A 51,116-nucleotide genomic window follows, 5' to 3' on the forward strand; every position below is an offset into this window, starting at 1 on the left:
TAAAATTTTTAGACTCCAATAATAAAATAAGAAAGAAGAAAAGGGGAAATCATTATGGCAAAGATAGCAAAGAAATTAACAGATTTGATCGGTAACACACCTTTATTGGAATTATCCAATTATGAGGAAAATAACAAGCTAGAAGCAAATTTAATCGTAAAACTGGAGTACTTTAATCCACTTGGTAGTGTAAAAGACCGTGTTGCTTATGCAATGATCGAAGAAGGAATTAAGCAAGGTAAGATTAATCAGGATACGGTAATTATTGAACCAACAAGTGGTAATACAGGAATTGGTTTAGCATTCGTAGCAGCGTCCAAAGGATTACGTCTAATTTTAACAATGCCAGATACAATGAGTATTGAAAGAAGAAGAATTGTTGCTGCATTAGGAGCCGAGGTTGTATTAACTCCTGGAGCAGAAGGTATGAAGGGCGCCATTGCAAAAGCCAATGAATTAGTAGCAGAATACGGAAATGCTATTATTCCTCAACAATTTGAGAACAAAGCTAATCCAGAAGCACATAGAAAAACAACGGCAGAAGAAATTTGGAGAGATACCGATGGTAATGTGGATATCTTCGTTGCAGGTGTTGGTACCGGCGGTACCATAACTGGAAATGGAGAAGTTTTAAAACAAAAGAATCCGAATGTAAAGATCGTTGCCGTAGAACCAGCTGCATCAGCAGTGTTAAGTGGAGAAAAACCAGGACCACACAAGATTCAAGGAATCGGTGCAGGATTTATTCCAGAAGTTATGAATCTTGACATTGTAGATGAAATCTTCAAAGTTGAGAATGAAGATGCATTCACAGCATCAAGAGCTGTGGCAAAACAGGAAGGATTGTTAGTGGGAATTTCTGCAGGAGCAGCAATCCATGCTGCAACAGAAATTGCAAAACGTCCAGAAAACAAAGGAAAGAATATCGTTGTATTACTTCCAGATACAGGAGAACGTTATTTATCAACTGCTCTATTTGAAGAGTAGTAAAGCAAGGGTCCAAAAGGTCATATTCACTTTGTGTTTGTCAATAAGTGAATATGACCTTTTGACTTGCTAAACAGGAGCAAGAAGCGTAAAGACCCAGAATAATAACCAAAAACGAGATGCCGCACCATTGGTACGACATCTCGTTTTTGGTTATGTTAATAGTGATTACTTATCTGAATCTTCAATTACAGTCAATAGACAACTAACACTGGAACCATTCTCTAAGGAAGCTTTTATTACGCAAGAACCTGCTTCTTTTGTAGAGATCTTTCCCGTTGAACTAATAACAGCGACATCTTCGTTGGAACTAGAGAATTTGGGAACTTCAACGGTAGTATTCGGTTTGATAATCAAAAGATTTTCTAAGAATGGGTAACGTTTCCCAACTACTAAAGAAAGTTCTGACTTAACCAAAACAATACTAGCAGCTGGAGGTCCAACTGTAATCTCACATTCTAATGACTTTACTGTTTTTGATTTTTCTTTTACTGTAGCTGTAATTATACATGTCCCGTTCTTATCATTCGTAGTAATTACGCCTTCTTTATCAACGGTTGCTATTTCTGTATCATCAGACTTGAAAGTAACAGTTTGATTGTCTTCTAAGTTATACACCTTCAGCGTATAGCTGGAATTTGTTACGATCAACTTTTTTTTGACATTCAATTTTGCATTACAACTATCTTTTTCTGGGGTTGTTGTGTGTTGGCTTGCCTTTGCTACTGTTGTAAAAGCAGAATTCGGAATAGGTACCGTACATATGACGAAACTTGCAAAACCAACTGCAAAAATTCTTTTTTTAATATTTTTAACGTTCATACTTGACTCCTATCTGCATTCATAACATGCAATATCGTATTAACATTAACCTATTATTAATATATTCACATCTCAAGTTAATTATATATTGAGTTTTTGTCAGAATGATGTCAACTTTGTAAGAAATTCAAAAATTAGTAGTCTCTCCATGGAAATAAAGGATTTGGTAATTTCGTAAGAAATTGTTAAGAAATAACCTGTACTTGATACTTGTACAAATGACATAGAATAAGATATAATAACCATATTGATACTATACAATGCTATGCATTTTTGAAACATGTATCATAAAACGACTAAATACCGTTAGCTAATAGAAAGGACGGGTGTAAATGCAGCATATCTTAATTGCGGATGATAATAATGATATAACAGATATTTTGTCAACCTATGCACAAAAAGAGGGGTATGAACCAGTTGTAGCCTCAGATGGTGTAGAAGCGTTAGAATTATTTCAAAAGTATGAACCAGTAGCGGTTTTATTAGATGTCATGATGCCAAAGGAAGATGGGTATGAGGTTTGTAGAAAGATTCGAAGCAAATCGAATACACCCGTAATCTTGATCACAGCAAGAGGAGAAGATTTTGAGAAGATTATGGGACTTGATATTGGCGCAGATGACTATATTGTAAAACCTTTTAGTCCAAGTGAGGTTATGGCAAGAGTTCGTGCAGTTCTTCGACGTATGTCAAATGCAACGCAACCTCAGAAGTCGGAGAATACCATATCAATTAGTAATTTGGATATTAATCTTGATGAATATACACTCTACATAGATGGTAAGAAGATGTCGCTAACGAAAAAAGAAATTGAAACCATGTGGACCCTTGCGGGAAATCCGAATAAAGTATTTACGAGAGACAATCTGTTGGATAGTTTATGGGGATTTGATTATTTTGGTGATAGTCGTACCGTGGATTCTCATATTAAGCGACTACGTGCCAAGTTGGATAAAGTTGAACATCCAGATTGGACGATTAAGACCATATGGGGTGTAGGATATAAGTTTGAAATCGAGGAAGCTTAATGAGTATTGTAGATCATAACAATAATGTAAAGTTTTATAATCGGATATCTTCCCGTGTATATTTTTATTTTGCCATTATCATCTGTATCTTTGCAGCAACGCTTGGAATCATGTTTCTTCAGTTAAGTAAATCAAATCAGAAGAATACATATAGAGAGCGGTTGCTTAACAAAGGAAGAAGTATTGCAGAGATTCTGAATAACTACATTATTTATGAAAATTATGATGAATATCCTGCATTTTTAACGACATTAAAAAAGATTGAGACATCTGAGATGGATATCTGGATCATTGATAATGGAGAAGACGATAGCCCAATGAAAGACCTTTCTGATACGGATCTTACGAATATCGAACTGAATCGTAGCATACGGATCGTATTGGAGAATGCGTTGAAAGGGAAAGAAACGGATAAAGTATATTTTAGTGATATCTATAATGAGACGGTTATGTCCATTGGGATACCAGTGTATGATGAGAATAAAGTCGTAGCTGGTGCGGTTATCTTACATGCACCGATCAAAGGGCAGGGACAATTGATCAAAACAAGTTTACGAATGATCTTGATGAGTGCAATTACTGCTTTATTCGTATGTTTTATTGTTGCAGTCATTTTTGCGAAAAGATTAACACAACCAATTTCTAAGATGAGAGTAACAGCGCTTGGATTGGCAGAAGGAGATTATTCCTTAAAGATTGAGAGTGATCAAAAGGATGAGTTAGGAGATTTGGCAAGAACATTTGATATACTTTCAGATCGATTGGCACAAAGTGAGGAAGAACGGAAGAACATGGAGCAGATGCGTATGGATTTTTTTGCAAATGTTTCGCATGAATTACGTACCCCAATCACAGTTATTCGTGCTTATACCGAGATGTTGATTGATGGGATTGTTACAGATCCAGAAAAGATTAATGCCAACTATGAACGTATGTTAAAAGAGTGTAAAGGCATGGAACGGCTGGTCGGTGATTTGTTATTACTCTCTAAGATGCAGAATCCAGATTTTGCTGTAGAGAAGGAGCCGATCAATGTAATCCAGATTTTTGATGACATATTGCGTAACGCTTCTGCAATCTGTGTAAAGAAGAATATAAAACTGGACATTCAAAAGACAGAAGGCTCGGTTATGATGTTAGGAGATTATGATCGACTGCGCCAGATGTTTATGATTATCTTTGATAATGCGGTTAAATTTTCCAATGAAAATTCAACCATATACATAAAAATTATGTGTATGGACATAATAAGAATATCAATTAAAGATGAAGGTGTTGGAATCACAAAAGAGGAATTACCGTACATCTTTGATAAATTCTATAAATCAAAGCTAAGACAGAATGCCAATGGTTCTGGATTGGGATTAGCAATTGCAAGACAGATAGCCATTAAACATAATGGTGTGATTAATGTGGAAAGCGAGATTGGTAAAGGAACAGAGTTTCAATTCTCTTTCCAAAAACTCACGGATTATGAAGATTTAGAAGATATAGTGGAACAAGAAATTGCTACATCGATGTCAGACAACATACAATAATTGGACAAGTAGTAGAATAATACTAAATAAACTCTTAAATAATAGAATTAATAAAAAGATAAAATAAAATTGTCTTACTCCTTGCAATGCAATATGAAAAGAGTTATAATAAAGGCAGTTAAAAACTGAAAACAAAATATTGTAATACTTCCTGGAATGTGCGACAATCTTGTTATTTTGAACCTACATTTACGAATCCGGGACACCAATATTTTTATGTTAATGTCAAGCCACCAACTGTAGTGGAAGGCAGAAACATAAGTGAGGTAACCCACCTAGCTATAGCTAGGAGTCAAAATACAAGAAACGGCATTTTGGGGTATTACACAAATGATTAAGGCAGCGTAAGCTGCCTTTTTCTTAGTTCTTTTATTGAATTCAGAGGCGTACGCATGAAAGAAAACGTAGTTCCACAATAACAAATCAAGGGATTCCTACTGGTAATTTACGAGTAAATAGTATATTATGGATAAGGAATGGAATAATGATTAAGTACAGATTGCAGAGTTTTAATTTAGATGAATAGATGGAGGCGGAAGATGAAACACGGATTTGTAAAAGTTGCAGCAGCGACTCCTATGGTTAAGGTTGCTGATCCCACATATAATACCCAACAGATTGTTGAGTTGATTCATAAGGCAGCTGAAGAGAAAGTAAGAGTATTGGTTTTTCCAGAGTTATGTATTACAGGATATACCTGTGGAGATCTATTTTTACAGAATACCTTATTATCAGAAGCAAAAGAATCTCTTGTTAAGATTATACGAGAAACAAAAAACCGAAATATGGTAGTTGTAGTAGGATTGCCAATTATGAAATTAGGAAATCTTTATAATACAGCTGCAGTTATTTTTGAAGGCCAGTTACTTGGAATCGTGCCGAAAGTCAACATACCAAATTATTCGGAATTTTATGAAGCAAGATATTTTGGTATTGGAAATGAAAAGGTAGAATACATCGATATTATAGATGAGAAAGAGATTCCATTCGGTGCAAATCTATTGTTCCGTTGTAATGAGCTTCAGGATTTTATAATCTCTGTTGAAATCTGCGAAGATTTATGGGTACCAATTCCACCATCTTCTAGACATGCTTTGGCAGGGGCGACAGTAATCGTCAATCCTTCCGCAAGTAATGAGACAACTGGAAAAGATATTTATCGAAAAGATTTGGTTTGTGCACAATCGGCATCTATAATGGGAGCTTATATCTATGCAAGTGCTGGTGAAGGGGAATCTACATCGGATGTTGTATTCTCAGGTCATAATTTGATTGCAGAGAATGGGACGATCTTAAAAGAAGCACCACGATTCACGAATGATCTGACCATTTCTGAAATAGATATTCAAAAATTGGTGAGTGAAAGAAGAAGAATGTCAACATTCTGTACTAATAATGATGAAAATTATACATTTGTTGATTTTACATTTACTGATCATGCATTAAAAGATCAGTTGGAGACAACATTAACACGTACCTTTGCTAAGACTCCATTTGTTCCAAGTGCAAAGGATAAGCGGGATAAACGTTGTGAGGAAATCTTAAATATACAGGCATTTGGATTAAAGAAACGACTGATGCATATTGGTTGTAAGAATGCCGTAGTTGGAATATCTGGTGGTTTGGATTCAACATTAGCTTTACTTGTTATGGTGAAAGCATATGATTTGCTTGGGTTAGACCGTAGCAATATAATTGCAGTTACTATGCCTTGTTTTGGTACAACGGATCGCACCTATAACAATGCGGTTACTTTGACAAGAAAGTTAGGAGCAACTTTACGGGAAATACCAATTAGAGAAGCAGTGTTGCTTCATTTAAAAGATATTGGACATGATGTGAATAATCATGATGTTACTTATGAGAATGCACAGGCAAGAGAACGTACTCAGATTCTTATGAATGTGGCCAATCAAAGCAATGGAATCGTAGTGGGAACAGGCGATATGTCAGAGCTGGCTCTAGGTTGGGCAACTTACAATGGAGATCATATGTCTATGTATGGAGTAAATTGTTCCGTACCAAAGACTTTGGTACGGTATTTGGTGGCATATTATGCAGATACATTAAAGGATCAAGAATTACGTGACATTCTTTTAGATGTATTGGATACACCAGTAAGCCCAGAGTTATTGCCTCCGGAAGACGGAAAGATTTCACAGAAGACAGAAGATTTAGTGGGACCGTATGAGTTACATGACTTCTTCTTATATTATGTTATGCGTTTTGGATTCACACCAGGTAAAGTGTTCCGCCTAGCAAAGAATGCATTTGCAGGAGATTATGAAGATGTGGTGATCTACAAATGGCTCCGTACGTTCTATTGGAGATTCTTTACGCAGCAATTTAAACGAAATTGTTTGCCAGATGGTCCAAAGGTAGGAAGTGTAGCAGTCTCTCCAAGAGGCGATCTGCGTATGCCAAGTGATGCAAGTAGTGCGGTTTGGATGAAAGAATTAGATGAAATCAAGCAGGAATATGGATTAACGATTTAGTGCAAAAATGGTCGCTATTCATAGTGGACATGAGGTTCTTTAAGGAATAGCGATGATTAGAATAACGTAAGATAGAGGAGAGATTGAGCAGATGGAAAGTTACGATATTGATGATTTTATTGAAGAAGTAAAATTTCAAATGATAGAATATGACGTGTTGGACGAAAGCACGATCTTAGATTGGGAAAAGAAAGCACGTGCTTATATAGGAAAGCAAAGAGGGAATAAGAACATCATCATAAAATCAGAGGAAGAGATCTATATTAAGATCAAAGGCGAAGAAGTTATGGAAAAGATTGCACTGGAGTATTACCGAGCATTCCGTGATCAGGATTTAGATGGGTACTGGAAACGCTTTCGTTTGTAAACAGATCAAAAAATAATAAAAAATAAAAATCTAGAACAAAGGTTGTCAGGGCGGTTAATGATCCGTTCATGGCAGCGTTTGTTCTAGATTTTTTATTTTATGCCTTTGTTATGTATTGTTGGAAGTATCATTCCATGATCATTTCTCTGCTTTTTTCAGAGTGGTTTTAATGGCATCTAACAGGAGGGTCTGGGTATATTTACTGTTCTCTGATAATTGAACGGAATCCACGTCACCAGTTTCATAGAGTTGGGAAGCAATGTCATCTAAGGAAGGTTGCAATAATGGGAACATGGTCGTTACTGTTTCGCTGAGATTGGTTATACTAACTGAATTAATATGGCTTTCGTCGACTACAACTTCAATATTGAGGGAAGTCTCTCCTATCGTTAATTCAGATGTCCATACTCCTGCTGTATATTTTGCTGATTCCTCCACATCAGAGCCTTTCTTCTTATCGGGTAGAAACATAAAGATCAGTAGTAATATAAGAAGAATACCTAAGCCAGCAAATATTGCTGTGTAAATTATTTCTTTCAGTTGAATGATAACAATCTTAGTTTTTGACATCTTTTATCCTCCATAAGTTTCGTTATTATAGTATATTATTTACCTAAAATATTTATGACTGTTTAGGAACTTCATTTTTTCTAGACGAGTCCAATGATTTGGTGTACCATGGTGTAGAGAGTTTCTATAAAAACAACAGATTCGAACAAAATGAAAATTAGAGCAAAACTAGGGAATCGAAAAATTAGATTATAGGAGGAGCATATGTCATTACAACTTATACTGGGGAGTTCTGGGGCAGGAAAATCCCATCGTTTGTATCAAGAGATTGTGTCGGATTCCTTGAAGAATCCAGAGACAAATTATCTGGTGATTGTACCAGAACAATTTACCATGCAGACGCAGAGAGATATGGTTGCGGCTCATCCGAATCATGGAATTATGAATATCGATATTCTTAGCTTTATGCGTCTTGCTTATCGGGTATTCGATGAATTAGGTGGACAAGATAAAACGGTCCTTGAAGATACAGGCAAGAGTATGATCTTACGGAAGATCGTGGAGCAGAAAAAAGAGGAGCTGCATATCTTTCAGAGTAATGTGAAAAAAAACGGATTCATTGATGAATTAAAATCGATGTTATCGGAAATCTATCAATATTGTATTACACCAGAACAATTGGAGCAAACGATTGAACAAGTAGAATCACGTCCTATGTTAAAGAGCAAGTTACAGGATATTCTAGTTGTTTATCGAGGTTTTCAAGATTATATAGAAGAAAAATATATTACTACAGAAGAGATATTAGATGTGTTGTATGACAAAGTAGAAGAGTCTACCTACGTTAAAGAATGCGTCATATGTTTCGATGGATTTACGGGATTCACACCTTCACAGACAAAATTACTAACAAAATTAATGCGTTTGTGTAAGAAGGTATATGTAACAGTTACCATTGATGAGAGAGAACAGTTTGCAGCGGACGAAGAATATCAATTGTTTCATATGAGTAAGAAGATGATTGCTTCGCTACAGGAAATAGCCATAGAACAGCAAGTACCAATGGAAAAACCATTGTGGATGGTAGGACAGGGAAAGGCGCGCACACCTTATCGATTCCTAGAAAGTCCGGGGCTTGCTGCACTGGAGAAGAATCTGTTCCGCTATCCAAGAGTGACTTATACAAAAGAAGTGGAGGATCTAAGTCTCCATGTGGCACAAAATCCAGCCAGTGAAGTTGCATTTACTATTGTTCAGATAAAGAAATTGATTCAGGAGCAAGGATATCGTTATAAGGATATTGCGGTAGTAAGTGGGGATATGGCAACTTACGGACGGATTATTGAGAATGATTATGAACAGGAGAAGATTCCATTTTTCATCGATCAGAAGAAAGGAATACTAGGAAATCCTGCGGTAGAATTAATTCGAAGCGTATTAGAAGTAACCCAAAGGGACTTCAGCTATGAATCCATGTTTCGTTATCTTCGTTGTGAAATGGTGGATATATCCAGAGAAGCGGTGGATAATCTGGAAAATTATGCGTTGGCTATGGGGATAAGAGGGTTCCATCTATGGACAAAGGAATGGGACCGTTCCTATCAGACACAAGGAGCAATCGATTTTATAAGATTAAATGAAAGTAGAAAAATGGCGTTAGCAGGTTTGGAACCTCTTCGCGAGGTATTAAAGAAAAAAGATTCTACCGTCCGTGAGATGACAACAGCAATCTGTATGTTTTTGGTTGAAAAACAGGTGGCAGCAAAATTAACCGGGTTCTCACAGGATTTTGATGTTATGGGGAAATTGAGTTTAGCCAAGGAATATCGCCAAGTATATGGTATGATTCTAGAATTATTTGATAAGATGGTTGAACTTCTTGGAGAAGAGACCATGTCCTTGGAGGAATACAGTAAACTATTGGATACAGGTTTTGAAGAGATCAAAGTAGGAATCATTCCACCAAGTATTGACCAGATTGTGGTGGGTGATATTGAAAGAACAAGACTGAAAGATATTAAAGCGTTATTCTTCCTTGGAGTAAATGATGGAATTATACCAAAATCCGCAGATGGTGGTGGATTGATATCCGATATGGAACGAGAATTGTTACTGAAACATGAGGTAGAGTTAGCACCAACAAAACGGCAAAAGACATTTACCGAACAGTTTTATCTATATCTGAATCTGACGAAACCAACAAAACACTTGTATATTACGTATAGTAAAGTTGGTATGGATGGAAAAGCAAAGAAGGCATCCTATCTGATAGGTAAGATGAAACAGATTTTTCCTAAACTGAAGGTGCAGGATTTTGCTTATGAGCAAGATCATTTGGAGACTATACTGGCTACAAGACAAGGAATTGGTTATCTGATCGATCGGATTCGAAGTTTTGCAGATACGAGTAAGCCAAAAGAAGGATTTGAATCTCCATTGGAAACACCTACATTTCAAGAGTTATACAGCTGGTATTGTCAGGATGAGGAAAGAAGAAAGAGTCTGGATTTGGTTATCCAGGGAGCGTTCTATGAACCAGACGCCAATTCCTTATCGAAAGCAGTAGCTCGAGCACTTTATGGAAGTGAGTTGAATGGAAGTGTTACCCGTTTAGAAAAATACGCGGCATGTGCATTTGCACATTTTATACGATATGGTTTAGGACTACTAGAACGGCAGGAATATCGTCTTGCTGTACCGGATATCGGGAATATCTTTCATAAAGCCATTGACCTCTTCTCAAAGAAAGTACAAAAAAGCGAGTATGAATGGTACTCCATACCAGATGAGGTAAGAGAACAATATACCAAAGAAGCAGTAGAGGAAGCTGCGGTTGATTATGGCAATCAGGTAATTCTCAGCAGCAAACGAAATGCATATATGTTAGCCAGAGTAATGCGTATTACCAAACGAACCATTTGGGCATTGTGTAAGCAGGTACGAAAAGGAAAGTTCCGTCCCGAAGCATTCGAATTGCAGTTCTCATTCCTTGACCACCTAGATTCGGTTCACGTTGCTTTATCAGAAGAGGAGAATATGCAGCTACAAGGAAGAATTGACCGGGTTGATATCTACGAAGAACCAGAGAAGAACAGACTTCTTGTGAAGGTGATTGATTATAAATCGGGCAATTCCGCACTGGATATGGGGCAGATCTATTACGGATTACAATTACAGTTAATGGTTTACCTCAGTGCTTCTATGGAAATGCAGCAGAAGAAGAATCCTGCGCATACCGTGGAGCCGGCAGGTGTATTCTACTACAATATCAATGATCCAATTGTTGATAAGACAGATGATGTGGATAGTGCCATTATGAAGGAACTACGAATGAATGGAATGGTTAATGCAGATATGAGCATAAGCAAATACATGGATACGTCATTTATGGAGGGGGAGGAGATTGCCGCCTCTGTTAAATCAGATGTAATTCCACTGGAAACCAATAAGGAAGGCTGGCCAACGAAACGTTCTGCAGTTGCTTCTAGCAGACAGTTTAAAGAGATGACGGACTATGTGAATCATAAAATTGTTGAGATTGGAAAAGAAATCTTAGAAGGACAAGCGGATGTGAATCCATATAAATTAGGGGAAAAGACTGCTTGTGATTATTGTGCGTTCCAGGGAATATGCGGGTTTGACGTGAAATTACCAGGAAATCGCTATCATCAATTGAAGAAGTTAGATAAGGAAGATGTATTTGCAAAGATGGAATGTCTACTAGGAAAGGAGGAAGAGTAAATGGCAGAGGTGACATGGACAAGTGACCAGCAGAAAGTAATTGACCTAAGAAAGCGGAATATTCTCGTATCTGCAGCAGCAGGTTCGGGAAAAACTGCAGTTTTGGTGGAACGAATTATTACAATGATTTCAGAAGGAGAGAATCCAATCGATGTTGATAAATTATTGATCGTAACATTTACCAATGCAGCAGCGGCAGAGATGCGGGAACGTATTCTTCAGGCAATTGAGAAGAAATTAGATCAAATGCCTGACAACAAACATCTGCAGAAACAGATGATGTTGATCCACAGTGCACAGATTACCACGATCCATAGCTTTTGTTTACAAGTGATTCGAAATCATTTTAATGTCATTGACTTGGACCCTTCTTTTCGTATTGCGGAAGATGCAGAGTTAACGCTTCTTCGTGTTGATGTGATGGAAGATCTGTTAGAAGATTGCTATGAGAAAGCAGAAGAAGACTTTACTACATTTGTAGAGTGTTATGCCAGCGGAAAGTCGGATAGCACATTAGAGGATTTGATTCTACAACTGTATCAATTTTCTATGAGTTATCCTTGGCCTCATGAATGGTTAGAGGAGAGAAAGCAACAGTTTGCCATTCATTCCATCGAAGAATTACAGGGACTAGATTGGATGAAAGGTTTGCTCTCGTATCTTAAATCAATGACACTTGATCTGGTACGTCGCAATGAGCAGGCGATAGGGATTGCACGCTCTGTAGCGGGACCACATATGTATGAGGATGCCCTGTTACAGGACGCAATTTTACTACAGGATATGCTGTCCGCTCGTTCGTATAATGAGTATGCACAGGTTCTTGCCTCTATTAAGTGGAAAGCCCTATCCCGTGCTAAGGATGAAGAAGTTAGTGATGAAAAACGAGAGCAGGTAAAGGCAATTCGTGATGAGATTAAGAAAGCGGTAACGGACCTGAAAAAGAATTATTTCTATCAGTCAGAAGAGGAAATGTTGTGTGATCTACAGGCAGTTGCACCAGTGATGAATGTTCTACTTGATCTTACCATGGAGTTTGGAAAGCGATATGCAAAAGCAAAAGAAGAGAAGAACATGGTAGACTTTAACGATCTGGAACATTTTGCCCTCAATATCTTGGTTAAGAAAGAGGAGAATGGGGAAGTTATTCCAACTTCTGTGGCAGATGAGTTAAGTGAATACTATGAAGAGATTCTAATTGATGAATACCAAGATAGTAATTTAGTACAGGAAACAATCCTAACGAGTATATCAAAAGAACGACTAGGACAAAACAATCGGTTCATGGTTGGTGATGTCAAACAGAGTATCTACAAATTCCGACTTGCTCGTCCAGATCTGTTCATGAAGAAGTTTGAAACCTATTCGCTAGAAGAAAGTGAAAATCAAAGGATTGATCTTCATGCAAATTTCCGTAGTCGAGCGGTAGTACTTGCCTGCACAAACTATATCTTTGAGCAGATTATGACAAAGCAGTTGGGTGAAATCGCATATGATGAGGATGCAGCATTGAATCCAGGTGCGGTATTCGCTCCATGTGAAACAGGAGAAATCTCTACTACAACGGAAGTTCTATTTGTCACAGATGAAGAGTTTAAGGAACAGGAAAAGAGACTGCAAGAGCAACAGGAAAAACAACAGCAGGGAGAACAAGGAGAATCTTCGAAAGCAAGCAATTCGTTGCAGCAGGATGAGGAGACAGATAAGGAAGAGGAAGAGTATACGGTACGCGAATTAGAGGCTAGAGCAATCGGTTTGCGCATTAAGGAATTAGTGAATCCAGAAACAGGGTTGCAGGTTTGGAATAAGGAGAAAAAATGTTATGAGACAGCAAGGTACGGGGATATTGTCATCTTGTTGCGTACCATGAGTGGCTGGTCACAAACATTTGTCGATACGCTGATGTCCATGGGGATTCCAGCATTTTCGGATACACAGTCAGGGTATTTTTCTACGGTAGAGATTCGTACAATATTGAATATGTTACGGGTAATCGATAACCCAAAACAAGATATTCCACTAACCGCCATATTGCATTCTAAGATGGTAGGATTGTCAACAACGGAATTAGCCATCATAAGAAAAAGCAAGGAAGACTGTGATATGTATGAAGCGGTGAAAGCATATGTGGAGGATAACACAGCAAATGTTGTTGGTGATAAGGAAGAGCAAGAGGGAACGAAGCAAGTACCAGAGGAACAAACAGCGGAGGAACAAGCAGTAGAGGAACAGGTTGTGAAGGAAATGAAGAGAAAACTTCGTCTCTTTTTGGAACGACTGGAGCAATATCGTGACTGTTTAGCTTACACTTCCATACATGAACTGATCTGGAAGATTGTACAAGAAACAGGATACTACAATTATGTGACCGCTATGCCAGCTGGAGATCGGAGAAAAGGAAATATCGATATGCTGATTGAACGTGCGGTACAATATGAATCGACCAGCTATCATGGGTTGTTCCAATTTGTTCGATACATTGAGAAACTGCACAAATACGATATTGATTTTGGTGAAGCAATTACAGTTGGAGAGGGAGAGGATACTGTTCGTATTATGAGTATTCATAAGAGCAAAGGTCTAGAATTCCCCATTGTATTCGTATCAGGCATGAGCAAAGCATTTAACAATCAGGATGCCAGAAGCAAACTTGTTCTACACCCTGATCTTGGGATTGGACCGGATTATGTAAACCCAGACCTTCGTATCAAGTCCCCTACTTTATTAAAGAAGTTCCTTCAAAAAAAGATTGTGCTTGAGAACCTAGGAGAAGAACTGCGTGTGCTTTATGTTGCATTAACACGTGCAAAAGAGAAATTAATTCTTACAGGCTATGTCCCTTCTATTGCAGATAAATTGAAGAAATGGGCTGATGGGAAGAATCAAGAGGAGCGTGCGTTACTTTTTCAAAAACTTGCTTCAGCAGGTACGTATTTTGACTGGATCATGCCAGCTTTGGTTCGACATAAAGATTGCTTTCCTTTATTAGAAAAGGAAGGAATCTCACCAGGAGTATGTCTAGAACCAAATGCCAAACGGGATCAGGAAGCAAGATTTCAGATAAGAATTGTTGATGTATTTCGAACGGTTGAAGAGGAAGTTGCACGACAGATTGTGGGGAACGAGAAGAAAAAGCAGCTGTTATCCTGGGATTCTACACAGATTTATGAAGAAGAGATTCACCAACAGATTAAGAAACATTTGCAGTATCAATATCCATACGAGAATGAGACAAAACTACACGCCAAGGTAACCGTATCTGAATTAAAGAGATTAGGACAGGAACTCGATGAAGAAGAGAGTGAATCTTTAATCAAGAGTGAATCGGCTGTTCAAGTAATAGAAACGATGGGGGAAATCCAACAAGATACAGACAAGAAGATTGAAACAGTTGCAGAGAACGTAGAACAGATGGAAACAATAGATCCAGAATTACTACCAAACTTTCTGTTGGAGAAAATACCTGTTCAAGGAGCAAGACGAGGAACGGTGTATCATAAAGTATTGGAGTGCATCGGAATCCTGAAAAAGCCTACACTCGAGAATGTTACATCTGAAATTAGCAGTTTAGTTGAAAAAGGAATCATAAAAAAAGAGGAAGCGGATGTGGTGAATCCATATGAGATCCAACGATTCATGAAAACAGATCTTGCAAAACGTGTGGAAGCGGCTCAAGGTAAGAACATCGTATATCGTGAACAGCAATTTGTATTCTCTGTTAAAGCAAATGAGATCCGACCTGACCTTACTAGCGAAGAGCCAATATTAGTACAAGGAATCATCGACTGCTTTTTTGAAGAAATGGGAGAAATCGTAATCGTCGACTATAAGACGGACCATGTACCAAAGGAAACAGGGGAGGACATCTTGCGTTCCCGTTATAAGGTGCAGTTGGATTACTACCAGAGAGCAATTGAACAGATTACAGGCAAGAAAGTGAAACAAAGAATCTTGTATTCCTTTGCACTTGGGAAGGAAGTAGAGGTTTAAAACATAAACTCTTGGAGATACTCTAGAGAACAAAGGGGATGCCCTGCGATGGCTAGGACATACTCCTTCGTTGATGAAACATAGTGATGTTGGGGCAAAAGTAATTTGACCCTAGTATTTCAACGGTTCAATAGCGTATAAGGAGAGTTTTATGACAAAGAAAAAGGAAAAACCAATTGACTTGAATAACATTAAGCCAGAAGAGCAGTTAAAATATGAAGTGGCAGAGGAACTTGGATTATTGCCAAAGGTATTGGAAACTGGCTGGAAATCGTTATCAGCAAAAGAATCGGGAAGAATTGGTGGTATCATTACTAGAAAGAAAAAACAGATGAAGCAGGAAGCTTTGTTAAGAGAAGGACAAAATGAAGAATCCTCTTTATCGTAATACTTGCGTTGTTTTTATATTGTTAGTATAATAAGTAGCAGTAAAGGACGATAACGATGTAACTCGTCCATATACGCTACTTGAGGTGGGGTCAAATTGGCGCCGTCGTTCTACGACAATGAATTGGAAAAAGGTGAATAGATGCAGGCATATACAGGATTTGCACAGGTTTATGATATGTTTATGGATAACATTCCATATGATGACTGGTGTAGGTATTTAACGGAATTACTAGCGGAATATGGTGTCAAGGATGGAATCGTTCTTGATCTAGGCTGTGGGACAGGTAATGTTACAGAACGGCTTTCGAAAAAAGGCTACGATATGATTGGAATTGATAATGCAGAAGAGATGCTTTCTATTGCAATGGAGAAAGCGATGGATCAGGGAGATTCCATCTTATATCTATTACAGGATATGAGGGAGTTTGAATTATATGGTACCGTTTCTGCTGTTGTAAGCATTTGTGATAGTATGAACTATATCATGGAAGAAGATGACCTACGCGAGGTTTTTCGTCTAGTGAATAATTACTTAGATCGTCAGGGGATATTTATCTTTGATATGAATACCGAATATAAGTACGAAACAATATTGGCAAATAATACCATAGCAGAAAATCGACCAAATGGTAGCTTTATCTGGGACAATTACTACTATCCAGAGGAAAAAGTCAATGAGTATGACTTGACCATCTATGTGAAGGAAGATTTCGGAGAAGAAAATGAGACAGATCTAGACGATGAAAATGAGGAAGAGTACGAAGAAGATGGCGAGGTATTCTATCGATTTGACGAAAAGCACTACCAAAAAGCATATTCCCTTGATACCGTGAAACGTTTAATAGAGGAAGCAGGAATGGAATTCGTCAATGCATTTGATGCATTTACCCATGATCCGGTGACACCAACAAGCGAAAGAATCTATATCATAGCAAGAGAAAAGCGCCAGGAACATAAGTACTACACAGAGGAGTAGGGTTTAGTAGGAGTAAGAGTAAGCCTATGAAGGAAATACGTTAGAAAGAATGGAGATTATTATGTCAGATTATATTGTTAGAGCAACCGCTGCCAATAACCAAATTCGTGCATTTGCAGCTACTACGAGAGATTTGGTTGAGGAAGCCAGATCCCGTCATAATACGAGTCCAGTTGCAACAGCGGCACTTGGCAGACTGCTAACAGCAGGAAGTATGATGGGAAGTATGATGAAAGGTGAGAAAGATCTACTTACTTTACAAATCAAGTGCAGTGGCCCTATCGGTGGTTTAACGGTAACAGCGGATTCGAAGGCAAATGTGAAAGGATATGTAAATAATCCAGAAGTTATGTTGCCTCCGAATGAAAAAGGAAAATTAGACGTGGGCAAAGCACTAGACCTTGGTGTTATGAATGTGATCAAGGATATGGGATTAAAAGAACCATATGTGGGACAAACCCATTTGGTTTCAGGTGAAATTGCAGAAGACTTAACCTATTACTATGCAACAAGTGAACAAGTTCCATCTTCTGTTGCATTAGGGGTCTTAATGAATAAGGATAATACCGTTCGTCGTGCAGGTGGATTTATCATACAATTAATGCCATTCGCAGATGAAGAAGTTATTGACAAGTTAGAGAAGAAGATTAAAGAAATCACTTCGATCACTGCTCTCTTGGACCAAGATATGACGCCTGAGATGATCTTAGAGCATGTACTTGGGGATTTTGGAGTTGAGTTCTTTGAAACGATTCCTACCAAATTTGATTGTAACTGTTCGAAAGAACGTGTAGAAAAAGCAATTGTTAGCATTGGAAAGAAAGATATTCAAGCAATGATTGATGATGGAGAACCAATTGAAGTAAACTGCCATTTCTGTAATTCTCATTATACCTATACAATTGAAGAGTTAAAAGAAATCATAAAAAGAAGCAGGTAAACTTACATGTAAGAAAGCGCCTATCAACTTGTGTTGGTGGGCGTGCTTTATTCTATAATAGGAAAGTCCTCTGACTTTCCTATTATAGAACCCTATGGGGCATACGTTTGTGAAACATGTAATGCATGACATAGCTCATTCGAACACACTTTCATATGCAAAGCTTGAATTTATATATATGTACGAAGGAAGATAAAAGGATAATTTATTAAGAAAACACGTAGAAAGGAAATTATTATGAGAGAGTTAAAAGAAAAATATGTTTTCGGAAGAAATGCATTTCGTACATTTGAAGAAGGAATGGAGAAAGAATGGTTATTAACCAATGGGATTGGTGGCTTTGCGAATCAATCAATCATTGGTGCCAATACACGAATCTACAGTGGATATCTGATCGCTTCCCTTGAAGCTCCTGTAGATCGAATGATGATCTTCCCTGGAACACATGAAATGGTTACTGTAGAGGGAAAAGAGATTGATCTTACAGCACAGGAATATATTAAAGAATGGAAACGAGGTTATACGTATCTCAATCGCTTTACGTTAGATATTCTGCCTACTTATACATATCAGATCAATGATTTGTGTATGAAGAAGACCATTGCGATGGAGCATGGAAAGAATACTAGTGTCGTATGCTACGAGATTACCAATGGAATGAAAGAAGCAACCTTGGCTATTACACCAATGTTTACCTATCGAGATTTTGGAGGGACCAAAGAGCGGGCAGAATTGAAATTTCAAAAGGTATTTCGTAATTATCCGGGTTCACAAGATAAGAAGTATCTGGCGCTTATACCGGAAGAGAATAGAGAAATCACCATTGGCTTCTATGCATCAGAAGGTACATATTATGACCGTTCCCAGAAACCAGTTTCCATGGCAACACCAAATTATCTGATTGAGGAAAATCAAGTATATCCCATCGATCAGCGTACGGGTTTCTTAGGTGTGGATAACCACATAACCCCATATGATGTGATTGTAACGCTTGCTCCATATGAGACGAAACGGTTTTATCTCAAATGTACCATTGAAATAATGGATGACAAAGACGGATTTGATATAGCAGAGGAGTATCGGGATCGAATGATGCAATTATTAGATCAGGTACCTTATCAGACATCATTAACGCGACGACTTGCATGGGGAGCAGATGCATTTCTAGTTGATCGTAAATCCACAGGACATAAGACCATTCTAGCTGGTTATCCATGGTTTGCAGACTGGGGAAGAGATACGATGATCGCACTGCAAGGACTGACGATGGCAACGGGAAGATATGAAGATGCACGTTCTGTGTTGGAATCCTTTTCTTATTATGTAAGTGAAGGAATGATTCCAAATGTATTTCCTAACAATGGAAAAGAAGAACCGAGATACAATACCATTGATGCATCGTTGTGGTATTTTTATTCGGTGGATCGGTATTTGTCATATACAGGAAACGAAGAGGATTATACTTTTATAAAAGAAAAGATCTATCCATATTTAAAGCAGATTATCACAGCATACAAAGAGGGTACACGATATGGAATCCATATGGATACGGATTATCTCATTGAAGGAGGAAGTGACTTTGACCAATTAACCTGGATGGACGTTCGCGTGGGTGACTTAGTTGTAACACCGCGGCATGGAAAAGCGGTTGAGATTAATGCGTTATGGTATAATGCCCTAAAAGTAATGGAGAAGTTAGCAATTAAGTTTGGGGAAGATTCTGCACAATATTGTGGATTAGCATCCCTCGTAAAGGCATCCTTTGTGGATAAGTTCTGGAATAAGGAGGATTGTTGTCTCTTTGATGTAATTGAGAAAAAAGACGGAGTGGAGATTCCAGATTCAAAGATTAGACCAAATCAGATCTGGGCGGTATCCCTTCCCTACACAATGCTACCAGAAGAAAAAGAAATGCAGGTTGTAAATCGGGTATATCATGATCTATATACGCCATATGGAATTCGTTCCTTATCCAATCATGATCCCGCGTATAAGAAACAATACATTGGGAAATTGATCAACAGGGATCTTGCTTACCATATGGGAACTGCGTGGGCTTATATATCAGGTGCATTTATTACTGCGTATTGTAAGGTGAATAAACATAGCAAAGATGCGGTGCTTCATGCAAAAGAGATGTGCGAATATTTCGAAGATCATATGCAGGATGGATGCTTAAGCGGAATTGCAGAGATTTTTGATGGGGATAATACTTGTACTAGTCGAGGTTGTTATACACAAGCCTGGAGCGTGGGAGAAATTCTGCGTGCATATACAGAAGATGTACTTCCGTATCTATCTTGACAACATTTGTCGGTTCAATCATGTTTTCCTTTTGAGAAAAACATGGTATGATTAACAATAGGATTTACTGGAAAAGGATTTTCTACTGGTGTTTTGCTGTCACAGGAACCCAGTAGGAAATCCATGTATCTTTCGTTGGATATATAGGGCTATACTAGATAAGTTAATAATGGAGGAAAGAAAAATGAATACAGTAGAATATATCGTAGAAACAATTGGAAAGTTAGTAAACATACCAAGTCCTTCGGGATTCGCCCACAAAGCGATTGCATTTGTTAAAGAGGAAGCAGAACGCTTCGGCTTTACTTGTGATTTAAATCAAAAAGGTGGCTTAATAATTCATGTGCCTGGAAAGGTAGAGGAAACCATTGGTCTTTCTGCACATGTGGATACGTTGGGGGCAATGGTCCGTTCCATAAATAGTGATGGTACCCTTCGTTTTACTAGTGTAGGTGGTTTTACGATGCAGAGTATTGAAGGCAGTTACTGTACGATTCACACAAGAGACGGAAAAGAATATACAGGAACTATTTTAGCGAACAGTCCTTCTGTACATACCTTTGATGATGCCAGAACATTGGAACGAAAAGAAGCAAATATGCACATTCGCATTGATGAAATTGTGAAGAAGGACGAAGATGTGAAAGCCTTAGGAATTGAAACGGGAGATTATGTGAGTTTTGATCCAAAGTTCTCCTATACAGAGTCTGGTTTTATCAAATCAAGACATCTAGATGACAAAGCTAGTGTAGGTGTACTTTTAGGGTTACTTAAAGATATGTCTGAAGAAAATAAAACACCGGAGAAGAACATTGAAATCCTGATTAGCAACTATGAGGAAGTAGGATTCGGTGCAAGCTATCTACCTGCCAACATCACCGAATTCCTTGCAGTTGATATGGGGGCTTTAGGAGATGATTTGAACGGTACAGAGTATGCTGTTTCTATCTGTGCGAAGGATTCTACGGGACCATACGATTATGAGTTAACAACAAGATTGGTACAGATAGCAAAAGAAAAGAAATTAGATTATGCTATAGATATCTTCCCACACTACGGTTCAGATGTATCTGCTGCTTATCATGGTGGCAATAACATTAAGGGTGCATTAATTGGACAAGGAATTCATGCTTCCCATGGTATGGAGAGAACACATAAAACAGCATTAAAGAATACGTTAGAATTACTAAAGGGATATGTACTATAACTTGCAAAGTATTTCGTACTTGTGTTGTAAATCAGTATGGGTAGTTGAAGCAAAAAACAAGATAGGTCGGTAAATAGGAGGATAGAAGAGATGAATATTACAGAACGCTTTTTACATTATGTTAGTTTTCACACAACATCAGATCCAACTAGTACATCGGTTCCTAGTACGGAAAGACAAAAAGTACTTGGGGCTGCATTAGTGGAAGAGATGAAGAAGATGGGAATTACCGATGCCATGATGGATCAGTATGGATACGTGTATGGTACCATTGAAGCTACCAAAGGATATGAAGAAAAACCATATATTGGTTTGATTGCACATATGGATACATCCGATGCAATTTCAGGTGAAAATATTCAGGCAAGAATTGTTAAGAACTATGATGGGAAGGATATTCTACTAAATAAAGAGAAGAATATTGTTATGCGCACGAAAGAATTTGCTCATCTATTAGATTATGTTGGACAAGACTTAATTGTTACAGATGGTACAACGTTGCTAGGTGCTGACGATAAAGCGGGAATAGCAGAAATCTTAACACTAGCAGAAACCCTTTTATCTTCTGATGAAATCCCTCATGGTAGAATTCGAATTGGATTTACACCAGATGAAGAGATTGGAGCAGGAGCAGACCATTTTGATGTAGAGAACTTCAATGTTGATTTTGCTTATACCGTAGATGGAGGAAAATTAGGAGAATTGGAGTATGAAAACTTCAATGCGGCTAGTGCAAAAGTAATTGTACATGGTGTGAATATCCATCCAGGGGAAGCAAAGAATAAGATGAAAAATGCAATTCTTATGGGAATTGAATTCAATGGAATGTTGCCACCTCATGAAATCCCTGCTTGTACAGAAGGCTACGAAGGATTTGAACACTTAGCTTCTATAACAGGAAATGAAGAAGAAACCACACTGGAGTATATCATTCGAGATCATGATATGGAGAAATTCCAAGCGAAGAAAGCGATGTTTGAAAAGATCACTGCGTACCTTAATGACAAGCACGGAGAAGGAACCTATGAACTGCAAATAAAAGATAGTTATTATAACATGAAAGAAAAGATTGCAAATCATATGGAGATTGTGGATCGTGCGAAACAAGCAATGGAGAAGGTTGGTGTAGAACCAATTGTTGTACCGATTCGTGGTGGTACAGATGGTGCTCGTTTATCCTATATGGGGCTTCCTTGTCCAAATCTATCGACAGGTGGTCATAATTTCCATGGTCGATATGAGTATATACCTGTACAATCTTTGGAGAAAATGGTGCAAGTTTTACAAGAAATAATAAAAGCATAGCAAAAAAAATCATGTTCTGCTATAATAGGCTATGATTAAGTGAAGTAAAGTGCTGCAGTGATAAAATATTTGGAGTATGGAGGTAGAGATTATGTTTTCATTTGATGAAATCAAATTAAGTGATCCTGAGCTAGCAGAAGCAATGAAGAAGGAATTCAACCGACAGGAAGACCACATTGAATTAATAGCTTCTGAGAACTTTGTTAGTAAGGCGGTAATGGCAGCCATGGGCAGTCCATTAACTAATAAGTATGCAGAAGGATATCCTGGAAAAAGATATTATGGTGGATGTGAGTTTGTTGATATTGCAGAAGAATTAGCGATTAATCGTGCCAAACAGTTATTCGGCTGTACGTATGCCAATGTACAACCTCACTCTGGTGCACAAGCAAATATGGCAGTATTCTTTGCTTTAGTAAAACCAGGTGACACAGTTATGGGGATGAGTCTAGCGGATGGCGGACACTTAACACATGGAAGTCCAGTTAATATGTCAGGAACCTATTTCCATATCGTTTCTTATGGAGTAGATGAGAACGGATTTATTGATTATGATGCAGTGCGTAAGATCGCATTAGAAAATAAACCGAAATTAATTGTAGCAGGTGCAAGTGCATATCCTAGAAAGATTGATTTTAAGAAATTTAGAGAGATTGCAGATGAAGTTGGTGCATTCTTAATGGTTGATATGGCTCACATTGCAGGGTTAGTAGCGGCAGGTCTTCATGAGAGTCCAATTCCATATGCACATGTGACAACAACTACAACACATAAAACATTACGTGGACCAAGAGGCGGTATGATCTTATCCAGCGAAGAATTTGCAACAGAACATAAATTAAACAAAGCAATCTTCCCTGGAATTCAAGGTGGTCCATTGATGCATGTAATTGCTGCAAAAGCAGTATGTTTTAAAGAAGCATTGGATCCAAGCTTCAAGGAATATGCGAAGAACATTGTAGACAATGCGAAAGCCCTAGCAGATGGTTTAATGAACAGAGGATTCAAGCTTGTATCTAATGGTACCGATAATCATCTGATGTTAGTGGATCTTCAGAATATGGGTGTTACAGGAAAAGAAACGGAAAAATTATTAGATGCAGCCAATATTACATGTAATAAGAATGCCATTCCAAATGATCCTGCCTCTCCTTTCATTACAAGTGGTATCCGTCTTGGAACAGCAGCGGTTACAACAAGAGGAATGAAAGCAGCAGATATGGATCAAATTGCAGAAGCTATTTCGTTACTAGTAAAAGATGTGGATGCCAACAAGGAACAGGCAATGGCAATTGTAAAAGCGCTGACAGATCGTTATCCTTTGTATAAATTAAACGTTTAAGAAATGATAACCTTGGAACCAATGGAAAAAGAACAAGAAAATAGTCGCAATCGAGCGCGTTATTTTCTTGTTCTTTTTTTATTTTTCTTTATTTGTTTAGTTTCACAGTCTAATTTACAAATAAAAAACGCACATTAAAAACTAAAAATTAGAAATTTCGAAAATTAGCGAAAAAAACTCTTGACACATTGGTAAAAATGTGTAAAAATTAGAGATAAGAAGGGGAAATGGTATACAATGTGTATAACGTCTGAGGAGGTAAAGATTTGAGGAAGATATCAACTGCAATTATGGCGGCAATTACAGCATGCGTATTAATTGTATCTATTCTCGTAGGAAGTATTAATGGCTTTTTAAGCTATAAGACATTGGGTAAAGAAGCAGAGGAAAAGCTCTCGGCAATGTCAAAGCAGTACTCGAATCAAATGGATTTGAACTATAAGGGGATACAAGAGATCGTTTCTGGTATGGCGAGTTATTTTAGTGCTAATTACGATTATTCACAGATCAGAAGCATCGACTATAATAAAGCCTTCATGGATGGGATGTATAAGTACATACAAGTAATTGAGAGCAATATTACAGATATGGATGTTTTACGGCTTTATGCATATGGAAATCCAACGAAGATTGGAGCCTTATGTACGGCAATAAGCGAAGGCGGAAAACGAATTATCACAGACACCGAAGAAGAATACCAGTCTTTTAGCTCAAGAAAAGATAAAAAATGGAATTTTTACAACGAAACATTGAAGAACAATAAAGCGACTTGGTTGAATCCTTATGAGGATGAGGAATTGGGGCGTGAAGTAATTAGTTATACCCAACCAGTTTATGTGGACAAGAATGTTACTGGAGTTGTTGGATTAGTCATATCTTTTGAGGAATTTAAGAATCTTGTGACTTCAATCAAACCTTATAACAATGGATATGCATTTTTAGTAGACTCCTATCAAAGATATGTTGTTCATGATACCTATACCAAGGAAGATAAGCTTAAAGATACGGGCTTTGATAAATTAACGGAGCTTATGGAAAACGAGGATTCTGGGCTAACGAAAATGGTCGTTGACCAGGATATGTCTTATGTGGCATATTCCAAATTAACCAATGGGTATACACTTGTGTTGGTAACACCAGTAAAAGATGTAATGAGTAATATCGTAGATATGTTGATCAAATGTGTAATGCTTGTTGCACTTTGTATCGTTGTTTGTATTATCATTGCATTTATCTTAGGTAAGAAGATCTCTACTCCAATAACGAAGGTTACAAAGGATATAGAGTTGGCCAAAGATGGGAACTTTACAAGTAAAAATTATCTACCGTATCTGAAAAAGAAGGATGAGACAGGTAAATTAGCGAGAGCATTAGATAAATTGCAGATATCTATGGGACAAACTGTTACAAAAGTAAGCAGTAACAGCGTGGTGGTTACAGATTCTGCGCATCACTTGAATCATACAATTAACTCTTTAGTGGATGAAGTAAGTAATATAACGGCAACCGTACAACAATTATCAGCCGGTATGCAACAGACAGAAAGTACGGCAATCACATTAGGAGATGCTTCTGAGCGTATGATCCACCATATCGATACAATGGATCATAAGAACAAAGAAGGAGTAACAACAGCAGATACGATCCGTACAAGAGCGGTACAATTAAAGCAAGAAGCAATTGCATCAGCAAATCAAGCGGAAGATATTTGTAAAGCAACAGAAGAAAAATTACAATCAGCTATTGATGAATCAAAACAAGTACAGCAAATTAATGAATTGACGAAAGCAATTCTAGACATAGCAGATCAAACGAGTTTATTATCTCTTAATGCATCTATTGAAGCAGCTAGAGCAGGGGAATTCGGAAGAGGCTTTTCTGTTGTAGCAGATGAGATTAGAAGTTTGGCTGACAATTCGGAACAGACAGCATTACAGATACAAGATATCACTAAGAATGTGATTGTATCCGTTAATAATCTCTGTGAAAGTGCCAATGAGGTACTAAGTTTTATGGATACTCATGTAAAAGATACCTATCAGAAATTAATTCAAATGAGTGAGCAGTATCATACAGATTCAACAGATATGCGTGAAATCTTAGAGGATATTGCGGTGGTATCAAAGAATATTTTCAATGAGATTGAAGCGTTGTTAAAATCCTTCAGCGAATTATCCCGTGCGACATCGGAAGGTGCGAATGGAGTACAGAGTATTTCAAAGAATGCTGAAGACGTTTCAAATCATACAAGAGAGGTTGAGCTTGAAGCCAACCGCTTGAATGTGATAGCCAAAGAATTAAGCGGTGCTATCGAAGTATTTACGGTTTAAATGCGAAAGCATTTAAATAAATTCCTTTTATATTTCCTTTTATATGAACAACTTTTGTTGCCATGAATTATGACGAAAAACGGGCTGTCACCCCTAGAGACAGCCCGTTTTTTCTGCCCTTATACAAAGGAAATAATGAAGTATAAATAGCATAAAACACGTGAATTATAGAATAAGTTGAAAGGTTGTTCCGCCTCCAGGGGTATCAGATACAAGAATAGTTCCCTGGTGAGCATCTATAATTTCCTTAGCAATGGAAAGACCCAGACCGAAATGTTCTTTTGTAGAACGGGAGGAATCCTCTCGGTAGAAGCGGTCAAAAATATGTTGTTTGGCTTCATCTGATATTCCAATGCCTTGATCAACAATAGATAAATAAAAATGCCCTGTGGTGTAGTATAATTTTAGAGTTATGGTTCCGTTAGGATTGGAATAGGATAGGGCATTACTTAATAAAATGGAAAGCACTTGTGAGATCCGTTGGGGATCACAAGTACAGGTTGGGATGGAGGCATCGGGGAGACAGATTTTTAGTGTCAGGTGATGTTTACAGGCAAGTGGTTCGAAAGCTTCATAGGTATCCAGTAGGAGTGTATCAAGTTCCACCCTTTTCATAGTGAAGGACCAGGTCTGGCTATCGGCTCTAGCAAGAGTCAACATATCATTCACCAAAGTAGACATACGCTTGCTTTCTGTTGCAATGGTATGTAAAAATTGATCGCGCATATCTTCATTGGAGCCCTCCATGGCAGATAGAGAAGAGAGAATGACAGCCAAAGGAGTACGAAGCTCATGAGAAGCAGCAGCGATAAATGTGGTTTGTTGCTCTTGAGAACTTTGAATAGGTTGCAATAATTTCTTCGTAAAAAACAGAGAGACTGCAAATAGCAGAAGAACACCACAGCCATCTAGCAATAAGAAATACAATCGTTGCCCTTTTAATTTCTGTTGTAATCCTTTTGTTGAATAAAGTAAAATAGATGTTACAGTATGCTTGTTTTGAGTAATCTGGCTGATGGATACATAATAAGGGTGATCGGAATCCATTTTATAAGGAAATTCTTTATGAATGGAAGAAGTAGTACCTACCCCAGTGGTCTCCGTAAAATCTAAACGTTGGGTCTTGAATAAGGAATCAAACAGTTTCTGCAACTCTTCAGTATGTGCGGTATTATTGTAGGATAAGGGAGTTTCATTATCATAGATCGCAATTCGATATTTCCCATTTTGTTCAATCTTCGATAGCCAATCATAGGAGATGATCGTTTGCTGTTCCAGATTGGCAACATATGTATTCATTTCGCCGCAGAAAGAGAGGTAGGAGGTATTTGCTAGATCCTTCTCTGATAGATACAGATAGAGAAAAGACATCGTTAATAAAATGCTACCTGAGATACCAGTGAATAAAAAAGCAAATCGTAGGTTTAGCCTATGAAATATTCGCCGATGTTTATTTAAACCAGGTTTCTTTTTGTCTGTTCTTCTCATTCTAGTGCCTCCAATTGATAACCAATCCCCCGCAAAGTTTTAATTGTAATGGTTGTACTAACAGATTTTAATCTCCGCCGAATAAAATGTATGTAGTTATCCAGATTTCCATCTTCAATGTCTGCGTAAGGTCCCCATACTTTAGTAAGAAGAGTTTCACGAGGAAGAATCTGTGTGCTATTATGTAAAAAGAACTCCATTAACGCGCCTTCTTTATTGGATAATGTACACGTACCCAATGGACCTTTTAGCACATTCGTGGTAGGAGAATAGGTTAAGTTATGATAAGTAAGGACATCCGTTTCTTTCCATTGCCTTGGCCTACGGTTGATACTTCTAATTCGTGCAAGAAGCTCCTCAATTGCAAAGGGTTTTACCATATAATCGTCCGCCCCAGCGTCTAAGCCAATAATCTTATCGTCTAATTCGCCAAGGGCGGTAAGAATAATTACTGGAGTGGTATTATTTTTTTCGCGTAGTCGCTTAAGTAATGTAATTCCATCAATATGAGGAAGCATACGGTCTAATAAAATCAAATCATATATATTCTGTTTAAAATAAGAGAGAGCATCTTCGCCATCCATACAGGTATCAACAAGAAAACCGTGGTTCTTAAGTTGATAAGCAGTGGAGAAACATAGTTGTTCATCATCTTCAATCAAAAGAATTCGCATACTGCACACAACCTTTCCTTTGTATTCGTTTCATTTCTTTTAGTGTAACATAGTTTCCTCTATTTTAAATCTAAAAATAGTGAACATTGTTCGTATCCTCTAAAAAAATATTATATCGAAAAATATAACTTTTTTTAGAGATAAATTAAAGATAACTATGATAGTCTTAACAATGTCCAAAGGATAACAGACAAATTTGTTAATGAGATGTCCAAAGAATGTGTTCGAACCAATAGGGAAACCATTGATTACTAATCTGAAAGTGTAACAGTAGCATTGGTTGGGCAACTCATAAGGGAAGCAATCAAATGGACAGTATGTTTGGGAGGTAAAGAAAGTGAAGAAGAAATTAATGAGCTATCTGCTCGTGCTTGTTTGTATCGTATGTTTGGTTGGTTGTAATAAGAATGATTCAAAAAATGTAACGAACAATACGAATACGACAGGTGGAGAAAATGCAACAGAAAAACAGAGCAAGGAGAAAACGGGGGAGAAGACAGAGGCTAAGGGAAGATATGTAGAAACGTTATGTGGGATTCCCGAAAGTTGTAACAGTCTCTCCAATCTGACTATTATGGAAGATGGAAGTCTTGCAATACTTGATACAAGTTCTGGAAGTGTATTTGTATCCAAAGATGGTGGAGATAGTTTTACGTCATCGGAAGTGAAGGCAATCAGTAAATTATTAGGAAGAGAAGATATTGAATTCACAAGTGGTACAATGAATAGCAAAGGGGAAATCTTTTTTTCTTATATACTATGGAATGATGTTTCTCCTGATGCGGATACATGTCCAGAGCAATATGTCTATATTGATGCAGAAGGAAATGCAACCAATCCAAAGATCAAGGTAAGTAAATCCAATAGCTGGTTATATCGCGCACAATTTTCTTCCAATGGTAAATTATATGGCTTGACGAATCAATCAGAAATTGTATGTATTGATCCTGTTAAGGAAACAGCAGAGGAATTATTTACAGGTGAAGAATATATTGATATATTTACAGTAAGTGATACATATATCGCAGTTGTAGATAATAAAGTAGGCTATCTCTATGATTTGGAGTCAAAACAATTAAACAAAATGGACGATACATTCAATTCCTTCTTTGCAACTTCAATCAAGGAAGACCATTCTTATCAGATGGCATTTGATCAGAACAATAAGGCTCTTTATATAGCCTGTTCGCTTGGAATCTATCGACATGTGATTGATGGCAACGTCATGGAACAATTGGTATCCGGGGAATTAACGAATCTGGGTAGTCCTGTTAATACGGTCTATGGATTCTTGGCAAAGGATGATGGAAGCTTCTATGTTGGATATTCCAATCAGGAGTTGGATCATTATCAATACGATCCGAATGTGGCTGCAGTACCAGAAAAGCAGATAACCATCTATAGTTTATATAATAACAAAACGATTCAGCAAGCCATTGTGGATTATAGAAAAGCCAATCCAGATGTATTCGTTAAGTTGGAAATTGGAATGACAGGGGAAGACGCTGTTACGAAAAACGATGCCATTCAAAAACTAAATACCAGTGTTTTAGCTGGTGATGGACCAGACCTTCTCGTGTTGGATGGATTACCAATGGACTCATATATAGAAAAAGGGGTTCTATATGATCTATCTGAGGAAATGAAGACAATGGAACAAGGTGGCGATTATCTGACAAATATTACACATGCTTATGAGAGCCCAAATGGAGTATATGGTGTTCCAATGAAATTCGATATTCCACTCTTGCTTGGGGATAAGAAAAAACTGGAAAGTGCCAGTTCACTAACGGAATTTGCTGCTATAATTGAAGAAATGAGAAAGAAGGATACTCAAGCAGCTACAATCTTAGGTTGTTACTTACCACAGGAGATTGTGGATCATCTTGGTTATGGATGTGGTAGCGCTTGGCTTAATGAGGAAGGCAAAATAGAAGAAGATAAGTTGACAGAGTTCCTTACCTGTGGAAAGATGATCTATGATGCGGAGATGGAACATTTAGAAGAAGGTTCAATTGAAGAACACAAAGAACAGATGAAAACTTTAGAAGAGATGAATGATGATAGATTATGGAACCTTGCTAATATTGAATTACAATTGCATTTCCTATTATACGGGGATCAAAAAGTAGCAGCAGGTTACATGAATAACATCAATACCTATCAAAGAATACTAGCATGTTTGAACGTAGATTCCTCCTTAGATTTCCAGAAGATGGATTTGCAATCAGAGAATAACTTCCTTGCAAATGGAATAATGGGAGTGAATGCTGCAACAAAAGATTTAGAAACGACAATGGACTTTTTCCGTACACTATATTCTGAAAAGGTACAACAAGCAGAGGTTAATGATGGTTTCCCGGTTCTTAAGGACGCATTCCTAGGACTTGCAAAAGGAAAAAGTGTAATGGAAGTCTATGTGGGAAGCAGTGATAACAAGGGAAGAGAAATTAGCTATGAATTAAAGAGACCAACCGACGAAGAGATGGAACGGTTATTGGGAATAGCAGAACAACTAACGACACCATGCGTAGTGGATAACACGATACTGGAGACAATCGAAGAATTTGGTGAGAAAGCAATAAAAGGAGATATTACCATAGAGGAAGCAGTAAAGAACATTGTTCAGAAGGTGAACATGTATGTGCAAGAGTAATTCGTGTATAAGTAACGCAAACTTCAACAGAACATGAAAAAACAGTGAATCACTCGATAAATCTTGTGATTCACTGTTTTTTTAGTATCCCAGTTCTTCTCCTACTAGAACAACAATAAGTCGACCAGGTTTGTTGGATTTGCGAGTGATAACGGTATTCGAGCACATACAGTCAGCGGATAAACAATCACTGCATCGACCAAAATCATGACATGGAGTTTGGCGATTTAGACGAATTGCATTGGGTGGTGCTGCCATATTATGTACACGGGCAATTCCGGCTTCCACATCAGGAACAACTTTATTCATGCCGGCAACGATAATGACATGTTCAGGACCTGAGACAAGACAGGCTACACGATTTCCATTGCCATCAACATTAACAAGTTGTCCATCTAAGGTGATCGCATTGGTACTCATAAGAAAATAATCAGCGGTAACTGTTTTAGCATAGAGTGCCTTTTGCTCTTCCGGTGTTTTTGCAGTTGCCCGATCATATAAGGTGTAAGAAGTGTTTTTTAAGTAGTCAAAAAGACCAATTTCTCGAATGGATTCAGAACCACCCCAAGAGATGGATGCATTTTCTGAAAATAAGCTAGACACATAAGCCAAAGCTTCTTCTTTGGTCTCACAGTAATGGCCTTGCATTCCTCTTTTTTGGCATTTCTCAAGGATGGAATTTGCTTGTGTCTTATAGAATTCTTGCTTGTGATTCATGTATAGGAATCCTCCTTTTTGTTCTCATTTCTATAAGTATAGCACAGAACTAGGGAATTTGACAGTCATTCCAAATAAGGTATAATGAAAGAAGAAAAGTGTGTTACGGTTCAAGGCAGTACAGGACAGAATTGCTGCAGTTTATGAAGAAAACGATAACAATGGATATGTGGAAGGCAGGGAACTATGGCGAATATATTGATCGTGGATGATGAAGAAGCTATTAATGAATTGGTAAAATTAAATCTAAAATTGGTGGGACATGTATGTGACCAGGCATACGATGGAAAGGAAGCATTAAAGATGTTAGAAAACAACAGATATGATCTGATTCTTCTTGATGTTATGCTTCCTTCTATATCTGGTTTTGATATGATGAAACAGATTAAAGATACACCAGTAATCTTTATGACAGCAAAGGATCGAATCGAGGATAAGATACAAGGCTTAACTTCGGGTGCAGAGGACTATATTGTAAAACCATTTGAGATATTGGAGTTGATTGCAAGAATCAACATTGTGCTACGACGAAACAAGACAGAAAATGTGGTATTTCAAATTGGGGATATGGTTATGGACCAGGAGAGTAAAGTGGTACGTTACAAAGAGGAGGTTGTGGATCTTACACCACAAGAATACAGCTTATTAGAAGTATTTGTACTAAACAAGAATTTAGCGTTATCTAGAGAAAAATTACTGGAGTTAGCATGGGGTTATGAATATGAAGGGGATACAAGAACGGTTGATGTACATGTACAGAAATTGCGAAAGAAGCTTGGATTAGAAGAGCAGATCAAGACCGTTTATAAGGTTGGATATCGCTTGGAAGTATAGGGGGAGAGGAATGAAGTTTTGGCAGAAAGTGTTCATAAGCGTATTGCTATTATTTGTTGTAACATTCAATGTGGGAATGTTTATCGTGATGCATTATACATATCAGGAACAATTGAATAGTGTAAAACAGAGGGCCAGAGCAGAGGCGTATTTCCTGCGCAATTCTATTAGCAACGATTTTACCAATCTAGAGGCTACCTCTATCTTATCTAAGGATAAGAAACAGAATATCTATCGCTCCTATGCCTCCTATTATGAGAAGCAAAATGTGTATCTGGAGTTATGGAGTGGTACTAGCCGAATCGGAGGATATTTTGATAAAGAGCGGGACAAGAGAGAAGAACTAAATACAGAAGATAATATGCAGAATCTTGTGATTAGGAAAGAAAATGGAACGTCCCTTCTTATATTAGCTTGCAATTTAAAGGAACCTTATGAAAATCATATCTTAGTTACGGCATATCCTTTGACAGAGGTTATGAATAGCAGACGGCAATTGGTTCAGATTATAATCGGCGTGGATGTTGTCCTTACCGTTGTATTAGGTGGGATGCTCTATTTGATTTTACATAAATTAATGAAACCACTCCGTCAGTTAACAGTTGCAACAGAGGAGATTGGTAAGGGAAAATGGGAGAAACGAATCACGATTACAACGAAAGATGAGTTCGGTGATTTGGCAAGAAAATTCAATGGGATGTCGGATAAAATAGAGGAAACCATTGGTCTTTTGCAAGAGGAGAGTGACAAGAAACAACAATTGATTGATAATCTTGCGCATGAAATGCGGACACCATTAACATCAATCTCTGGATATGCGGATTACATACGGATGGCTTCTTTATCTGAGGAGGAGAAGATTCATGCTTTGAATTATATCATTGCAGAATCGAAACGATTGGAAAAGCTAAGTAGAACCCTTTTGATGATTGTGGATATTCGAGAAGGAACTTTGGTAAAAGAAGAGGTTTCAACAAGCCAGCTAAAACAATATATTTGTGATTTGTTTAGCAATATTCTAAATGAGAAAGAAATCGAACTACATGTGGAATGTGATATAGAAAATTTCTTGGGCAGCGAAGCATTGCTACAGATTTTAGTGGGAAATCTGATTGAAAATGCAATTCGAGCATGTGAACAAGGGGGAAGAATCCAGATTACATTTGGCAAGAAGGAACAGGAATATATACAGATTGTGGATAACGGGGTTGGCATGAAGCCAGAAGAACTTAAGAAGATTCAAGAACCATTTTATCGAATCGACAAAGCAAGAAGTAGGAAGAATGGTGGCGTTGGACTGGGCGTTACGTTATGTAACCAAATTGTCAAATTACATGGGGGAGAGCTACAGTACGATTCTGTCTACGGGCAAGGAACCACCGTATGGGTGTATTGGAATTAAAATATAATTTTACAACTCGATAACATCTTTATGATAGTTCTACAAAAAGAGGACGGTATACTTGGGACATAAGTTGATAAAGGAGTGATTATATATGAATAAAAATAACTTAAAAACAATTGGTATTGCCCTTGGTGTGGTCGTTGTAGGAATCGGTGGTCTGGTAATCGGTATGAATCTTGATCGGAATGAGCAAGGAAGAAGAATGGAACAGGTTCCATATGAGATGGTTGAAGAAGAGAATACAAAAGAAGAGGACGCCGTATCTACTACCACGAAGGAGAAAGAAGAGGACACAGCTTTAGCAGAAAAGACAACGGACGCTACGATACAGGAAAATGAGTATGAGGACGAAATTCTCTTTAATGGAAATAAAGTCGATGTTACAACTTCTGGAGATGTAGGGGAAGAGGATTTAGAAATTAATTTGAAAACTGCCGTAATCATAGGGTTAACCCATGTAAGAAGTCAATATGGATCCATGGATCAATGTGCAGTTACAATAAGTAAAGTCACTACCAGTGGTACAGGTTCCTCTAATGTAGCTTGGAATGAAGTGATTGAAGTGGATGAGGCAAAACGTTATGAAATGAAGGTTAATGCACAAACAGGGGAAGTAACAGATGTTGTTGTATATAGCAAAGACGGAGAGAATGCGGAATGGTTATTAGCAGAAGCAGACGCAGATCATGAGCTTCATAAGATTGAAAAAATGGATTTGGAAGCATTTACAGATATCGATGTGGATATTACTTATAATGCAGATGTGGAAGTGATTACGGGAGATTCATATGGCGTGATCATTCAATATTATGGAGACGATTATAAGATCGAATACGAGATTGAGAAAGATACAATGAAGATTCGGGATTCTCTTGCAAGATACAACATTGATAATATGAATCAAGTGTCACGTAACAGTGTAACAATCATTGTACCAAAGAAGAGCACCTTTGATTCAGTTACGTTGCATGCGGTATCAGGAGACATTGCCTTACAGGACGCAACGGTATCAAAATTGGATACCTTAACCTATAGTGGTGATACAACGGTTCAAAATGTTGTACTCAGCGAAGGAAAATGCGAGGCATATTCTGGTGACATTAACGTGAAAAATGTGAATAGCAAGGGAATGACCTTGAAGACATTAAGTGGAGATATTGAAGTAAATGGTAGCTTAACAGGAAAGACCAGTTGTGAAGTGGCCTCTGGAGATATCCAGATTACTTGTAAAGGTAAAGAAAAAGAGTATTCCTATGATTTGAATACCTCCGTAGGAGAAATTGTAGTAGATGAAAAAGAAATTGATTGTGAGATTGCAAATAATTGCTCGTATTCTAAGACGAATAAGACAAAGAATAAAATTCGTGCAACAAGTGCATCAGGAGATATTGAAATAGCATTCGAGTAATCACGTATAAGGAAAGGTTGAATAAAAGGATATCAAATTCCCGAAGTATGGGGATTGGATATGATAAAAGATATAAGACAATAGAGAAGAAATAGATGAGAAGAAATGGAAGAGAAGTAAAAAGAGAAGAAAAAAATAGAGAGGGAGTTTTACATATGAGAGGAAACAAGAAACGGATTATGATTCTAGTGATTGCCATATGCCTTGTAATTGGTGGTGTAACGGGAGGCGTCTTGTACTGGAAGCAAAGTTCGGAAAATGGGGACGGCAATACTAAAAAAGGGTTCCCTTGGAATGGCTGTTATCGGATCATTCGGGAAGATGGTTCCGATCTTCAATTGAGTTTTGATAAGGAGAAGAAGGAAATAAAGGCAAGTTCCATGGCTGGTGGTTATGCCAATGATATTATTAACAGTTGGGTATATGATGGGGAGAAGATCGGCATCAAAATTATTAGAAAATCGTACAATGAGATACTTGAATTAAAAGAAGATACAGACACTACCTTAGCAGGAACTTCCTTATATATGGACGAGGAATCCCCTGTTGTATTCGAGAAATACCGAGACGAGCCAAAGGATGATGAGCAGAATAACCAGGATACGAAACGTAATGTTTTTGAACAGTTAACCATTATCAATCAAAATACAGATTTCGGACCAGATGGTTTAGATTACGAATATACGTATGATATCAATCAAAAGGAAAAATATAAAGATTTTATTCGTAAATACAATCTTGATGCAATCACAGAAGGAAAGAAAGACTTGGAGTTAATGAAAGCATTAATGAATTGGTTATGTGATACCTGTACACATGGTTCAAGCTCTTGTTATGATTCTGATTCCATAGCTGAGATCGTAGAGTATGGGAAAGAAAACCATTTGAATTGTCGATACTTATCCACGGTTTTGTCAGAAGTTATGCGTATGTATGGAATAAAAGCCAAGGTAATCTGGTGTTATCCAAAGGATGATTATTTTGATGATTGTCATGTAGTGGTTCAAGCGTATTCCGAAGAGCGGAAACAGTGGATCATGCTCGACCCAACCTATCGTTTGGTATTACAGAAAAAAGATGGTACCTATATGGATGTCCGACAATTGCGAGAGTGGATTGTGGATAATGGAGATGAGATTACAACGATGACACCAGACAATCCGAATTATCTTATTGCAAATGAAGATGCAGGATATACAGGGGAGAAAGGCAGTACATTCAATTTAGTGGATTATGCTTCTTATATGGCGAAAAATCTTTGTCGTATGGAATGTATCAGTAAGAACACAACAACGGGAAGTAAATGTTTTCAAAATAATTATACAATTGAGTTAATTTCAAACCAGTATAATAAACCTGGAATATCCACTTTTAATCGTTCAGAGCAAGAAAGATATAATGTGCTAGAAAAACATGTATATACAACAGATATTGATCATTTTTTTGAGTTACCAGAGTAAGGAATAATTAAACTAATTTTTTGAGGCATTTGTCAAGCAAAACAGATTAGATTAACCTGTTAGGCATTGACAAATGCCTTCTGTATTCCGTAGGAAAAAAGGTTGCGGAAGTTGTAAAAAAAAGCTATACTATATCTTATGAATTATGTTCTGTCTGAGGCAGAGGAATCATAAGAAAGTTGGAAATATACATGTCTAAAAGTTTATATATCTCTGAAAAACCAAGCGTTGCACAAGAGTTTGCAAAAGCACTAAAGTACAACTTTAAGAAACGTGATGGATATATAGAAGCAGAGGAAGCAATTGTAACTTGGTGCGTTGGTCATCTGGTAACGATGAGCTACCCTGATGTCTATGATGAAAGTCTAAAGAAATGGTCCTTGACGACACTTCCATTTCTACCAAAGGAATTCTTATACGAAGTCATTCCAGATGTAAGTAAACAATTTAATACAGTAAAAGCACTACTGAATCGTGAAGATGTTACCATTATCTATGTCTGTACGGACTCTGGACGTGAGGGAGAGTATATCTATCGATTAGTGGATCAGATGGCGGGAGTCCCTTCTACAAAGGATAAGAGAAGGGTGTGGATTGATTCACAGACGGAGGAGGAAATCCTACGTGGAATCAGAGAAGCAAAGCCAATCTCTGCATATGACAATATTGCAGATTCGGCGTATCTGCGCGCAAAAGAAGATTACCTGATGGGAATAAATTTTTCCCGTGTTCTTACTCTAAAGTATGGGCAGGCAGTAACGAATTATCTCCAGAGCAAATGGACGTCCATATCCGTGGGTCGTGTTATGACGTGTGTTCTTGGTATGGTCGTGAAACGAGAACGTGAGATCCGTGCCTTTGTGAAGACACCATTTTATCGTGTAATCGGCGGAATGAATACCTTTGGAAAAGAATTCGACGGAGAGTGGAAAGCAATTGAAGGGTCGAAGTACTATAACTCCCCTCTTCTATACAAAGAAAATGGTTTTAAAGCAAGGGAAAGTGCAGAAAATCTGATCCAGGAATTATCAACGGATTTTGATAACCAAGGAATCATAGAGAAGATTGAGAAGAAGAAGGAAAATAAGAATGCTCCGTTGCTTTTCAACTTGGCTGAATTACAGAATGAATGTTCCAAATTATTCAAGATCAGTCCAGATGAAACCCTTAAGATTGTACAGGAATTATATGAAAAAAAATTAGTTACTTATCCAAGAACAGATGCCAGAGTACTATCGACGGCAGTGGCAAAGGAGATTCATAAGAATATTGGTGGATTGCGAAATTATGCGCATGTGAAAGAGTTTGCTAGCGAGATTTTAGAGACAGGAAGCTATAAGAATATAGCAAAGACCAGATATGTCAATGATAAACAGATCACAGACCATTATGCAATCATTCCTACGGGGCAAGGCCTTGCTGCTTTGAATGCTGTACCACCGACTGCAAAGAAAGTTTATGAAACCATAGCCAGAAGATTCTTAAGTATCTTCTATCCGGCAGCAGTGTATCAGAAAATCAGCCTAGTAGTGAAAGTGAAAGAGGAGCATTTTTTCTCGAATTTTAAGATTCTCGAACAACCAGGATATCTCAAAGTAACAAATCTATCCTTCCTTACGAAGAAGACACCAGTTCCTGGAGCCACACAGGAAACAACGGATGCCACAGGAAACAAGCCATCTACAGGGGCAGGGGAAGAGAATGGGGATAACCAAGAAGATGTTTTTGATGCAGAATTTATCAATAACATGAAAACCTTGAAAAAAGGAATGGCAATCACCGTTACTGGTTTTAGTGTAAAAGAAGGAGAAACGTCACCACCGAAACGATACAACTCCGGTTCCATGATCTTAGCAATGGAAAATGCAGGACAGTTGATCGAGGACGAAGAATTGCGTTCCCAGATCAAAGGTAGTGGAATTGGAACGAGTGCAACACGAGCGGAAATCTTGAATAAGCTGATTAAGATCACATATCTAAATCTGAATAAGAAAACACAGATCGTTACACCAACACTTTTGGGAGAGATGATCTATGATGTAGTAAATGCATCCATACGTTCCCTATTGAATCCAGAGCTTACCGCAAGCTGGGAAAAGGGGCTAACGTATGTAGCCAATGGAGAAATCACAAGTGAAGAATATATGGTGAAGTTAGAAAGTTTTGTTGCAAGAATGACCAATGGTGTGAAAGGACTGAATAATCAGTTTGCATTACGGCAGTATTTTGATATGGCAGCGAAGAATTATAAATAATTTTGTCGAAGTACGAAACTACGCGAAGTTTGAGTAAAGGTTTGGGTTTCAAAAGCCCTTATATAATTTGAGAACCGTCAATCTGCACAATTTAAGTTTGTCTAATATGTAATACAAGACATAGTTCATTCCGGGCACGCTCTCGCCCCGCTGAAGTTCGTAGTGGTACATAAGGCTCTAAACTACAGAGCCAAAGTACCAACGACTTCATACAGTTGCTCATCAAACTATGTCCCACATTACATGTGATAAGTTAATGTTTGTGCAAATTGACGTAAGAAAGTTTTACTAAGGGCTTTAACACCCGAACCCGAACCAATAGAGTAGTTTGGAACTTCGATTTTAGGAAAGGGAAGGTAAGTAAGATGGAAGAATTAAGAATTGATCATTTATATGATTTAGAACAAACAATAGCAGGAAAAGTATTTGAAGGGTGTGTGTATCCTTGGGAAGTACTTCCGAAGATCAGTGCATTTATCCTAGAACTTGGTGCTACTTTATCGAAGGAGGAGTATGACCAAGTTGGTGAGAATGTCTGGATTGCGAAGTCTGCAAAAGTAGCGAAAACAGCATTTATTAATGGACCTGCGATTATCGGCAAAGAGGCGGAAGTTCGTCATTGTGCATTCATTCGTGGAAATGCCATTGTTGGAGAAGGCGCTGTTGTTGGTAATTCGACAGAACTTAAGAATGTAATCCTATTCAATAAAGTGCAAGTTCCTCACTATAACTATGTCGGAGATTCCATCTTAGGGTATCGTTCCCATATGGGTGCTGGTTCCATTACTTCGAATGTGAAATCCGATAAGACGTTGGTTGAGATTTCTATTCGTGGAGAACGCATGAAGACGAATCTGAAAAAGATGGGTGCGATGTTAGGAGATCACGTGGAAGTTGGTTGCAATAGTGTCCTTAACCCAGGTACAATTATTGGTAGAAACTCCAATATCTATCCATTGTCTATGGTAAGAGGATATGTGGAAGCGGGATCCATCTACAAAAAAGCGGGAGAAATCGTGTCAAAAAGTTAACAAATAAAAGCAAAGTTTATGTCAAAACAAATTAAAATTTAAGAAACTTTATCAAAAACTATGGACGAATTGGTTTTTTTGTGAGAAAATGTTATCAGGTGCGATGTTTTGCGACAGCTGTGCCAAATTACGGCTGTGACTTTTTTATCAAAGTCGAACGAAACATGCGCAATGAACATAGCCATATAGGTATTAGTATTCTAAAATGGATATTGAAAGGAGTTTCAACATGATTTATTCACATGAAGTAGAAAAAATGTGTCCAGTAGCACAAGGCGTTAACCACGGTGCTGCTCCAATCCCAGAAGAAGCAAAATGGGTAAAAGCAAAAGAAATCTCTGATATTTCTGGTTTAACTCACGGTATCGGTTGGTGTGCACCACAACAAGGTACTTGTAAATTAACTCTTAACGTTAAAGAAGGTATCATCCAAGAAGCATTAGTAGAAACAATCGGATGTTCCGGTATGACTCATTCAGCAGCTATGGCTTCTGAAATCTTACCAGGAAGAACGATTCTTGAAGCATTAAACACAGACTTAGTTTGTGATGCAATTAATACAGCAATGAGAGAATTATTCTTACAAATCGTTTACGGAAGAACTCAAAGTGCGTTCTCTGAAGACGGACTTCCAATTGGAGCAGGTCTTGAAGATTTAGGAAAAGGCTTACGTTCCATGGTTGGTACAATGTACGGAACTCTTGCAAAAGGACCTCGTTACCTTGAAATGACAGAAGGATACGTAACTGGAATCGCTTTAGATGACGAAGACCAAATCATTGGTTACCAATTCATCAACTTCGGTAAGATGATGGACTTCATCAAAGCTGGAGATGACGCTAACACAGCATTTGAAAAAGCTAAAGGTCAATACGGTAGAGTAGCTGATGCTGTTAAGATTATCGATCCAAGAAACGAATAATAGAGGAGGTAACTAGAAATGGCTTTATTTGAATCATATGAAAGAAGAATAGATAAAATCAATGCAGTACTTAATTCATACGGTATTGCATCAATCGAAGAAGCAGAAAAGATTACTAAAGATGCTGGTCTTGATGTATACAACCAAATCAAAGGTATTCAACCAATCTGTTTCGAAAACGCTTGTTGGGCTTACACAGTAGGTGCTGCAATCGCTATTAAAAAAGGATGTAAAAGAGCTGCTGATGCTGCTGCAGCAATCGGTGAAGGTCTTCAAGCATTCTGTATTCCTGGATCAGTTGCTGATCAACGTAAAGTTGGTTTAGGACATGGTAACTTAGGAAAGATGCTTCTTGAAGAAGAAACAGAATGTTTCGCATTCTTAGCTGGTCACGAATCATTTGCAGCTGCTGAAGGTGCAATTGGTATCGCAGAAAAAGCGAACAAAGTTCGTAAAAAACCTTTAAGAGTTATCTTAAACGGTCTTGGAAAAGATGCTGCTCAAATCATCGCAAGAATCAATGGATTCACTTACATTGAAACTGAGATGGATTACTACAAAGGCGAAGTGAAAGAAGTTTTCAGAAAAGCTTACTCAACTGGTCTTAGAGCAAAAGTTAACTGCTACGGTGCTAACGATGTAACAGAAGGTGTTGCAATCATGCACAAAGAAGGCGTTGACGTATCTATCACAGGTAACTCAACTAACCCAACTAGATTCCAACATCCAGTTGCTGGTACTTACAAAAAAGAATGTATCGAACAAGGTAAGAAATACTTCTCAGTAGCATCAGGCGGTGGTACTGGTAGAACTCTTCACCCAGATAACATGGCTGCTGGTCCAGCTTCTTATGGTATGACTGATACTATGGGACGTATGCACTCAGATGCTCAATTCGCTGGTTCTTCTTCCGTTCCTGCTCACGTTGAGATGATGGGTCTGATCGGTGCTGGTAACAACCCAATGGTTGGTATGACAGTTGCTGTTGCTGTTTCTATCCAGGAAGCTGCTGAGAACGGTAAGTTCTAAGGATTTTATCGAATTTGATATAAAATAATTTATCATAAAAAAAGTTAAAAAATAATGGTTTGTCACCCTTTTGTCACCCTAATTATTAAGTGGGTGACAAGTAATAGGTGACAAACCATTTTTAAAATATATTTTCTATAATATCTAAGGACTGTACTTGCATTTTTTCTGTAAGTTCAGCATAGATCTCTAGGGTTACTTTAATATCTTTATGACCTAATCGAAATTGCACATCTTTAGGGTTTGCTCCAGCTTCGACTAACTTTGTAACATGAGTGTGTCGCAAGGAGTGATAATCAAAATCTTTAATGTTAAGATCATAATGAATAACACGACTACAGTGTTGCATTACTCTCGGTTGTATATATGTTCCATCGTCACGTCTGTTAACAAGTTCTATTTCATTACATGTATCATCAACTTTATTTGTAATAAGTTCTCTATTAGAGTTTTCATAATAATGAGTATAATGTTCTTCGTATAGATCCTTGGCCTTGAGTTGTCGTGCTTTCGTTTTTCTCAATAATTCAAGTAAAGTTTTATCAACTTTAATCTTACGATAAGAATCATACTTTGGAGGGGTGAACTCCCAAACTTTATTATTATTTTGAACTTGTTTATTAATATCTATAGTTGCATTATCAAAATCAACATCGTCCCAGGTTATAGCAAAAGCTTCACCTAAACGCATACCACATCTATAAGCTAATTGTAAAGGAATATGGCAGGTATGGCCTTCGGGAAAACGATTGAAGATAATATCTAATTCCTCTTTGGTAATTGCTCTACGTGACTTTGTTCTAGTAGCAGTATTTGGAGTAGCACGTTTAAGAGGTAATTTAACGTAAAGCATAGGATTAGCTTGTATAAATCGTAAAGGTTCAACAGCGTAACCTATACTACCAGATAAGATACCTTTTAATGCTGACAGTGTATTTCTGCTGAAACCCTCGTTAAATTTAGTGTTAATAAACTCTTGTAATGTAGCAGAGGTTAACGCTCTTAGTTTGTATTTACCCAATGCAGGTTTTATGTAAAGTCGAATTTTTTTTACATAACCCTCATATGTGGTAGATTTAAGATTAACTTTGCAATAATTTTCTAACCAATAGTCGAGATAATCACTATATGACAATTCACTTGGTACAAAATGTAACCCTGAGTTATTATATTCATTTAGTGCTTTCACACCTGCTTCGAGTGCTGACTTCTTAGTATCGAATCCACCTTTGCTAATACGCTTACGTTTGCCATCTACTTTAGCACCTTCGAAATAGTACTCCCACTTAGAACCACGTTTACGACAATTAATGTCAGCCATATAAGTCACTTCCTTAATATTTTATTTGACGAAAATATACCAAAGATGATACAATGACCTTGCAGTGGACGTATCAGCAATGATATGTTAAGAGCCTTGGTGTATTCCAGGGCTTTTATTCGTTAAGACAATATATAACATAATAGATAATGATAAGTCAAGAAATAAACAGGTAAGATTAAAGAAGCTTCATAACATGGCGTCCCTTTTTGTGTTGTGAAGTTGATTTTCATAAGAAAAGTATATACTCCACAAAAGTGTAATCTATAATTCACTTTTGTGGTATTGTATACTTTACATTTGTGTAGTAAAATAAAGAAGAAAGAATGCTAGGAGGTATGTGGTTGAATACTTTGAAAAGAATTAAGGAACTGCTTGATGAGAGAAAGTGGTCAATGTATAAATTAGCTAAATTATCAGGTATATCGCAGTCTACACTTTCAAATTTGTTTATTCGAAATAATGATCCTAGTATTAGTACCCTAGAAGATATCTGTAAAGCATTTGGGATAACACTTTCGCAATTTTTTGCAAATGAAGGTGAATTGGTATATCTCACAAAAGAACAATCAGAAATTTTAGAAAAGTGGTCTACGCTATCACCTGACCAGAAAAGTGCACTAATGAAACTATTGAATTGAGAGGAGCGTAAAAATGCCAGTATATACAAAATGCCAAGTATTCACGCCCCCTGATAATGTGAAAAAACTTTTAGATGTTGTAGGATATGAACGAAACTTATTTGGAAGAAAAGTAGCAGAAAACTCTTGTGGCGACGGTAATATCTTAATTGAAATAGTCAAAAGATATATTTCTGATTGTTTTCGACAAGAATTTAACATTGAGACGATTAAAGTTGGATTACAAGAAGATATTTGGGCCGCTGAAATTGATAAATCTCATATTGAGAATTGTAAAATACGACTAGATGCAGTAGTGGAGCATTATGGAATAAGGGATGTTTCATGGAACATCCTTGAGGGTGATGTTTTAAAGGAGAATATCATTGATAGATTTGATTTTGTGATTGGGAACCCACCTTATATCACCTACAAAGAGCTTGATGAAGATGAAAGAAGATTTGTCCGAGATAAATATGAAACATGTAAAGTAGGCAAGTTTGATTATTGCTATGCTTTTATTGAAGCAAGTATACGTTCTTTAACTGATAACGGAAAATTTGCATATTTGATTCCTAGCAACATATTCAAAAATAGATTTGCACAAAACCTCAGAGATTTTATATTACCTTGTTTGACAGATGTTTATGATTATACAAATCAGAAATTATTTACAGGAAAACTAACAGCTTCAGCTATAATCGTCTGTGATCGAAATACCAATAATACATTTATTAATTACCATAATGTGAGTAATCATACGCGAATACAAGTTGATAAAGATAAAATGAAAGCAAAATGGGTATTTTCTAATGTTGAGAATACTGAAAATGAAAATACAGTAAGATTTGGAGATTGTTTTCATGCAGCTAGTAGTATTGCTACCCTATTAAATAAAGTATTTATAATAGATAATTACATTGAAAACGGTGATTATTTATCTGTCGGTGAATATAAAATAGAAAAAGCATTGCTGAGAGATGCAGTAAGTCCAAGAGCGTTTAATTACGAAAAGAGCGAAAAGGTGATATTCCCGTATTATTACTCCGAAGAGGGCTTGCAAAGATATACTGTTGAACAATTTGAATCCCAATATCCTCAAGCCGTTATATATCTTAAACAATATCAAGATAAACTAGAGAAAAGAAAAAGTGATGTAGGTATTAGTTGGTTTGAATATGGGCGTTCACAAGCGTTAGCACATTTAAATCAGCCAAAACTCTTAATTTCTACTTTAATAACAGGAAGTGCTAAAGTATATGCTATCGATAGAGATACAATACCAACCTCAGGAATTTACATTGTTCCTAAGGATAACAAACAAAAGTATTCTCTCGAAAAGGCGAAAGACATTTTAAATAGTGAATTGTTTCTTCAGTATGTTAAAACTATTGGTGTAATTTCAAATGGGAATTCCTATAGAATATCACCTAAAGATATTAATGATTTTTGTTTTCCTAGAAATATGTTACTATAATTAGTAAAAAGGAGAAAGTCATATGGCTAAGATACCATTTAATGTAGACGCTTATACAGCAAAACTTATTGGACGAGAGAATGTTTCAAAGCTAGACGGAGCTATTTTGGAGTTAGTGAAAAATACATATGATGCAGATGCTTCTATTTGTATTCTGTATTTTGAAAAAACTACAAATACTTTATACATCGCGGACAATGGTACAGGAATGACTGAAAATGTGATTTTAAAACATTGGATGACAATAGGTAGCTCTTCAAAAAAAATAAATTTTAAAACTCAAAAAGGCCGTATCCAAACGGGTGCGAAAGGGATAGGTCGATTTGCTTTAGATCGAATAGCTGATAATTGCAGTCTTCTGACAATTTCAAAAGAAGAACATTTATTGTGGAATGTAGACTGGAATGTATTTGAATTTGGCCAAAAAATAACGGATGTAACAGCTGAACTTGATAAAAGTAAACTGTCTTTTACTGAATTTTTAGAAGATGTACAAAATAATGAGGTCATAGAGTTAATTAGAAAATCTTTTTTAAAGACGGGATCTGTGTTTCGATTGACAAATTTAAGAGATAATTGGGATAAAACAACCATAGATAGTATTCGTTCAAATCTTAAAACATTGATTCCACCCGAATTTAAGGAAGTTTTCAATATATATTTTTTTGAAAGTGATACATCCATTGGAGAAGCAGCTTTGTTACAAGATGGTGATGATTTTTCTTATGATTATAGAATTAAATTTTCTGTTTGCTGTGATGGTAATGTTAAAATAACTATTAATCGAGATGAATTTGATTTTGGTAATAATTTTGATAAAATAACTACAGAAGCTGGATTTGATTCAAAGGAAAAAGCATATTTTAGAGGAACGCCTATAGTTATTGATACAACATTTACTGATGTTCTGCGAAGTAAGGTACCTATTGATAATTCTATAGGTGACTTTGAAGGAACATTATACTATGCAAAACTAACAGCTTCAAAAGTCGATAGAGAGAAGTATTATTATAAAGACATTACTGGGAGACCAGATATTCGAGATTCCTTTGGAGGAATAAGAATTTATAGAGATGGATTTAGAGTTAGACCATACGGTGATCCTAAATCATCCGCTGTTGATTGGCTTATGTTAGCAGTAAGAAAAAATAAATCTCCTGCGGCAATATCTCACCCGACTGGTTCATGGCGTGTAAATGCAGATCAAATGCACGGAAGCATCTATATATCTCGAACTAATATTACATTACCAGATCAAGCAAATAGGCAGGGAATTGTAGAAACGGAAGAATTTCAATTATTGCAAGATTTTTTGAAGAATGTTATAAGATTATTTGAGCGTGATAGGCAGTTCGTTTGTAGAACACTTGATGCGTATTATGAATTTTTACATCCGACAGCAGTAATTGAAAAAGAACTTGACGATAAGATAAAGCAAGAAGCTGAAAAGAAGAAAGTAGCAAAGCGTGATAATTCAAATTATTTGCCCGAGTATATGGAGGTAAATAAAGTATCTGCGTTAGTTGAAAAAAAAGATTCTACGATTAAACAACTTGAAACGGAGCTTCAGATGTTGAGAGTGTTAGCAACAACAGGAATCGTCACTAATACCTATATTCACGAGATTAAAGAAATTACACATAAGCTTGGTATGAAAATTACAATGGCAAAGGAAGCTCTTCAGTATGATAAAAATCCTGATGCTGCTTATGAATATGTGCTAGAAGCTAACGAAATACGCCACTTTTTTACTTCATGGTTTAAAGTTACTGTTGATTCGGTAAGAAGAGATAAGAGGACCATGAGAAAAACAGATGTAGGTGAGCTTATAGCAAAATTAGTATCCGATTGGCAATTAGCTTTGTCTCCTAAAAAAATAGTTATAAATTGTGAAGTGGATAATATTGTATTCAAATGTTTTCCGTATGAGATTGAAAGCATCTTAAACAACCTGATTGCTAATAGTGCATCATCTTTCGATGCTACAAGAGTGGGAGATAAAATTATTGATGTTCGCATAGGATCAATAGATGATGGAATAATAATAAAGTATTCTGATAGTGGTATTGGATTAACTGGTGAATATAAAGACAATCCGCGTTTGATTTTAGAACCCTTTGAAAGTGATAAATGCTCAGCAAATGGTGAAATAATTGGAACAGGTATGGGAATGTGGATAATCAATAGAATAGTTAATGAGTATAATGGTTCGATTGATTTGTCTGAAAATTCTAAGAATACATCAGGATTTTATGTTACACTGATTCTTAATGCTAAGTAATAGGAGGTGACGATGGTGTATAAATTAGGCTTTATTGACGATGATGATAGTTTGATAAATGACTACAAAACACGATTGAAACGAAAGGAAATTGAATTGGTTTTTGTAGAAAATTGTACGACTAAAAAAGATGTTTTAAAATGGATTTTGAAGAATGAAATTAAGTGCATGTTGGTTGATTATAAGCTAACAGCTGCATATGATTTTAATGGTACAGAACTAGTTGCATTTCTTAATAGTGAGTTGCCTGATTTACCTTGTATAATATTAACTAATTATTGTGATCAAGGGATTGGAGAAAATCTAGTAATTAAAAATCTGTTTATTGAACGGGAAAAGTTGGATTCAGATTTTGAATCTTCGACATTTGAAGAATTGGTTGCTTGTTTTAAACAAGCTGTTGATGTATTCAACAACCGATTAAAAAATAATATTAGTGAGTATGAAGAACTAAAATTAAAAAAGGATAACGGTGAGATTTCTGCTCATGAAGAAGAACGTTTACTTGAAGTATTTAGAATTTTGAGGGCATATAACGAGGTTGATGATATACCAGCAGAGTTGTTAACAACAAATGCCGCTAAAAAAATGTCTGATATTCTACAGTCATTGGATAAACTATTGGATAATACAAAGTAGGTGTGTTATGAGAGTACATGGAGATGTAAAGATTGCAAGGCGCAAGGATATAGTTAATAAAGAGTATTACGGAGATTTCCTTAAAGAATTGAGAGAGGATTTCGACTGTATATGTGGCTACTGTGGTAAACCTGAAAAAGTTACAAGAAATGCATTTGAGATAGATCATTTTATACCTAAATCGTTAGCACCTGAATTGGAAAATGATTATAATAATTTAGTGTATTCTTGTTTTACTTGCAATAGAAAAAAGTCAAACAAATGGCCAACTAAAGATATATCAAAATGTAATGACGGAAACGTTGGCTTTATAGACCCGACTAGTGATGAATTTGACTTACACTTGAATCGTATTGAAGATGGTACGATTATTGGGCTCTCACCAGTGGGAGAATATATGTGTAATAATGTATTTAAATTTAAGCTACGACCTATTAAAGAAATATGGATTTGTTCGGAAATAATGGAACGTCAGGAACAATTGGAAAAGAGAATTTCGAAAATGACATCAGAAGAAAGTAGCGAGTACATACAAATTAATATGAAACTTAAAGAACTTACACAAGTATTATTTTCTAAGAAAGAATGATTTATGAAAAGGCTAGAACACAACTATGATATGATTCCTCTTAAGTAGATTTGGTTATTTACCTTGTCTACTTAAGAGGAATCATATCAGTAAGTGCCCTAGCCTTTTTATTATTCAGTCATAGAGTCGATAAATAATAAATAAGAATCATAATCAGTTAATTTAGATATTTCACCAATCTGTGTATCATTTGGTTTTATACTATCATCAGAATCAATACAATAACAGTAATCGTAACCTATAGGTTTGTTATCTTTAAAGAAAAGTACTGTACATTCAACGAATTTAGCAATATTATCGGAATTATTTGTAATTGATACAATAAGTTTCTTTTCTGTTTCATTAATGGAACTTGATAATTTAGATACTATTGGTTTGTAATATGACTTAACTGGAGTGATTTCATAGTCATAATGATCATACTTTTCTTCATTTGAAATAGTAATTAACATAGGAATATCTTTTTCGACAATATCACATTTACTTTTTTTACTACCTATAGGATTATTGTCGGAGTCATAAAAAATCATATCAATATCGAAAGCACCAGCATAATCAGAAGCACTTGTTATTATTAAAGAAACATAATACTTATATTTTGAATCCCATGTATATTCTTGTATATCCAAATTATCAAGTATTGTATTATCATCAAATGAAGAACTTTCTGTAGAAGAAGTGACTTCACTTGATGGTTTGGTGGTTGAGTTGGTAGAAGAAGTTGCTTCGTTTACTGAGTCATCTCCAATAAATTCTCCATTACAGAATTCGCCTTGATATATAATAGTATCATTTTCGTAATATGTACCTATACCATGCATGTAATCATTAGAATATTCACCAATATGTTTATTACCGTTTGACCAAGTCGTAGTACCTTGGCCTTGAAAGTGACCATTTAACCAATTACCTTCATAAGTCCATGAATCACCTGATTCATTTGAAGAAGTAAAAGTACCTTGACCATTTGGTGAACCATTAAGTAATGTACCAGTATATGTACCAGAACGATCACCAAAACAAAAATTAATGGTAAGTTCTTTATCTGTAACCGAAATAGAATCAGATGTATTCGGATTGGAATTGGAACATGCACCTAAAAAGAGAATGCATAGTGAAAGAGTAAAAAAAAGAGATTTTTTAATGAAATTCATGAATTCCCTCCTAAAATATGTTATAACAATATTTTACACATTGCACTATAAAATAGCAAGAATTATTAGTATTAAATGATATAAAAAATTATAGGGTATTAGGGGCAATTATCCCTAACAAGATTGCAGCTGATACGTACAAATTGCGTATCTTGTAAAGAGAAGATAAAAGTAAGAAAGCCAAAGATATGCGAATAAAGTAAATAGAAGTGATAGCATAATTGATTAATAAAAGATAGTAAATAGGAATGTAGTTTATAGTTGCTTTTGGTATGCTCTAAGAGCAGCTTTTTTATTAAAAAGTAGACTATAGACAATTTTATAGATGAAATTGATATCGTATAATAAGTAAGAAATAAATATGCAAGGGTTCCTATCAGAAATAGTTTTTATACGGTACTTTTGCAAAAATTGATATTACAAGTGGAAATTAAAAAAATGCTATAAGGGGGAGAATTGCAAATTTTTAAGAGAAAAGAGAATGAAGGGGGAAAATAGATATGAAATAGTACTTGATATTTTTTACAAATCAAACTATAATAAAAACAGAACAAATGTTCGTTTGCTAAACAGTATGTAACTATTTGACTATATAAAGCAAGTGGGAGCTGAATTATACATATGAGCAATGAGGAATACTTTAAAGAGATTATTAAGATGTTAAAAGATATAACAGATATCAATACACTAAAGAGGATATACACGGTAATAAAAAGAATAGCGAAATAGAAAAAGACGAGCAGGAAATAAATTAAACTGATATGATTCCCCTTAAGTAGACAAGGTAAATAACCAAATCTACTTAGGGGGAAATTTTTATGTCCAAATATACGACAGAAATAAGGCTAGCAGCATGCAAAGAATATTTTGATGGAAAGTTATCA

At 36.6% G+C, this 51,116-nt stretch carries 36 protein-coding genes and 1 other RNA gene; 30 read left to right on the plus strand and 7 right to left on the minus strand.

What is annotated here, in order from left to right; translation table 11 throughout:
* Positions 1 to 54 precede the first annotated feature (54 nt).
* Positions 55 to 987 (plus strand): cysteine synthase A, encoded by a 933-nt coding sequence (gene cysK / locus HBB17_RS16915; protein ID WP_167958670.1) that lies wholly within the window; start codon positions 55 to 57, stop codon positions 985 to 987.
* A 168-nt stretch (positions 988 to 1,155) separates the two neighbouring features.
* Here cysK and HBB17_RS16920 read toward each other — a convergent pair whose 3' ends face one another.
* Entirely contained in the window at positions 1,156 to 1,809 is a 654-nt protein-coding gene (locus HBB17_RS16920; RefSeq protein ID WP_167958671.1) for an Ig-like domain-containing protein, read from the minus strand.
* Between the two features lie 332 nt (positions 1,810 to 2,141).
* Between HBB17_RS16920 and HBB17_RS16925 the strand changes: the two genes are divergently transcribed.
* From HBB17_RS16925 to HBB17_RS16945, 5 genes are all read left to right on the plus strand, one after another.
* A complete protein-coding gene (locus HBB17_RS16925; protein WP_167958672.1) occupies positions 2,142 to 2,837 on the plus strand; it encodes a response regulator transcription factor in 696 nt (231 codons plus the stop codon).
* A complete protein-coding gene (locus HBB17_RS16930) occupies positions 2,837 to 4,375 on the plus strand; it encodes a sensor histidine kinase (protein WP_167958673.1) in 1,539 nt (512 codons plus the stop codon). Before HBB17_RS16925 ends, HBB17_RS16930 begins: the two co-directional genes overlap by 1 nt.
* 145 nt (positions 4,376 to 4,520) lie before the next feature.
* Positions 4,521 to 4,700, plus strand: a non-coding RNA gene (ssrS, locus tag HBB17_RS16935) — 6S RNA.
* A gap of 214 nt (positions 4,701 to 4,914) precedes the next feature.
* The gene (locus HBB17_RS16940; protein WP_167958674.1) at positions 4,915 to 6,870 is read left to right on the plus strand and encodes an NAD(+) synthase; all 1,956 of its coding nucleotides are present in this window, start codon (positions 4,915 to 4,917) and stop codon (positions 6,868 to 6,870) included.
* 91 nt (positions 6,871 to 6,961) lie between these two features.
* The gene (locus HBB17_RS16945; RefSeq protein WP_167958675.1) at positions 6,962 to 7,237 is read left to right on the plus strand and encodes a hypothetical protein; all 276 of its coding nucleotides are present in this window, start codon (positions 6,962 to 6,964) and stop codon (positions 7,235 to 7,237) included.
* A gap of 138 nt (positions 7,238 to 7,375) precedes the next feature.
* Here the strand turns inward: HBB17_RS16945 and HBB17_RS16950 are convergent, their stop codons facing one another.
* Entirely contained in the window at positions 7,376 to 7,807 is a 432-nt protein-coding gene (locus HBB17_RS16950) for a hypothetical protein (protein WP_167958676.1), read from the minus strand.
* Between the two features lie 204 nt (positions 7,808 to 8,011).
* Between HBB17_RS16950 and addB the strand changes: the two genes are divergently transcribed.
* The 10 genes from addB (at position 8,012) to HBB17_RS17000 (ending at position 26,272) form a co-directional block, all read left to right on the plus strand.
* Positions 8,012 to 11,488 carry a helicase-exonuclease AddAB subunit AddB gene (gene addB, locus HBB17_RS16955; RefSeq protein WP_167958677.1) on the plus strand — a complete coding sequence of 1,159 codons (3,477 nt, stop codon included), beginning with the start codon at positions 8,012 to 8,014 and terminating at the stop codon, positions 11,486 to 11,488.
* Positions 11,489 to 15,478, plus strand: a complete 3,990-nt coding sequence (locus HBB17_RS16960; protein ID WP_167958678.1) for a UvrD-helicase domain-containing protein — start codon at positions 11,489 to 11,491, stop codon at positions 15,476 to 15,478.
* Between the two features lie 151 nt (positions 15,479 to 15,629).
* Entirely contained in the window at positions 15,630 to 15,866 is a 237-nt protein-coding gene (locus tag HBB17_RS16965; protein ID WP_167958679.1) for a small, acid-soluble spore protein, alpha/beta type, read from the plus strand.
* A gap of 141 nt (positions 15,867 to 16,007) precedes the next feature.
* A complete protein-coding gene (locus HBB17_RS16970) occupies positions 16,008 to 16,844 on the plus strand; it encodes a class I SAM-dependent DNA methyltransferase (RefSeq protein ID WP_167958680.1) in 837 nt (278 codons plus the stop codon).
* 61 nt (positions 16,845 to 16,905) lie between these two features.
* Entirely contained in the window at positions 16,906 to 17,784 is an 879-nt protein-coding gene (gene hslO, locus HBB17_RS16975; RefSeq protein WP_167958713.1) for an Hsp33 family molecular chaperone HslO, read from the plus strand.
* Between the two features lie 237 nt (positions 17,785 to 18,021).
* Positions 18,022 to 20,088, plus strand: a complete 2,067-nt coding sequence (locus tag HBB17_RS16980) for an amylo-alpha-1,6-glucosidase (RefSeq protein WP_167958681.1) — start codon at positions 18,022 to 18,024, stop codon at positions 20,086 to 20,088.
* Positions 20,089 to 20,272: 184 nt separating this feature from the next.
* On the plus strand, positions 20,273 to 21,295 hold the full coding sequence (locus tag HBB17_RS16985) for a M42 family metallopeptidase (RefSeq protein WP_167958682.1): 1,023 nt from the start codon (positions 20,273 to 20,275) through the stop codon (positions 21,293 to 21,295).
* A gap of 90 nt (positions 21,296 to 21,385) precedes the next feature.
* On the plus strand, positions 21,386 to 22,600 hold the full coding sequence (pepT, locus tag HBB17_RS16990; protein ID WP_167958683.1) for a peptidase T: 1,215 nt from the start codon (positions 21,386 to 21,388) through the stop codon (positions 22,598 to 22,600).
* Between the two features lie 91 nt (positions 22,601 to 22,691).
* Positions 22,692 to 23,942, plus strand: a complete 1,251-nt coding sequence (gene glyA / locus HBB17_RS16995) for a serine hydroxymethyltransferase (RefSeq protein WP_167958684.1) — start codon at positions 22,692 to 22,694, stop codon at positions 23,940 to 23,942.
* Between the two features lie 266 nt (positions 23,943 to 24,208).
* The gene (locus HBB17_RS17000; protein ID WP_167958685.1) at positions 24,209 to 26,272 is read left to right on the plus strand and encodes a methyl-accepting chemotaxis protein; all 2,064 of its coding nucleotides are present in this window, start codon (positions 24,209 to 24,211) and stop codon (positions 26,270 to 26,272) included.
* 165 nt (positions 26,273 to 26,437) lie between these two features.
* Here HBB17_RS17000 and HBB17_RS17005 read toward each other — a convergent pair whose 3' ends face one another.
* Together HBB17_RS17005 and HBB17_RS17010 are read right to left on the minus strand one after the other, a co-directional pair.
* Positions 26,438 to 27,760, minus strand: a complete 1,323-nt coding sequence (locus HBB17_RS17005) for a sensor histidine kinase (RefSeq protein WP_167958686.1) — start codon at positions 27,758 to 27,760, stop codon at positions 26,438 to 26,440.
* On the minus strand, positions 27,757 to 28,434 hold the full coding sequence (locus HBB17_RS17010) for a response regulator transcription factor (RefSeq protein ID WP_167958687.1): 678 nt from the start codon (positions 28,432 to 28,434) through the stop codon (positions 27,757 to 27,759). Before HBB17_RS17010 ends, HBB17_RS17005 begins: the two co-directional genes overlap by 4 nt.
* Positions 28,435 to 28,771: 337 nt before the next feature.
* Here HBB17_RS17010 and HBB17_RS17015 point away from each other — a divergent pair, with 337 nt between their 5' ends.
* Positions 28,772 to 31,090: an ABC transporter substrate-binding protein gene (locus HBB17_RS17015; RefSeq protein ID WP_167958688.1), complete on the plus strand. Its 2,319-nt coding sequence runs from the start codon at positions 28,772 to 28,774 to the stop codon at positions 31,088 to 31,090.
* 81 nt (positions 31,091 to 31,171) lie between these two features.
* Here HBB17_RS17015 and HBB17_RS17020 read toward each other — a convergent pair whose 3' ends face one another.
* Positions 31,172 to 31,807: a lactate utilization protein gene (locus HBB17_RS17020; protein WP_167958689.1), complete on the minus strand. Its 636-nt coding sequence runs from the start codon at positions 31,805 to 31,807 to the stop codon at positions 31,172 to 31,174.
* A 186-nt stretch (positions 31,808 to 31,993) separates the two neighbouring features.
* Between HBB17_RS17020 and HBB17_RS17025 the strand changes: the two genes are divergently transcribed.
* The 8 genes from HBB17_RS17025 (at position 31,994) to HBB17_RS17060 (ending at position 42,151) form a co-directional block, all read left to right on the plus strand.
* Positions 31,994 to 32,641, plus strand: a complete 648-nt coding sequence (locus tag HBB17_RS17025) for a response regulator transcription factor (RefSeq protein WP_167958690.1) — start codon at positions 31,994 to 31,996, stop codon at positions 32,639 to 32,641.
* Between the two features lie 10 nt (positions 32,642 to 32,651).
* Positions 32,652 to 34,043: a sensor histidine kinase gene (locus HBB17_RS17030; protein ID WP_167958691.1), complete on the plus strand. Its 1,392-nt coding sequence runs from the start codon at positions 32,652 to 32,654 to the stop codon at positions 34,041 to 34,043.
* Positions 34,044 to 34,137: 94 nt separating this feature from the next.
* Entirely contained in the window at positions 34,138 to 35,454 is a 1,317-nt protein-coding gene (locus HBB17_RS17035; protein ID WP_167958692.1) for a DUF4097 family beta strand repeat-containing protein, read from the plus strand.
* Between the two features lie 95 nt (positions 35,455 to 35,549).
* The gene (locus tag HBB17_RS17040) at positions 35,550 to 36,914 is read left to right on the plus strand and encodes a transglutaminase-like domain-containing protein (protein ID WP_167958693.1); all 1,365 of its coding nucleotides are present in this window, start codon (positions 35,550 to 35,552) and stop codon (positions 36,912 to 36,914) included.
* Between the two features lie 191 nt (positions 36,915 to 37,105).
* On the plus strand, positions 37,106 to 39,169 hold the full coding sequence (locus HBB17_RS17045) for a DNA topoisomerase (RefSeq protein WP_167958694.1): 2,064 nt from the start codon (positions 37,106 to 37,108) through the stop codon (positions 39,167 to 39,169).
* A gap of 365 nt (positions 39,170 to 39,534) precedes the next feature.
* Positions 39,535 to 40,200: an acyltransferase gene (locus HBB17_RS17050; protein WP_167958695.1), complete on the plus strand. Its 666-nt coding sequence runs from the start codon at positions 39,535 to 39,537 to the stop codon at positions 40,198 to 40,200.
* Positions 40,201 to 40,429: 229 nt separating this feature from the next.
* Entirely contained in the window at positions 40,430 to 41,122 is a 693-nt protein-coding gene (locus HBB17_RS17055; protein WP_167958696.1) for an iron-sulfur cluster assembly scaffold protein, read from the plus strand.
* An 18-nt stretch (positions 41,123 to 41,140) separates the two neighbouring features.
* Positions 41,141 to 42,151 carry a GGGtGRT protein gene (locus HBB17_RS17060; protein ID WP_167958697.1) on the plus strand — a complete coding sequence of 337 codons (1,011 nt, stop codon included), beginning with the start codon at positions 41,141 to 41,143 and terminating at the stop codon, positions 42,149 to 42,151.
* 121 nt (positions 42,152 to 42,272) lie between these two features.
* On the opposite strand, the gene HBB17_RS17065 is transcribed toward HBB17_RS17060, so the two are convergent.
* Entirely contained in the window at positions 42,273 to 43,472 is a 1,200-nt protein-coding gene (locus HBB17_RS17065) for a site-specific integrase (RefSeq protein WP_167958698.1), read from the minus strand.
* A gap of 344 nt (positions 43,473 to 43,816) precedes the next feature.
* On the opposite strand from HBB17_RS17065, the gene HBB17_RS17070 reads away from it, so the two are divergent.
* From HBB17_RS17070 to HBB17_RS17090, 5 genes are read left to right on the plus strand one after another with little or no spacing between them, the layout of a single operon-like run.
* The gene (locus tag HBB17_RS17070; protein ID WP_207717370.1) at positions 43,817 to 44,113 is read left to right on the plus strand and encodes a helix-turn-helix domain-containing protein; all 297 of its coding nucleotides are present in this window, start codon (positions 43,817 to 43,819) and stop codon (positions 44,111 to 44,113) included.
* Positions 44,114 to 44,126: 13 nt separating this feature from the next.
* On the plus strand, positions 44,127 to 45,569 hold the full coding sequence (locus HBB17_RS17075) for an Eco57I restriction-modification methylase domain-containing protein (protein ID WP_167958700.1): 1,443 nt from the start codon (positions 44,127 to 44,129) through the stop codon (positions 45,567 to 45,569).
* A 22-nt stretch (positions 45,570 to 45,591) separates the two neighbouring features.
* Positions 45,592 to 47,850, plus strand: a complete 2,259-nt coding sequence (locus HBB17_RS17080; RefSeq protein ID WP_167958701.1) for a sensor histidine kinase — start codon at positions 45,592 to 45,594, stop codon at positions 47,848 to 47,850.
* Between the two features lie 12 nt (positions 47,851 to 47,862).
* The gene (locus HBB17_RS17085) at positions 47,863 to 48,489 is read left to right on the plus strand and encodes a chemotaxis protein (RefSeq protein ID WP_167958702.1); all 627 of its coding nucleotides are present in this window, start codon (positions 47,863 to 47,865) and stop codon (positions 48,487 to 48,489) included.
* Positions 48,490 to 48,496: 7 nt separating this feature from the next.
* Positions 48,497 to 49,078, plus strand: a complete 582-nt coding sequence (locus tag HBB17_RS17090) for an HNH endonuclease (RefSeq protein ID WP_167958703.1) — start codon at positions 48,497 to 48,499, stop codon at positions 49,076 to 49,078.
* A 110-nt stretch (positions 49,079 to 49,188) separates the two neighbouring features.
* Here HBB17_RS17090 and HBB17_RS17095 read toward each other — a convergent pair whose 3' ends face one another.
* Positions 49,189 to 50,232, minus strand: coding sequence for an MORN repeat-containing protein (locus tag HBB17_RS17095; RefSeq protein ID WP_167958704.1), 1,044 nt, complete (start codon positions 50,230 to 50,232; stop codon positions 49,189 to 49,191).
* Between the last annotated feature and the right edge of the window lie 884 nt (positions 50,233 to 51,116).

It is taken from the genome of Anaerosporobacter faecicola (assembly GCF_012070565.1).
GTDB lineage: Bacteria > Bacillota > Clostridia > Lachnospirales > Lachnospiraceae > Anaerosporobacter > Anaerosporobacter faecicola.

Excerpts from the sequence above, each read along its gene's own strand:
- cysK (WP_167958670.1), top strand. The coding sequence starts at position 55 with ATGGCAAAGATAGCAAAGAAATTAACAGATTTGATCGGTAACACACCT.
- HBB17_RS16920 (WP_167958671.1), bottom strand. The coding sequence starts at position 1,809 with ATGAACGTTAAAAATATTAAAAAAAGAATTTTTGCAGTTGGTTTTGCA.
- HBB17_RS16925 (WP_167958672.1), top strand. The coding sequence starts at position 2,142 with ATGCAGCATATCTTAATTGCGGATGATAATAATGATATAACAGATATT.
- HBB17_RS16930 (WP_167958673.1), top strand. The coding sequence starts at position 2,837 with ATGAGTATTGTAGATCATAACAATAATGTAAAGTTTTATAATCGGATA.
- HBB17_RS16940 (WP_167958674.1), top strand. The coding sequence starts at position 4,915 with ATGAAACACGGATTTGTAAAAGTTGCAGCAGCGACTCCTATGGTTAAG.
- HBB17_RS16945 (WP_167958675.1), top strand. The coding sequence starts at position 6,962 with ATGGAAAGTTACGATATTGATGATTTTATTGAAGAAGTAAAATTTCAA.
- HBB17_RS16950 (WP_167958676.1), bottom strand. The coding sequence starts at position 7,807 with ATGTCAAAAACTAAGATTGTTATCATTCAACTGAAAGAAATAATTTAC.
- addB (WP_167958677.1), top strand. The coding sequence starts at position 8,012 with ATGTCATTACAACTTATACTGGGGAGTTCTGGGGCAGGAAAATCCCAT.
- HBB17_RS16960 (WP_167958678.1), top strand. The coding sequence starts at position 11,489 with ATGGCAGAGGTGACATGGACAAGTGACCAGCAGAAAGTAATTGACCTA.
- HBB17_RS16965 (WP_167958679.1), top strand. The coding sequence starts at position 15,630 with ATGACAAAGAAAAAGGAAAAACCAATTGACTTGAATAACATTAAGCCA.
- HBB17_RS16970 (WP_167958680.1), top strand. The coding sequence starts at position 16,008 with ATGCAGGCATATACAGGATTTGCACAGGTTTATGATATGTTTATGGAT.
- hslO (WP_167958713.1), top strand. The coding sequence starts at position 16,906 with ATGTCAGATTATATTGTTAGAGCAACCGCTGCCAATAACCAAATTCGT.
- HBB17_RS16980 (WP_167958681.1), top strand. The coding sequence starts at position 18,022 with ATGAGAGAGTTAAAAGAAAAATATGTTTTCGGAAGAAATGCATTTCGT.
- HBB17_RS16985 (WP_167958682.1), top strand. The coding sequence starts at position 20,273 with ATGAATACAGTAGAATATATCGTAGAAACAATTGGAAAGTTAGTAAAC.
- pepT (WP_167958683.1), top strand. The coding sequence starts at position 21,386 with ATGAATATTACAGAACGCTTTTTACATTATGTTAGTTTTCACACAACA.
- glyA (WP_167958684.1), top strand. The coding sequence starts at position 22,692 with ATGTTTTCATTTGATGAAATCAAATTAAGTGATCCTGAGCTAGCAGAA.
- HBB17_RS17005 (WP_167958686.1), bottom strand. The coding sequence starts at position 27,760 with ATGAGAAGAACAGACAAAAAGAAACCTGGTTTAAATAAACATCGGCGA.
- HBB17_RS17010 (WP_167958687.1), bottom strand. The coding sequence starts at position 28,434 with ATGCGAATTCTTTTGATTGAAGATGATGAACAACTATGTTTCTCCACT.
- HBB17_RS17020 (WP_167958689.1), bottom strand. The coding sequence starts at position 31,807 with ATGAATCACAAGCAAGAATTCTATAAGACACAAGCAAATTCCATCCTT.
- HBB17_RS17025 (WP_167958690.1), top strand. The coding sequence starts at position 31,994 with ATGGCGAATATATTGATCGTGGATGATGAAGAAGCTATTAATGAATTG.
- HBB17_RS17030 (WP_167958691.1), top strand. The coding sequence starts at position 32,652 with ATGAAGTTTTGGCAGAAAGTGTTCATAAGCGTATTGCTATTATTTGTT.
- HBB17_RS17035 (WP_167958692.1), top strand. The coding sequence starts at position 34,138 with ATGAATAAAAATAACTTAAAAACAATTGGTATTGCCCTTGGTGTGGTC.
- HBB17_RS17040 (WP_167958693.1), top strand. The coding sequence starts at position 35,550 with ATGAGAAGAAATGGAAGAGAAGTAAAAAGAGAAGAAAAAAATAGAGAG.
- HBB17_RS17045 (WP_167958694.1), top strand. The coding sequence starts at position 37,106 with ATGTCTAAAAGTTTATATATCTCTGAAAAACCAAGCGTTGCACAAGAG.
- HBB17_RS17050 (WP_167958695.1), top strand. The coding sequence starts at position 39,535 with ATGGAAGAATTAAGAATTGATCATTTATATGATTTAGAACAAACAATA.
- HBB17_RS17055 (WP_167958696.1), top strand. The coding sequence starts at position 40,430 with ATGATTTATTCACATGAAGTAGAAAAAATGTGTCCAGTAGCACAAGGC.
- HBB17_RS17060 (WP_167958697.1), top strand. The coding sequence starts at position 41,141 with ATGGCTTTATTTGAATCATATGAAAGAAGAATAGATAAAATCAATGCA.
- HBB17_RS17065 (WP_167958698.1), bottom strand. The coding sequence starts at position 43,472 with ATGGCTGACATTAATTGTCGTAAACGTGGTTCTAAGTGGGAGTACTAT.
- HBB17_RS17075 (WP_167958700.1), top strand. The coding sequence starts at position 44,127 with ATGCCAGTATATACAAAATGCCAAGTATTCACGCCCCCTGATAATGTG.
- HBB17_RS17080 (WP_167958701.1), top strand. The coding sequence starts at position 45,592 with ATGGCTAAGATACCATTTAATGTAGACGCTTATACAGCAAAACTTATT.
- HBB17_RS17085 (WP_167958702.1), top strand. The coding sequence starts at position 47,863 with ATGGTGTATAAATTAGGCTTTATTGACGATGATGATAGTTTGATAAAT.
- HBB17_RS17090 (WP_167958703.1), top strand. The coding sequence starts at position 48,497 with ATGAGAGTACATGGAGATGTAAAGATTGCAAGGCGCAAGGATATAGTT.
- HBB17_RS17095 (WP_167958704.1), bottom strand. The coding sequence starts at position 50,232 with ATGAATTTCATTAAAAAATCTCTTTTTTTTACTCTTTCACTATGCATT.